The organism is Luteimonas suaedae (genome assembly GCF_008312895.1).
Lineage (GTDB): Bacteria > Pseudomonadota > Gammaproteobacteria > Xanthomonadales > Xanthomonadaceae > Luteimonas > Luteimonas suaedae.
Map to the genome: position 1 here is coordinate 115,343 of NZ_VSSP01000002.1, position 57,099 is coordinate 172,441.

Below are 57,099 nucleotides of genomic sequence, written 5' to 3' on the forward strand. Positions count from 1 at the left end.
CGCCGTCGCGCAGCACCACCTGGCCCTGCAACGGCGGCAGCACGCGCTCGAGCCAGCGGATGCGCAGATCCCCCGCACGCGGTGCGGCCGGATCCTCGGCGGTCGTGAGTGTGCGGCTATCGAACTGGAAGGTTGCGGCCATATTCGGCGGCAATGCCTCGGCGACCGGCGTCAGCGGCCGCCAGATGCCCAGCGTTTCCACCGCCTCTTCCGCCAACGGATATCCATCGGGCATCGTCACGGCGGTCGTCCATTCGCGGCTCGGCAGGCGGAATTCGTCGGGATTCCTGTACTGGGGCGGGAACCCGGCGGAGTCGATCGGCTGCGCGCTCCAGATCACCGCGTATTCGCCGTCGACGCGCTGCCATTGCGCCATTTCGACGTGGCGACGCAGCCCGAACTGCCGGCTGGCGACGCCGAACTCATCGTCCACCAGCGCCAGTTCGGCGCGCGGCGTACCAGGCTCCGCCGATTCCTGCGCGAATGCAGGCGGGCACAGCAGCAGCACCAGGAGCCAGACGTATTTCATGGATGCAAGACCCTCGCCTTCAACTCTGCCACCTCGTGCGTGGCGCCGAACCGCCCGCGCTCGTCGCGGCTCACCCGCACCAGCGCGATCTCCGGATCGTGTGTCAGGAACAGATGCACGTCGCGCGCGAGCTTGTCTTCCAGAAAGGCCCGCTTCTCGTCGATCAGCAGTTCCGGGTTGCGGTCGTAACCCATGGTGATCGGCACATGCATCCACGGCCGGCCGGGCACCAGGTCGGCACAGAAGGCGACGCCGCCGTGCGGACGGCCATCGACGGCGATCCCGGGGCCGTGGATCTCGGCCAGCATCATGCCCGGCGTGTGGCCGTGGCTGTAGCTGAAATGCACCGCATCGCCGAGCAACGGCGAACGGTCGCCGTCGACGAATTGCAGTCGTCCGCTCGCCTCCAGCAGATCCGGCAGCTCGGGGATGAAGCTGGCGCGGTCGCGCGGGTGCGGGTTGCGGGCGCGCTCCCAGTGCTCGCGACCGGTCAGGTAGATCGCATTGGGAAACAGCAGCTCCGGCGCCTGCCCCTCACGGTACTGGCGCAGCAGGCCGCCGGCGTGGTCGAAATGCAGGTGCGAGAGCACCACCACGTCGATGTCCTCGTGCGAGAAGTCGGCCGCCTGCAGCGAATCGAGCAGCACGTGCCGCTCCTCGACCACGCCGAAGCGCTCGCGCAGCTTCGGCTCGAAGAAGGCGCCCACGCCGGTCTCGAACAGCACGGTCTTGCCGTTGAGCGGCCTGGCCAGCAGCGCGCGGCAGGCGAGCGGAATGCGGTTGAGCTCGTCGGGTCGGGCCCACTTGGTCCACATCGCGCGCGGGGCGTTGCCGAACATGGCGCCGCCGTCGAGCTTCTGGGTGTTGCCCTCGATCGACCAGAGTTTCATGCCGGGAGTGTAACGCCGGGGGTGTGGAGGCCGCCGCAACGGCCCGCCGGCCAGCCCGCACGCGGCTCGCAGCAGGTGTTTCCGCCTGGCGCTGGCGCACCCGCGCCGCGCACGGGCTCGGATCGCGAGATGCGGGAAGGTCCATCGCGGAAGACGTCCGCGGCGCGGGCGTCGCGACTACCGTCGCGCCCACGAAAAGCCGGTCTGCGTGGTGATCGCGACAGCGACTGTCAGGATCCAGGCTCTTGTGGGAGCGACGGCAGTCGCGACGCTCCCTCAAGAGCGCCGGATCCGAGTGGCATCGCGGCTACGCATTGCCATGGGGAGATGGCTTCTGTGGGAGCGGCCCTTCGGCAAGCTCAGCACAGGCGCACCGCGACGCCGCGGCTAGTCGGCCGCGGTGCGCAACTCCACCTCCGCCTTGCCGTCCGGATTGCGCGGGTCGCTTCCGCCCTCGAGGGTGTTGTCGCGAAGATTCCAGGCCACCGTCTGCAGATTGCCCCACACGTGGCTGGAGGTGCGGCCGCCGGCCTGCCGCATTTCCGCTTCCTCGTCGGGCGCGTCGACCTCGTGCCCCATCGCCCGCAGCGCGCGCACCGTTTCCGCCGAAAGGGCGCCGCCCTCGGCCGAGATCCGATCCGGCGTCCACTGGTGGTGGAAACGCGGCAAGGCCGCGACCGCCTGCGCATCCAGCCCGGCGTCGTAGCCGAGCATGCCCAGCAGCACCATGGTGATGATGCGGGTGCCACCGGGGGTGCCGAGCACGGCGACGCGGTCGTCGGACACCATGAAACTCGGGGTCATCGAACTGAGCATGCGCTTGCCGGGCTCGGGCGCGTTGGCATCGAAACCCATCACCCCGAAGGCGTTGGGGGTGCCGGGCTTGAGCGCGAAGTCGTCCATCTCGTTGTTGAGCAGCACGCCGGTGCCGGGCGCGACCAGACCGGAGCCGTACAGCAGATTGACCGTCTGGGTGCCAGCCACGCGGTTGCCGTCGGCGTCGATGATCGAAAAGTGCGTGGTTTCCTCGTCCTCGAGCGGGGTCGGCTCACCGGAGAGCAGGTCGCTCGGCGTCGCCTTGCGCGGATGGATGGTGGCGCGCAGCCCGGCGGCGTAGTCGCGGCTGGTCAGGGTGCGCATCGGGATGTCGGTGAAGTCGGGATCGCCCAGGTAGAAGGTGCGGTCGCGGAACGCCCGGCGCATCGATTCCACGATCAGGTGCGTGCGCTGCGTCGGGTCGAGCTCGTCCAGGTCCCATCCGGCGAGGATCTGCAGCATCTGCGCCAGCGCCACGCCGCCCGACGACGGCGGCGGCGCGGTGACGATTTCCCAGTCGCGGTAGCCGAAGCGGATCGGCTCGCGCTCGGCTACGCGGTAGCCGGCGAGCTCGTCCGCGGTCCATTGCCCGCCCTCGGCATTGACGCCTTCGACCAGCAGGCGCGCGGTCTCGCCGTGGTAGAAGCCGTCGAAGCCCTGCGCCGCCAGCCGCTCGAGGGTGTGCGCCAGGTCCGGCTGGCGAAAGAGATCGCCTTCCTGCAGTCCCCTGCCCTCCGGCGCGTACACCGCGCGGGTGCCGGGATAGCGGTCCATGACCTCGCGCCTGCGCTCGTAGCCGCGCGCCATACGCCCGTAGACCGGAAAACCCTCGCGGGCGATGCGGATCGCCGGTGCCAGCGTCGCCCGCAGCGGCAGCTTGCCGTAGCGTTCCGCCAGGTGCACCAGCGCCGCCGGCAGGCCGGGAATGCCGGCGGCCCAGGGACCGTTGGTGGCACGGTCGCTGTCGAGCTCTCCCGCCTCGTCCAGATAACGCTCCATCGTCGCCGCCGCCGGCGCGGTTTCGCGCGCATCCACGAACACGTCGCGGCCGCTGTCGGCCTGGTGCAGCAGGAACAGGCCGCCGCCGCCGAGGCCGGAACTGATCGGCTCGACCACCGACAGCGTCGACGACACCGCCACCGCCGCGTCGAAGGCGTTGCCGCCCTCGCGCATGACCTGCAGTCCGGCCTCGGTCGCCAGCGCGTGCGCCGAGGCGACGGCGACGCCCGGCGGTTTCTGCGCTTCGGCACGGCTTCGGTCGGCCCCCTGCGGCGGCGCGGCGACGTCCTGCGACACCGCCAGCGCGGGCGCGAACGCCACGACCAGCAGCAGGACGAATTGGGACAGGTGTTTCATGCGGTCTCCTGCGGCGTGCTCGCGCCGTGGCTTCGGTCGGATCGTCAACGCCATCCCTGGCGGAATCTAGGCGGTTCCCGGATCGCCCGGTCCGCCGCCCTGTTGCAGCCGGCGCAATTTCGCCAGCAGTTGTGGCTCGGATTCGGGGAACTCCGGATCCGGGTCGATGCACTCGACCGGACACACCGCCACGCACTGCGGCTCGTCGTAATGACCCACGCATTCGGTGCACCGCGCCGGGTCGATGACATAGATCGTCTCCCCCTGCGCGATCGCCTGGTTCGGGCAGGCCGGCTCGCAGACGTCACAGTTGACGCAAAGGTCGTTGATCTTCAGCGACATGGATTCGGGACGACGCCATGGGAGGGGTTCGAGCTGTCGGACGGGACATCGGGCTCGCGCTCGCCCCGGCACCGGAAGGCCTTGCTCGGCACCCGTCACCTGCCGGCGCCGGGAAACGGGCGCGGCCCCGGGGTGAACCGGGGCCGGCCGGACTGCGGGCAAGTGCAGCCTACTTCTCGACGAAGACGTATTCGACACCGGCCGGCGTGACGGCCTGTTCCACGCGTGCGCTGTCGGCGGCATCGCCGATGAACAACACGCGTACGCCGTTCATGCTCTTGGCCGGCACGCCCTCGAACGCGCTGACCACCATGTCGGCGACGCGGTTGGAGTCGGGGCCGGCGTAGGCCAGCATGTTGCCGCGGACGATGCCGCGCGCCACGTCCGTCCTCGCCTTCTCCTCGAGCCGCTCGTACAGCCCCTCGAAATCCTCGACGCTGTCGTCCGGCACCAGGTAGATGTAGGGCTGGTTCTGGATGCCCTCCATGTGCCGCGGCACCAGGTCGGACAGGTAGGCGCGCCACTGCGTGCTGTCGCCGCCGGTCGGCGCGGTCATCGGCGCCTTCTCGACCTGTTGCGTCTGTTCATCGTTCTGGCAGGCCGCGAGCGGCAGCACAAGGCAGGCCGTCAGCAGCAGGCGGTGAATGGTGTTCATGGTGTTCCTCCCCGTTTTTCGTATGGTCGTCATGTTGTCTCACGCATCGGTGCGCTGCCATTCGGCCTGCAGCGCTTTGGCCACCGCCGCCGGCACGAACGCGGAAACGTCGCCGCCGAGGCGGGAGATTTCGCGGACCAGCGAAGAGGATATGAAGCCGTATTGTTCCGCCGGCGTAAGGAACAGCGTCTCGACTTCCGGGATCAGATGCCGGTTCATGCTGGCCAGCTGGAACTCGTATTCGAAATCCGACACCGCGCGCAGCCCGCGCAGCAGCACCCCAGCGCCGAGGTCGCGCACGAAATGCGCCAGCAGCGAATCGAACCCGCGCACCTCGACGTTGCCGTATTCGGCGAGCGCCGCCCGCGCCAGTTCGACGCGCAGCTGCAGGTCGAGGGTCGGGCTCTTGGCCGGGCTCTCCGCGATCCCGACGATGATCCGCTCGAACAGCGGCGCAGCGCGATCGACCAGGTCCACGTGCCCGTTGGTGATCGGGTCGAAGGTACCGGGATAGACCGCGATGCGGGTGCGGGCCACGCTCATGGGTTGTGTCCGTCGTCGGGAAGCCGGATCGTTCGCGCAAGTGTATCAGCGTCACACCACGGTCCGATCCGCGGTTCGGCGATACAGGGCGTGACGCACTTCACGGCTGCGGCCCTCCCGATGCGGCGACCAGCCCGGGCCGGGCTCGATGCCGGCCTCGGCCGGCGACTCCACGTACAGCCATGCGGCCTCGGCGAGCCATGGCGGCAAGGCGGCGAACACCGGCTGCCACAGGGCCGCGCCGAACGGCGGATCGAGGAACACCAGGTCGAAGCGGCCGTGCAACGGCGCCCGCAGGACCGCCGGCGCGTCGGCCCGCACCACGCGCGCCGGCGCGCCCAGTCGCTGCACGCTGGCCTCCAGCGCCTGCGCCAGGCGCGGATCGCGTTCGACCAACAGGGCCTCGGCCGCGCCGCGTGACAGCGCCTCGAGCCCCAGCGCACCGCTGCCGGCGAACAGGTCCAGCACGCGCGCACCGGGCAAGGCCGGCTGCAACCAGTTGAACAGGGTTTCGCGTGCGCGATCCGACGTCGGGCGCAAACCATCGGCGTCGGCGACCGGCAAGCGGGTGTTGCGCCACTTGCCGCCGATGATCCTGACCTGTCCCGGAGCGCGTTTCATGCGTGCATTGTGCGACGTGCGGCGGCGAATTCCATCAATCCGGCACAAACGCCGCGGCAACCGCCAGCCGCGATCCCGGATGCGTATAGTCCCGTGCTGGCTTCGATGTGGTGCATCCCGGATGGATACGACGCAGACGGTTTCGCTGTCCCTGGAGGAGTCGGCAGGGCTGGTCTCCAGCAGCCTCCGCCACGCCGGTTTCAGCGAAGGCCATGTCCGCACGCTCACGGACACCATGGTCGCCGGCGAACGCGACGGCTGCGCCGCGCATGGGCTGTACCGCACCCTGGTCTGCGTGCATTCCCTGCGCAGCGGCAAGGTGGTCGGCGATGCCGAGCCGGTCGTGCACGACCAGGCGCCCGGCATCGTGCGCGTCGACGCGCGCGGCGGATTTTCCCCGCTGGCCTTCGACGCCGGCCTGCCGCACCTGCTCGACAAGGCCCGGACCGGCGGCCTGGCCGCGATGGCGATCAACCGTTGCGTGCACTTCTCCGCGCTATGGCCGGAAATCGAGCGCCTGACCGATGCCGGCCTGGTGGCGCTGGCGTGCAACCCCAGCCACGCCTGGGTCGCACCCGCGGGCGGTCGCGTGCCGCTACTGGGCACCAATCCGTTCGCATTCGGCTGGCCGCGGACCGATGGCCAGCCCTATGTCTTCGACTTCGCCACCAGTGCGGTGGCGCGCGGCGAGATCGAGCTGCGCCGGCGCGCCGGCCAGCCGCTTCCCGAAGGCGTCGGCATCGATGCCGATGGCCAGCCGACGACCGATCCGCAGGCAGTGGTCGAAGGCGGCGCGATGCTGACCTTCGGCGAGCACAAGGGTTCGGCGCTGTCGACCATGATCGAACTGATCGCAGGCCCGCTGATCGGCGACCTCACCAGCCTGGAATCGCTGCAGCACGATGCCGGCGCGGGCGCGTCCCCTTATCACGGCGAACTCGTGCTCGCGCTCGATCCGCGGCGTTTCCTCGGTGCCGACGCCGCCGCCCACCAGGCGCGCGCGGAGGCCTTCCTCGCGGCCTTCGCCGGCAGCGGCGCCCGGCTGCCCTCGCAGCGGCGCTACCAGGCCCGCCAGCGAAGCCTCGCGGAAGGCGTGCACATTCCGGCGAACCTGCATGCCGAGCTGCTCGCGCTGCTGGACTGACGTTCCGGCGCATCCGTGCGGGCACGGCTCCCGTAGAGCCGAGCCTGCCCGGGCTTGCCGGCCGACGACGGCGGAGCAAGCGCCGCCCTACTGGAAGACGCGGGGGCATCGATGCGGGCTCGTCCGGATCAGGCTTCCAGCAGCCAGCTCCCGAACACCGGGCCAGCGGAATAACCGGCGTCGGGCTCGATGCGGACCCGCCAGCCATCGGCTGGCGGCGCCCGCAACACATCCGGCAGCGGATATTCGACGTCGACGAACTCATCGCCGCGTCCGCCGTCGAGCACCTCGTGCGCGATCGGCGTGCCGTTGACCGAGATCGTGAACCGGCGCCGGTGTTCCTCGCCCCAGTAGCGCATCCGCAGGAGGCGGGCGGCACGCTCGCCGCGCAACGTGAATTCGAACGCACCCCCTGTGCGGGCATCGCGTCCGGACTGGCGCCGATAGCTGACCGCGTAGGAGTCCCCCATGGACGCGAACGCATGCGCGTGCTCGCTGGCTTCGTCCCCCGGCACCATGTGGTCCAGGCTGCGTCGGTCGAGTGCCTCGGCCTGCTTGCGCCGCGCCGCCTGCGCCGCCTCCCAGGCACGCCGGGCCTCGACATCGAAATGCCGGAAATAGACCGCATACCTGCGCTCGTGCAGCGCATGGAACGGCGCGAACGCCAGTCCCCGGGGATGCGAAGGCAAGTCGACCGACAACCGGCCGCCCTCGCCCGCCGGGCCGAAGCTGCGCTCCACCCCGACCGGTAGCCAGGGATCGACGCCATCCCAAGGCTGATCGGCCGGGCCGAGATCGGCCGCGAGCACGCAGGGTCCGCGGCGCAGCGAGACCAGCGTCGGATCATCGCCACAGGGTTCGACCAGAACCGGCAGGGTGAACTCGATGTCAATCCGGTCGCCGTCCCGCCACTCGCGCTCGAGCGATGCATAGCCGTTTCGCCTGCGGGCGCCCGCATCACGGCCGTTGACGACGATCCGCGCCTGGCCTGCCCATGACGGGATGCGCAGCCGCACGCTGCGCAATGCGCCGGGCCTGGCCGAGACGACCTCCAGCGCGACCTGTCCGGCATCGGGCAGGGTCGAGCTCATCCGTAGCGACAGCCCCCTTTCCGGGTCCTCGAGCGTGGACGGAATGTACAGGTCGACCGTCAGGTCGCGGCCATCGAAACCGTAGATCGCATCGGAAAACTGCGCATGGCTCTCCATGCCGGTGCCGACGCAGCACCAGAACTCGCCCTCGGGCTCGGAATAGGTGCGCGCCTCGCCACTCAGCATCGGCGTCATGTAGCTATAGCGCCCGCCGTCGGGATGCTGCTGCGACAGGATGTGGTTGTAGAGCGCGCGCTCGTGGAACTCGACGTGGCGCACATCGCCGGACCAGCGGTGCAGATAGCGGCCGAGCCGCAGCATGTTCACCGTGTTGCAGTGCTCGCAGGTCTGCTCGGTGACGTACTTCGAAATGGTGTCGGGCGCCTGGAAATATTCGCGGTCGGAATTGCCGCCGATGGCGTAGCTGTGATGACCGGCCACCCGCTGCCAGAAGAACAGCGCCGCCGCCGCGTCGCCGCGGTCGCCGTCGAGTTCGAATCCGCGCGCCGCGCCCAGCAGCTTGGGGATCTGGGTATTGGCGTGCAGGCGGTTGAGCCGGTCGTGCCCGGCTGCCAGCGGATCGAGCACCACGTCGTGGCGGAAACGCCGCGCCAGTGCCAGCCAGCGCGCGTCGCCGGTCCGGGCCGACAGTTCGGCCAGGCTCTCGGGCATGCCGCCGAATTCGCAGTCGAGCACCTGCTGCATCTGTGCATGGCCCAGCGGTGCCAGCTTGCGCTCGACGTAGCCGGCCAGCCCGACCGCGACTTCCAGCGCGTCCTGGTTGCTGCAGCAGCGGTGCGCGTCGAGCAGGCCGGCGAACAGTTTGTGCCAGGTGTAGAAGGGCGCCCAGCTGCCGTTGAGCCGGAAAGGCAGCGCGCGGATGTCGCCGCGCGTGACCTCGTCGAACACCACCCGGCCGCCTTCGATGGTGCCGTCCTCGCGTTTGCGGGTAAAGCCGGCCACGTAGCCGTCGCCGCCGGCCTGCTGGCAGCGCTTGAGTTCGGCAACGATCGCATCGGCGCGCGCTCTGCACGTCGCATCGCCGTCGCCTTCGTGCATCAGTGCCAGCGCGCTCAGGTAGTGCCCGAGGGTGTGCCCGGCGATGGTGTCGCTTTCCCAGCCGCCGTAGACCTTGCCCTGCGGCGGCAACCCGGCCTGGACATGGAAGTTGTGCAGCAAGCGGCCCGCATCGAGCCGCATCAGATAGCCACGGGTCGCAGCGACCGTGTCGGCGAATACCGACGGCAGCAGGCGCACGCTGCCCGGGGCGGGCCTCGCGATCCGTCCGGGCGCGAACGCCAGCACCTGTCGCGGGAAGCCCATCCATCCCGCCGCGATGGCCGCCGCACTCCAGGCCAGCAGGCGCCTGCGCCCGGCATCGATGTCCATCGCCTTCATCCGCGTGTCTTTCCGCTTGCCTCGCCCCACCATCGCCGCCTCACCGCTGCGCATCGACCACCGGCATCGGCCCGTCGGGCAGGCCGCGCGCGGCCTTGGCTTCGCGCACCATCCGGCGCACGTCGGCCCGCAGCGCCGCCGCGTCGTAGACGATGCCGTCCTTGATCGTATAGTCGATCCCGCCGACCTGCTCGACCCGGCCGGTCGCGTCGTCCAGCCGGATCGTACCGGTGCCCAGCAACAGCTTCAGGTTCGCCAGCGGATTGCCGCGTACCAGCACCAGGTCGGCCTTGCGCCCGACCCGCACCGTGCCCACCTCGTCCGCGCGCCCGATGATCTTCGCGCCCATGCCGGTCGCGGCATGGATCACTTCCAGCGAGCTGAACCCGGCCTCGCGCAGCAGTTCCATCTCCTGCACGTAGCCGAAGCCGTACAGGTTGTAGATGTAGCCGCAATCGCTGCCGATCCCGACCAGCCCACCGCGGTTCTTGTATTCGTCGACGAAACGCATCCACAGGCGGTAGTTCTGCCGCCAGTCCATCTCTCGTTCGGTGGTCCAGTCGAACCAGTACGAGCCGTGATGGTGGCGGCTTGGGCGGTAGAAATCCCACAGTGCCGGCAGGGTGTACTCGGCATGCCAGGTCGCATTGGTCATCCGCATCAGATCGCGGCTGGCCAGATATGCGGTGAAGGTCGGGCTCAGGCCGAAGCCGCGCTCGAGCAGGGTGTCCATCACCTCGTTCCAGCGTTCCGATCCGGGCTCGGCGGCCTGCTGCCACAAGCGGCCGGCCTCGGCGAAGCGCATCTGCTCGTCGGTGTTGTTGAAACCGGCCGGCCAACGCTGCAGGCGGCGGTCGGTGAACATCGCCTCTGGCAGGCCGTACCAGTGCTCCATCGAGTCCAGGCCGCGGGCCGAAGTCTGCAGCACGTTGGCATAGGCCACGAGCTGCTGCGCATGGTGCATCGTGGTGCGCATGTCCAGCAGCTCGGTCTCGTCGAGCGCCGCATATAGCACGTCCTCGGGGATCGAACCGATGAACTTGATGCCGTCGGCGCCGCGCCGGCGGGCCTGCCGGACCGCGTCGCGCGCGGCCGCCGGGTCATGGATATCTGGCTGGATCGCATTGAAGAACGGATAGACGTCGATCCGCGGCGCGACGATCTCGTTGCGCTCGCTGCGGCGCTTGACATCGACCAGCCATTCGATCGGCCGCTCGTTGCCGAGTTCGCGGACACTGGTCACCCCGTGCGCCAGCCACAGCTTGAGCACGTACTCGGGCGGCACGCCCTGGGCGTCGTCCAGGGTGTGCAGGTGGGCATGGGTATCGACGAAGCCCGGCATCAGGGTGAAGCCGGTGCCGTCGATCTCGCGCTCGCCGGCGTCCGCCCGCTTGTCCGGCTCGATCGCCCCGGGCGCACCGATCGAGCGGATCTCGGCGATCCGGTCGCGCTCGACGACCACGTCGAACGGTCCCTGCATCGGCGCACCGGTGCCGTCGACGATATCGACGTTGCGGATCACCAGCCGCGCGTACGGCCCCTGCCCGGCATCGCGCGCGGGAATCGCCTCGCGCGTATCGGCGGCCAGCGCCGGAACGGCCATCGCGCCAAACGCCGCGGCCAGGGCCGCCAGCATGCTCACAACCCACCTGCGTACCGCCCGCATCGCGTTCTCCCGAAAAGACATGCAATCCGTCGCGGGCCATCCGCCATGGACGGCCCGCACCTGGATCAGAACTTCACCCGCAGGCCGAAGAAGTAACGACGCCCGAGCACGTCGTAGAGGCCGACGTCGGTGTTCGCATCGCCGGCCAGGGCGGTGCCGAGGATCGGCGGCTGGCGGTCGAACACGTTGTCGATGCCCGCGAACAGCTGCAGGTGCTCGTTGAAGTCGTAAGCGGCGTTGGCGTCGAAGTACCACTGCCGCGGCGACTCGGTGACCGCAGCGGTGATGTCCGGCCGCAGCTCGAACTTGTCGATCATCCGGCCCTGCAGGCGCAGCGACAGCGGTCCGCTGCGGTACCCGGCCGACATGTTCAGCTTCAGGTCCGGGATCATGATGTTGCCGGTCCCGCCGCCGCAGCCGCCGCCCATGTAGCCGGCGCAGTCGAGTTCGCCCTGGTCGGCGATGACCTCCATCGAACGCTCGAACAGCCAGCTGGTCAGCAACGCCAGCGAGACCTGGCCGTCGTCGCCGCCGATCCCCCACGGCACCGCGAAGCCGTAGTCGACCTGGAAGTCCAGCCCGCTGGCTTTGAGCAGTCCGATGTTTTGCAGCGTCGAGCGCACGTCGTCGATCTGGCCGTTGGGCAGGCGCACGATCGCCTGGCAGCTCGGCGCAGTCGGATCGACCCGGCTGAAGCAGTCGGCAAGCATCTGGTTGGCGGTGATGCTGGTGATCGCGTCCTCGACCTCGACCTCGAAGTAGTCGACCGCGAAGTTCAGGCGCTCGACGGCCGGGATCGAGAACACCGCGCCGATGGTGAAGGTCTTGGACTTCTCCTCGGTCAGGTCTGGATTGCCGCCGGTGGTGCGTTCGAACCCGACCGAGCCCTGGGTGAAGTTGGGCAGATCGGCGGCGGGCACACCTTGCTGGATGCACAGCTGCTGCTGGGCCGCGTTCGGATTGGCCGCGGCCGTGCAGGGATCGACGCCGGCGGTGAACCCGCGTGTCCGCGGCGCGTACAGTTCGTTCAGGCTCGGCGCACGGATCGCGACGTTGAACGCGCTGCGCAGGCGGAACCAGTCGCTCGGCGCCCACTCCGCACCGAGCTTCCAGGTGTTGACGCCGCCGATGGTGGAATAGTCCGAATAGCGTGCCGCACCCTCGATGGCGAGATCGTGCGCGAAGCGCGCATCGGCGAGCAGCGGCACGCGGAACTCGGCGAACAGCTCCCTGACGCTGTACTCGCCGGCCATCGGCGATTGCGAGGTCGCGCCATAGTCGCCGGACACGTCCATCGGGCTGGGCTGGAACCGGTACTCGTCCTTGCGGTACTCGGCGCCGAAAGCCAGTGCGACCGAACCGGCCGGCAGGTCGAACAACGTGCCGCTCATCGAGGCGCCGGCCACCGTGCGATCGAAGATCTCGTAGCTGGCGCGCTGCGGGGTCAGGAACGCCGCCGCATCGGCGTTGATCGAGCCCAGCCCGAAAATGCTCGCCGGCACGCAGCCGCTGGCCTGATGGACGCAGACCAGGTTGCCGTCAGCATCCACCGTGGCATCCAGCGCCTGCGACAGCCGCGCCTGGTTGATCTGGTTGTTGTTGGTGGTGTCGGTGCGGGTGCGCTGCTCCTGCATGAAGGCGTCCCAGCGCCACCAGTGGCCGCCGCCGGCCTCGAAATCGCCGCGCAGGCCGCCGACCAGGTTGTAGCTGACCCGCTCATAGGTATAGAAGCGCGGCCCCAGTTCGTCGGCGCGCCGGCCCGAACCGACGATCTCCGCTACGCCGTCGCCATCCGGGTCGAAGATGTGGGTGTTGTCGGACAGGAACTGACGCACGTTCGGCAGCAGCACCGGGTTGCTGGCGTAGTTGGGCACCAACAGCGTCGATGACGGCGCGCCCGGCGTCACCGGCGTGAACGAATCGGGGGCCTGCTGGTACTCGTTGCGGCTGTTGGAGTAGTAGGCCTCGCCATAGGCCTCGACCGCATCGTTGATCGTGTAGTTGGCCAGCGCGGTGACCTGGGTCCGCTCCAACGGGCGCTGCAGGTAGTTCAGGTCCGCATAGTTGTAGGCGTCCTGCGGGCTGCAGTACGCCAGCGGCGTGCCGCCCTCGCCGAAACGGATGCCGGTGATTGCGCTGCATGCCCCGGAGGGGGCCAGATCGACGCCGACCAACGAATCGAGCTGCGCGCCGCTGAGCCCGATCCGGGTACCCGGGACCGAACCGGAGCCGCCGGGCACGAGTTCGCCGTCGACGGTATCGAGCGGCACGCGCGAGAAATCACGCCAGCCTTGCAGTATGGCGTCGCGTTCGGTGCGGCTGATCGACAGCACGGCGTTGCCGCGATCGTCGGCGAAGTTGCCGCCGAGGGTCAGGTCGAACTTGTCGTAGGCGCCGTCGCCTTCGGCGGTCTGCCCGTGGGTGTACGCCGCTTCGAGTCCTTCGAAGTCCTTGCGCAGGATGAAGTTGACCGCACCGGCGACGGCATCGGAGCCATAGACCGCCGAGGCGCCGCCGGTGATGATTTCGACATTCTCGATCAGCGCATCGGGAATGCTCGCCAGGTCGACCACGCCATCGGAATTGGCCGGCATGAAACGGCGGCCGTTGACCAGGGTCAGGGTGCGCGTGGCGCCGAGGCCGCGCAGGTTGGCGGTCAACACGCCGGAACCGCCGCCGTTGTTGACGCTGGAAGTATTTCCGGCGGCGAGCTGGGGAAATTCGTTGAGTACATTCTCGATCGTCGCGCTTCCCGACATCACGATGTCCTCTCTCGTTACCACCGTGGTCGGGCTGGGTGCGCTCAGATCACTGCGCGCCAGGCGCGATCCGGTCACGGTGACCGTGTCGAGATTGGAAACCGTCGCGTTCCTGGATTCCGTTTCCGGCGTGGCGGCCTGCTCCTGCGCATGTGCTACGCCCGCCACCAGCGAACCGGCGACCAGGATGCTCGCAACACTGTCGGCCAGAGGGCGCCTCTTCGGTGGCTGCGGCAAGCACTGCGAATCACGTGAGGAATGGCGCGTGGCGCATCGAATGGCTGTCATGGAAATACCCCGGATGTGAAAGGAGTGCTTGGGTGCGTTGTGAAACTCTTGCCTGTCTCCGCCTTTCCTGGAGAGGCCATCGCTTCCCGATCGACGGCAAGCGGACAGATGACACTTCCATGACCCCAAGTCTCGTTGCCCGTGGCGCGCCCGGTCTTGTGTGGTTTGACGGATTTGCATGCGGAAACCTGCATGATTGTTTTGTGCAATACAGCAATTTCATGGCCCCGTGCATGCGAAACCCGTCACCCGAATTTGCACACGGCTACACTCTCGAATGCTTGTCTTTCAGTGCATACGGCCCGTATTTTCTAGGGGCAGGCCGGCCCACCGTCGGGTTTCTGCCGACCGCGACAATTCATCTGCGCAAATCTGCACAAACATTCCAATACGGGAAATCCGTATGATCCTGCGCCTGCTGTCTACATGACTGCTCTGGTCCACCACCGCGATCGGTCTCGGCCCGTGAACCTGGATGCCAGCCACCCGGACCGCGACATGGCGGATGACGGTGGGAAGAGTTCAGACGCGTGCCGCTTCGCCGCACCCTTGTGGTGGGCCAAGGCCCACCATCGCCGTCCGCGATAACGCGCCATCCATCCTCCGCGCCCGCATCCGGCCCTCGCGCATGGCGCAAGGGCGGTAAGGCGTCTGCGAGCCAACCCCGGCTTTGCCGGGGAGACCTACCCGCGCCTGCTCAAGGGCGGCAGTCGCTCGCCAGCAGACGGTCGTCCGGATCGGGCGTCGACACCGACGACACGTGGTTCAACGCGATCACCCAGCGCCCCTCCACCTTCCGCATCAACCGGGTATTGATCCCGTACTGCGGCTCGTCCGCGCGCGCCAGGTGGTAGCGGCTGACGAGCTGAGCAGCATCGTCGGCAAGACGCTCGATCCGGATGTCATAGAAGCACAGCACACCACGCGTATCCGGCGCACCGCCGTAATCGGCGATGTAATGATCGAGCGTCCCCTGCCAGTCGCGCTGAAACCGGCCTCGGGACACGAACACCACGTCCGGCCGCAGGAAGCCGGCCATGTAGGCGGCGAAATCCCCGCGGTTCCAGGCAGCCTGCATGTCCGCGATGACTCCGCGGATGGCCCACTCCTCCTCCCGCTCCCGGTCGCCTGCCTGCGCGGTGCCGGCCACGGACATCACCGCGGCCAGCACCGTTGTCGCCCGCAAGCGATGGAGCCCGGGCATCAACCGCCCCCGGCCTGCGCCTTCTTCCGTTCGGCGATGAACGCACGCATCTGCTCCTCCAGGACCGGCAGCGGTACCGAACCGAGGTTGAGGATGGTGTCGTGGAACGGACGCTGGTCGAATGCCGTCCCGAGCTCGCGTTCCGCCTCGCTGCGCAAGTCGCGGATGGTCTTGTAACCGATGTAGTACGAGAGCGCTTGGCCCGGCCAGGCGATGTAGCGGTCGACCTCGTTGACGATATCCTGGTGTGCCAGCGCTGTATGGCTGGCGAGATAATCGATCGCTCGCTGTCTGCTCCAACCGAACTCGTGCAGGCCGGTGTCGATCACCAGACGTGCCGCACGCCACATTTCGAACGTCAATCGACCGAAATCCTCATAAGGCGTTTCATAGAGTCCCATCGACGTACCGAGCCATTCGGTATACAGCGCCCAGCCTTCCCCGTACGCGGAGAAGTAGGTCTGCTGGCGGAAATCCGGACGCGCGGGCGCCTCCAGGGCAAGCGCCGCCTGCAGACTGTGTCCCGGATTGCATTCGTGCAGCACCAACGCCGGCAGGTTGTACAACGGGCGCGAAGGCAGGTCATACGTGTTGAACAGGCACGAATCCAACCCGCCGCGACCGGAGGTGTAGATCGGCGCGATGTCCTCCGGCACCGGCAGGATCGTGAAACGATAGCGCGGCAGGACGCCAAGCACGTGCTTGAGCTCGCCATCCGCCTTCTTGGAGATCCAGGCGGTGTAATGGAGCAGCTCCTTGGGCGTCTTGGCGTAGAACTGCGGATCGGTCCGCAGGAAAGTCAGGAACTCCTCGAAGCTGCCGTCGAACTTCGCCCGCTTCATCACCTCGCGCATCTCCTTCGAGATACGGTCCACTTCGGCCAGGCCGATCTCGTGGATCTCCTTGGCAGTCATGTCGCGGGTGACGAATTCGTCGATCTGCGTCTTGTAGAACGCGCGTCCTTCCGGCAGGTCGCTGGCCGCCGTGCTGGTGCGCGCGCGCGCAAGATACTGCTCGCGCATGAAGCTCAACAGCTTTCTGTACGCCGGGACCACCTGTTCGAGCACCACCTTGCGCCCCTCTTCGATCAACCGGCTGCGCGCCGGCTCCGGAATCGACACGGGCATCTTGGCCAAGGTGTCGAGGAACGGATTGCCGTCGCCGGCGATCGTGTAAGGCTCGATCGTGCCGTCGCGCCCTTCAACCGACGAGCGCGGCACGCTCCAGCCGCGCGACAGCCCCGCCTCCATATTGGCGATGTTCTCGTCGAAATAGCGCGGGATGTCGCCGAGCCGGCCGATGAAGCGCTGCCAGTCGGCCTCGCTCTGGAACGGCTGGCGCGGATTCAGGCCGCCCCAGAAGAACGTGTCGCTGTTGAACGGCGCCTCATAGGTACGCCAGACCGCGTTGTTGTGGTGCGCCTGGACCGTGGCGCGGAACACCGCCGCGTTGATCTGTTCCTCGCGGGTGAAGTCCTTCGCCGGAATCGCATCCAGCGTCGCCAGCACCTGCTTCCAGTACGCCGCACGGCGCTGCCAGCTCTCCGGCGTGACCGAGGGCAGGCGGGCCGCCGGTTGCCAGCGCCCGTCGATCTTCTCGCGCGCGAACTCGTCCTGCCGCCATTCCCATTCGTCGGTATAGAGATCGCGCAGCTTCGCTTCGGAAGCATTGGCCGGCTTGGCGATCTCCTGCGGTGCCTCGTCCTGGCCCGCCATCGCAGGCACCACGGCCATGCCCATGGCCATTACCATGGACAGCGAAAGCGTCTTCATGATCGGTCGGAGCATGCCTGATTGGTTGGGGCTGGCAGCGTGCATCTTTCTCCCTCCTGCGGTGGATGTGGCGGTGCATCGGAGGGAGGGCGGACGGCCGTTCCGCTCCAGCGCGCCTTCGTCCATCCTGCGCAGGCAAGGCGGCCGCGTCTTGTGGGACAGCACCGCAACAGGTGCGGCATTCCGCACAAATCGTGGCCGCGGCGGAAAACCGCCCACCTGTCTTCCACAATCAGTTCAACGGCTTGGTCGCCCCCTTTGAAAAAGGGGGGTTGGGGGGATTTGCTCGGTGCCCAACCAAGCAACAGCAACAGCAAATCCCCCTCAATCCCCCTTTTTCAAAGGGGGAAGATAGGCTGCGAGAAATGTGGGGAAACCTCAGGCTCGGAACCCTCCCGCCGACGGCCGCCCGTGGCGCCGGTCCCCACGTAACGATGCGGCCCTGCATCCGACCTCACGCACCGTCGTCCTCTTCCAGCGCTAGTTCCTCCGCACGCAGCCCCGAACGCGCCGCCCATTCGTAGACGACGAACGCAATCGCCGCCACGGCCAGCGTATCCCAGGGATGCGCGATCGCGCCGATGCCGCCGAAGGTGCCCAGGTACGACACCGCCATCACCAGCACGTAGAACACGATCAGCCACAGCGAGCACTGCACCTGGCGCAGGAGGCGCGCGCGCGCCTCCCGCGAAGGCAGCTTGTAGAGCACGTACGCGGCGAACAACACCACCTGCAGGCCCAGCAGCCACGACAGCGTCTGCCAGCGCGACCAGTACACGATCAACGCGGCGACGATGAACGACAGCGGCCCGAGCAGCGCGAGGACGCGCACCCGGAACGGGCGCGCCAGGTGGGGCGCACTGCGGCGCAGCGACGCCACCGTCACCGGCGCCGCCGCGTAGCTCAGCATGAGCGCAGCGGAGACCACGCCGATCAATTTCTCCCATGACGGGAACGGCAGGGTCCAGAACACCGACAGCGCAAAGCTCAACCACAGCGCCGGGCGCGGAATGCCTGACTTGGCGTCCACCTTGGTCAAGGACTTGACGCCGATATTGCGCGCCCAGCCGTAGATCACCCGCGGCGTCGCGCTCATGTAGATGTTGCCGGTGCCGCTGGGCGAGACCACCGCATCGGCCACCACCAGCGTCGCCAGCCAGCCCAGGCCCAGCACCAACGCGATGTCGCGGTACGGCAGCGAGTACAGCTTGTCGATGCCGTTCCAGCCAGCGACCAGATGTTCGGCGGGAATGCTGCCCAGGAACGACAGCTGCAGCAGCACGTAGATCCCCGTGGACAACAGGACCGACAGGATCAGCGCGATCGGGATCGTGCGCTGCGGGTCGCGCACCTCGCTGGCCACCGACACGATCGGGGTCAGCCCCAGATAGGCGAAGATGATGCCACCGGTCGAGATCGCGGCCTGGACGCCGGCCGCGCCGTACGGTGCGAAGCCGTGCAATTGCATGTTGTCGCTGTTGAAATGCGACAGCAGCAGCACGATCACCAGAACCGGCACCATGAACTTGAATACGCTGACGATGTTGTTGGAGATGGCGAAACTCTTCACGCTGAAGTAGTTGAGCAGGAAGAACAGCACCAGCAGGCCGAACTGCACCAGCCAGCCCAGAAGCGAGGGATCGCCGCTGTCGGGTTGTGTCAGTCCCGGGAACCAGGCCGCCGCATACTGGCGGGCGGCCACCGCCTCGATCGCGATCAGGCTGGAGAACGCGATCAGGGTGATCAGGCCCATCATCGATCCCAGCAGCGGGCCGTGCGAGTACTCGGGATAGCGCACCACCCCGCCTGCGCGCGGCAGCGCCGCGCCAAGCTCGCAATACACCAGCCCCAGCAGGAACACGGCGAAACCGCCGAACACCCATGACAGGATGCCGGCCGGGCCGGCCATGCCGGCGACATGGCTGGCAGCGAACAGCCAGCCGGAACCGAAGATCGAACCGAGCCCGATGAAGGTCAGGTCGGTGAGGCTGAGGGTCTTGCGAAATTTACCTTGTGAAGCCATGGGTCACCTGTTTGGAAGGGGACGTGCCAGGCGAAGGCGGGGGACTTCGCATCGGGCCGGTGTCATGCGAACGGCCTGTCGATCGCTGTCGCCGGCGGCGTGAACCACTGCGCACCGTCGCCGGTGACGTGGAAATGGTCTTCGAGGCGCACGCCGAACCGGCCGGGCACCACGATCATCGGCTCGTTGCTGGCGCACATTCCCGGCTGCAGCACGATTCGGTTGCCGGGCAACAGGTACGGGGCTTCATGGATCTGCAGTCCGCAGCCGTGGCCGGTGCGGTGCGGCAGTCCCGGCAGGCGATAGCCCGGCCCGAGGCCGGCCGCCTCCAGTACGCGCCTCGCCGCGGCGTCCACCACTTCGCAGGCCTCGCCCGGGCGCACCGCGGCGAATGCGGCCTCCTGCGCGGCCCGCTCGAGTTCCCAGATGCGGCGCTGTTCCTCGGTGGGCGTGCCGAAGGCGAAGGTCCGGGTGATGTCGGAGTGGTAGCCCTGCACGGTGCAGCCGGTGTCGATCAGCACCAGGTCGCCTTCGCGCAGGTGCTGCACGCCGGGGATGCCGTGCGGGTAGGCGGTGGCGTGCCCGAACTGGACGATGCAGAAGGTCGAGCCGTCGTCGGCGCCCAGCGTGCGATGCGCCTGGTCGATGAAGCGCACCAGCTCGTCGCTGCCGATGCCTTCGCGGACGATGCCCGCCGCGAGTCGATGCACCTGCAGCGTCATGTCGCAGGCCTGTTGCATCAGCGCCAGCTCGGCTGGCGACTTGCACATCCGGCAGCCGTCGACGATCGCGGCGGCATCGACGATGGAGTGCGTGGCCAGGTGCGCACGCAGGCCGGTATACACCGCGAACGCCGTTGCCGGATCCAGCGCCAGCGTGCGCGCGCCACGCTCTGCCATCGCCCGCGCGATCAGCGCGTACGGATCCTCGTGCTCTTCCCACAGGCGCTTGCCGGCCGCGATCTTCAGTACCGCATCGAGCGAGCCTTCCTCGAACGCCGGACAAACCAGCAGCGGATCGCCATCGGCCGTCAACAGCATCGCCACCAGCCGCTCGCTCGCGCTCCAGGGCACGCCGGCGAAATAACGCAACGAGGCACCGGCACCGACCAGCAGCGCATCGACGCCCTGCGTGCGCATCAACGCCCGCGCGTGCTCGATGCGCTGCCGGTACTCGTCGGCAGCAATCGGCGCAGCGCGCCGCGCCCATGGCGACAGCCCCGCCAACGCCGCGTCACGCTGCAGATGACCGATCTGTCCGCTCATCCGGCCGTCGCCACGTCGCCCGTACTCCACTCGCCGTCGATCCGGCGCCAGACTCCCCCGGGGTTGCGATCGCGCAGCACCGGCGGCAGCAACGCATCGGGGACGTTGTCGTAGCTGTGCAAACCGGCGAAACGGCGGATCGATCCCGGCATGCCGACCGAGGTGAAACCCGGGTGGCCGGTGGCCGGATACGGGCCGCCATGATTCATCGCGGGGCTGACCGCCACGCCGGTCGGCATCTTGTCCATGATCAGCCTGCCCACGCGTGGACGCAGCAGCGAGATCAATGCGGAAGCGGCGACGTCGTCGCGACCGTCGGCGGCACGATACAGGGTCGCGGTCAGGTTGCCCTCGAACGCGCGCGCGATCGCCTGCGCCTGTTCGCGCCCGTCGCTGCGCACCACCAGGCCGACCGGCCCGAAGGCTTCGGTCTGCAGGCTCGCCGGATCGGCCAGGAAGCGCGCGCCGTCGACGGCCAGCAGTTCCGGCCGCACCCAGTAGCCCGGGCGGTCCGAGTCCCCGCGACCGGCGATCCGTTCGGCACCTGCGGCCCGCAGCGCATCGACCGCGGCATTGAGGTGACGCCTGCCGTCGGCGGAGAACAGCACCTGTTCCGGCGCCGCGTCGAACCGAGATGCCACTGCGGCGACGAACGCGTCGCCCGCCGCCGTCCGCGGCACCACCAGCAGCCCCGGATTGGTGCAGAACTGCCCGCTGCCCATGGTGCAGGACGCGAAGAATTCCTGCGCCAGGTCCTCGCCGCGGAGCTCCAGCACGCCTTCGAGCAGGAACACCGGATTGATGCTGGACATCTCGGCATAGAACGGCACGCCGGCGGCATCGGCCTGCGCCTTCAATGCCAACCCGCTGGAACGTCCGCCGGTGAAGCCGACCCCGCCGATCGCGCCCTGCCCGACCAGCAGGTCGCTGCACGACGGATCCACCCCGTACAGCAGCTGGATGGCCGCAGCCGGAAGCCCGGCGGCCAACAACGCCGCATGCGCGATCCGTCCCAGCTTCTCACTGGTGCCCGGATGCAGCGGATGGACCTTGGCGATCACCGGATTGCGCGCGGCGATGGCCGAGGCGAAATCGCTGCCCGCGATGGCGTTGAACGCGAACGGAAAGTTGTTCGGGCCGAACACCGTGACCGGCTTGCCCAGCGGGCCGAGCACCGAACGCAGGCCGCCGGCGGTGTCAATCACCGGGTCCGCCCAGCCCCACTCGCGTACCGCACGCGCGGCCTGGCGCAGCTGGCCGCTGGTGCGCGGCAACTCCACCTCGCGCAGGCGCGGCGATGCCGGCAGGCCGGTTTCGACATTGGCCAGCTCGGCCAGCGCATCGGCCTCGGCCTCGATGCCGTCGGCATAGCCTTCGAGGAAGGCGGCGATCCGCTGCGGGTCGGTCGCGGAGAACATCTCCGCCACCGCCACCGCGGCCGCCACCGCATCTTCCACCTCACGGCGGCCGCTGACCGGATAGACAGGGCCGACTGGCTCGCCGGTCGCCGGGTTGTGTGCGCGCAGTTCGCCGATCGGTGCAACCGCATCGCGCCATGCGCCCGCTACCAGAACCTGTTGACGTCCGCTCATCATCACAGCACCGGACGGTTCTTGTTCGCGCGCTCGATCACGCGAAGCGCGGCCTCGCGCTCGGCGCCTTCGACCGGCAGGCGCGGCGCACGCACGCGCTCGTTGCCCCAGTCCACGCTCTGCTGGGTCAGCTTGATCAGCTGCACGAACTTCGGCACGGTATCGAGCCGCAGCAGCGGCAAGAACCAGCTGTACAGGTCCTTGACCGCGTCGTACCCGCCATCGCGCGCGCGCTCGAACAGCGCCACCGATTCGTGCGGATAGGCATTGACCTGACCGGCGATCCAACCGGTCACGCCCATCGCCAGGCCTTCGACGATGGCGTCGTCGATGCCGGTCATCAGCACCAGGCGGTCGCCGGACAGTTCCTGGATCTCGGCCAGGCGACGGATGTCGCCCGAGGACTCCTTGACCGCCTCGATCTGCGGGAACTCGTTGGCCAGCTCCACGATCTGCGCCGCGCTGAAGTCGGTCTTGTAGGCGACCGGGTTGTTGTAGAGCAGGATCGGCAGGCTCGTGGCGTTGGCAACCGCGCGGAAGTGCGCGCTCATTTCCCTCCAGTCGGTCGAATAGGCGTAGACCGGCAGGATCATCAGCCCGCGCGCGCCTTCGGCCTCGACCGCCCTGGCCAGTTGGACCGCCTCGTCGGTGGACAACGCGGCAATCCCCGGGATCACCGGCGTGTCACCCAGCGCCTTGACCAGGGTGCGCACGATCGCGACCTTCTCGTCGAAGGTCAGCGTGGCGCTTTCGCCCAGCGAACCCAGCGGGACCACGCCGATGCAGCTGGCTTCGACCTGCCACTGTGCATGCTTGGCGAGGAACGCGTGGTCGACCCGTCCGTCCTCGGCAAAGGGGGTGGTGAGTGCGGGGATCACGCCCTGCCACATGCGCTTGCTCATTTCACAACTCCTGGGATAAGTCCGTTGGAAGTCCGCCGCCGAAACCGGCCAGCACCTCCAGCGGAACGGGAAAAATCGGGGGACGGAAGCCGTCTCGCGTGGTGCCGCCCAACTCGGCCAATGCGCTGCCGCAGAGACGCCCCTGGCAGGCGCCCATGCCGCAGCGGGTCAGCAGCTTGGCTTCACGGCCCGGCGCGCAGGCGGACAGCGCCGACAGCCGCACGTCCTCGCAGCGGCAGACGATGGTGTCGGGCTCGGCCAGCGCACGCAGGCCGTCGTGCAGCGCGAAACGACGGTTCAATGCCATGGCGAAACGGCGCGCGTGCGCGCGCCGCGGCAGCAGCGCGCGTGCGGCCTCGCGTCGCCCGGCCGCCGCATGGCCGGCGATGGCGCCTTCGGCCACGGCGCAGTCCAGGCCGCCGATGCCGCAGGCCTCGCCCGCGGCGAACACCGACTCGACGCTGCTGCCCTGCCAGTGGTCCACCAGCACGTGCGCATGCGGGCCGCCGCCGCCCAGTGCGCACCCCACGGCCTGCGCCAATTCGATGTTGGGCACCAGCCCGAACCCGCAGGCAAGCTGGTCGCATTCCACGGTCGCGGTGCGCCCGTCGATGCGCAGTTCCACCGCACGCAGGCGCTCGTCGCCGAGGGCACGCAGCACATGGCTGCCGGCGTGGTAGGACACTCTCGACAACGACAGGCGCAGGCGCGCCGCCTGCACGGCCTTGCCCGGCCAGCGCCACAATCCGGCGGTGAATATCGACAGCGCGCGCAGGGACGCCTGCTCGTGGATGCCGAGGACCCGGGCGCCGTGACGGCGCAGCGTATCGGCGACCGCCAGCAACAGCGGGCCGCTGCCGGCCACCAGCACGCGTTTGCCGCGCATCGGCCCGCCCTGCTTGGCCAGCGCCTGCGCGCCGCCGGCGCCGGTCACGCCGGGCAGCGTCCATCCGGGAAAGGGCAGCAGCAGTTCGCGCGCCCCGGTCGCCAGCACCAGCGACCCGTAGTCGACGCTCGCCGCCAGCTGCCCGCTGTGCACGAACAGGCGCTTGCCGGCATGGCCGGCGACCTCCGACTGCATCAGCATCGGAACACCCGCCGCCGCCAGTTCCCGCCGCAGCGCTTGCGCAGGCCCGGGCGCGCCGTGCCGCACGTCGTTGCGCCAGACCTGCCCGCCCGGCACCGGCTGCGGATCGATCAGCATCACCCGCGCGCCATGCGACGCCGCGGCGCGGGCCGCCGACAACCCGGCGGGTCCGGCGCCGACGACGGCGACATCGCAATGGTGGCGCCGGTCAGCCATGCGTGCGCACCTGCATGCCTTCGGCCACCGGCAACAGGCAGGTCCGCTGCTGCGCCCGGCCGTCGACCGTCGCCCGGCATTCGAAACACACTCCCATGCCGCACAGCGGCGCGCGCCGCTGACCGCCGCAGGACTCGCGGGTGGTGCCGCCGGCGTGCGCGATCGCCGCGGCCACGCTGCTGCCGGCCACGACCGAGACCTCGCGGCCGTCGATGCGCAGGCGGACCAATGGCGACGGCGCGTTCAAGCCGCCACCCGCGCGGGATCGTAGGGAGCGGGGTCGATCGCGGGGCGCCGTCCGTCGATCAGGTCCAGCAGCAGGCGCGCCGTGCCGGGTGCGGTCGTCACGCCGAGCCCTTCGTGCCCGGTCGCCACCCAGCAGTCCGCGCGCCCGGGCACCGCCCCGATGTAGGGGCGGCCATCGGTGGTGCACGGGCGCAATCCCGTCCAGACCCGGATCGCCTGCAGCCCGCGCAGCACCGGCAGGTAGCGGAACGCGCGCTCCAGCATGCGCCGGAGCACGGACGGATGGACGTCCGGTCCGGCTGCGCGCCGCTCGCGCGAAGAACCGATCAGCAACTGCCCAGTCGGACGCGGCTGCACGTTGAACGCCACGCTGACCTCGGCATCGCCATGCGCACTGTCGGCATAGCCCAATTCCAGCACCTGGTGGCGGAGCAATCCCGGGTGACGGTCGGTGATGACCAGGTGCCCGCGGCGGACGTGCATCGGCAATTCCGGCAGCAGCGCGTTGCTGGCCGCCCCCGCCGCCACCAGCACCGGCCCTCGCAGCACGGTGCCGTCGTCCAGCGCCACCCCGTCACGCAGCACACGCAGCACGTGGCGGCCGCGCACCAGGATCGCGCCGGCATCGATGCAACGCCCGATCAGCCATGCGACCGCGCGCGGCGGATAGACCGTACCCTCACCCGGGACCAGCAGGCCGCCGGCCAGGTCCGGCGCAAGATGCGGCTCCAGTTCCCGCAGGCGCCCGGCATCGATCCGTTCGGCATGGATGCCGGCCTTGCCCAGGCGCGCGATCTTGCCCGGCACCGCCGCCATGTCGGTCTCGTCGGCCGCCACCCACAGGGTGCCGCAACGGCTGAAGTCGGCGGCGGCGAGTCCTTCGGATTCTGCCCACAAGCCGATCGAATAATGGGCCAGCGCCAGCTCCGCCGGATCACCGTCCATCGCTACCAGGTGCCCCATCGATGCCGCCGTGACCCCGCCGCCGGCGATATCCGCCTCGACAATGGCCACCCTGCGCCCGCCGGCCACGGCCCGCTCGGCGCAACTGGCGCCAATGATGCCGGCGCCGACGACGATGAGATCGAACGCCCTCATGCCTGCGCGGCGCCCCCGCGGATCCCCCAGGCGAAAGGATCGTCGTCCTCGATCAGGATCTCGGCGCTGCCGGTGATCCAGGCCTGCCCGGTGATCCGCGGCAGGACGCCGCGTTCGCCCTTGCGGTAGGCGCATTCGAACGTGCTGCCCAGGATGCCCTGCTGCACCCAGACTTCGCCTTCGGCCAGCTTGCCTTCGGCGGCCAGGCAGGCCAGCTTGGCGCTGGTGCCGGTGCCGCAGGGCGAACGGTCGTAGGCGCCGCCTGGGCACATCACGAAATTGCGCGCCTGTCCGGAGCCGTCCGGCGCGGGGCCGTTGACCTCGATGTGGTCGATGACCCCACCGTCGCCCCCGCCGATGCCCGCCGCATCGACCGCACGCTGGATCGCCAGGGTATACGCGCTCAGTTCCGACCGGTGCGCGAAGTCCAGCGGCACCGGGGACTGCGTGGTGATGAAGAACCAGTTGCCGCCCCAGGCCACGTCGCCGACCACGGTCCCGTAGCCGGGCACCTCGACAGCCGCCCCGGTCGCGGCGCGATAGCTTTCGACGTTGTCGATCGACACCCGGCCGTCGGCATGCAGTTCCACTCCGACCACGCCGACCGGCGTCTCGATCAGGTGCCGGCCCGGGCCGATCCGGCCCAGGTGCGCCAGCGTACGCGTCAGCCCGATGGTGCCGTGACCGCACATGCCCAGGTAACCGACGTTGTTGAAGAAGATCACGCCAGTGCAGCAACGCGGATCCACCGGCGCCTGCAACAGCGCGGCGACCATGGTGTCCGAGCCGCGCGGCTCACAGGCGATGGCGCTGCGCCAATGGTCGAATGCGTCGCGGAAGCGTGCGCGGCGCTCGGCCAGGCTGCCGCCACCGAGCCCGGGAAAGCCCGACAGCACCACGCGCGTGGGTTCGCCGGCGGTATGGGAGTCGATGACGGTCAGGCTCTGCATGCCGTCATCTTCCAGCCGCAGCGGCTTTTCGCGCTAGGACGCCCTGCCCACGACGGATGCGGAAATATGCATAATCGAGAAGAATGTCGCGACGCCTTCCGGCTTGTTTCCAAGATCAGGGAAGCAATCGGAGCGCGCCGTTCCTGACGCAATGCAGCACAGTTTCTGGAGCCGCCGCCATCGGCTTTCAAATCGAACCGGACGAACTGCAGCATCTCTTCGATGCGCTGCCCGATGTGGTGTTCTTCATCAAGGACCGCCAGGGCCGCTACACCCACGTCAACCTGACCCTGGTGAACCGGCTGGGCGCGCGCAACCGCGCCGACCTCATCGGCAGGACGCCGCTACAGTTGTTCCCCGAGCGGCTGGGCACCCGCTACATGGTGCAGGACGAGCAAGCGCTCGCAGGCGAGACGATCGAGAACCAGCTGGAACTCCACCTGTACGCCAATCGTGCACCCGGCTGGTGCCTGACCTTCAAGCACCCGCTGTACCAGGACAGCCGGGTGATCGGCCTGGTCGGGATCTCCCGCGACCTCGGCGCGCCGGACCGGCGCCACTCCTCCTATGGCCGCCTGCAGCGTGCCGTCGAGCACATGCAGGCCAACTACAATGCACCGCTGCGGGTGCAGAAGCTCGCGGACATCGCGGAAGTGTCCGTGGCCCAACTGGAACGGTTGTTCAAGCGCGTGTTCCAGCTGACCCCGCAGCAACTGCTGACCAAGCTGCGGATCGAAGAGGCGATGCGGCTGCTGCACTTCGACGCCAGCATCGCCGAGATCGGCCAGGCCTGCGGTTTCTCCGACCAGAGTGCGTTCGCGCGCCAGTTCAAGTTCACCGTCGGCATGCCGCCGCGCGCCTATCGCGCGCTGGTACGCGACTGAAGCCACTGGCGACCCCGACCCGGCGGAGCCGGCCTACCGGTGCAGGTGACGGGCGGACGGGTGCCGCGCCAGCGGCCGCCGATGATGCGCACGTTGCCGGCTGCGGACTTCATGCGCGGCGCCCTGGTGCGCATGGCGTCTGCCGGATCGTCACGGGGGCGGGTGCTACCATGCGCGCCATTGCCCCCCATCCACGATGTCCCGGCCGCATGGTCAGCTGGTTTCGACGCGACAAACCCGAGCCGGTCAAGCCGGAAGACAGCAAGCGCCGCCTGAGCATCGAGGAACTCGCCGCTGCGTTCCCCGACAACCGGCCAGCGCCGCGTGACGATGCGCAGACGACGGAGGCGCCGCCGCCTGCCCCGGCCGAACCCGCCCCTGTCCAGGCTCCTGCTCCTGCTCCTGCTCCTGCTCCTGCTCCGGCCCCTGCTCCGTCCGCCCCACCGGTCGAGGACCGCGCTGCCGCGATGGCGGCCGCCGCCGCGGCGAGCGCGGCCTTGCGCGAATCCGGAGCCGCGCCCGCCGCGCCGGGCAAGTCCGGCTGGCGCGAACGCCTGCGCGACGGCGGCTTCGCCCGCAACCTCGGCGGGTTGTTCGCGCGCAACCCGAAGCTCGACGACGATCTGCTCGACGAAATCGAGACCGCGCTGCTGACCGCCGATGTCGGCGTCGCCGCCACCACCGAACTGGTGGAGGCAATGCGCAAGCGGATGAAGGCGCGCGAGTTCGCCGATGCCGCGGCACTGCTGGCGGCGCTGCGCGGCGAGCTCATCACCCTGCTGCAGCCGGTGGCGCAGCCGCTGGTCATCGATGCCGGCGCCAGGCCGTTCGTGATCCTGACCGTCGGCGTCAACGGCGTCGGCAAGACCACCACCATCGGCAAGCTGGCCAAGCGCTTCAAGGACGACGGCCACACGCTGATGCTCGCCGCCGGCGACACCTTCCGCGCGGCCGCGGTCGCGCAGCTGCAGGCCTGGGGCGAGCGCAACGGCGTGGCCGTCGTCGCCCAGGGGCAGGACGCGGACGCCGCCTCGGTCGCCTTCGATGCGTTGCAGTCGGCGAAGTCGCGCGGCGCCGACGTGCTGATCGCCGACACCGCCGGGCGCCTGCACACGCAGCAGGGACTGATGGCGGAGCTGGGCAAGATCAAGCGCGTGCTCGGCAAGGTCGACCCGGCCGCACCGCACGAGGTGCTGATGGTGGTCGACGGCACCACCGGGCAGAACGCGATCTCGCAGCTGCGGCAGTTCCACGCCGCCGCCGGCGTCACCGGCCTGGTGGTGACCAAGCTGGACGGCACCGCCAAGGGCGGCGTGGTGTTCGCGCTGGCGCGCGAGTTCGGCATCCCGATCCGCTATGCCGGCATCGGCGAGCAGCCCGAGGACCTGCGGGTGTTCGACGCCGAGGCCTTCGTCGACGCGCTGCTGCCCGAAGCGCTCGGGCCTGCCAACGCCCATCGCGTTGACAGGCCCTAGGGTGAAGCGGCGCGGCGCGATCGCGCTGCTCGTGCTCGCGGCGCTGCTGCTGGCGGCGCTGTTGCTGCTGCGCTGGCTGATGCGTGCGGACGTCCTGGGACCGATGGTGCTCGACCGCGCCGGCAGCGCGCTGGGGCTGGAGATTACCGCGGATGCATTCGACTACCGCCTGCGCGGCACGCCGCAGCTGGTGGCGCGTGGCGTGGTCGCGCGCGAACCCGGCGCCGCCGGGCCCGTGCTGCGCGCCGACCGCGTGCTGGTGTCGGTGCCGTGGTCGACGCTGCGCGCACGGGGCGCCGACCTCACGATCGAGCGGATCGAGCTGGATGCGCCGGTCGTCGAACTGGCGGCATTCCAGCACTGGTGGTCGGCGCGTCCACCGGGCGAAGGCCCACCGCCCACGCTTCGGGGCGGACTGCATGTCGTCGACGGACGCGTGTCGGGAGACGCCTGGCGGGTGGACGATATCGCTCTCGACCTGCCGGAATTCGCCGCCGATCGTGCGCTGCGGGTGCACGCCCGCGGCCGCTATGTCGCCGGCACGCTGCAGGCGCCGTTCGACCTGCACGCGAGCATGACCCGGCCGTCGGCGGATGCCGGCGTCGGCATCACCGGCGAAATCTCGCCGCAGGGCGACGACTGGCGACTGCCGTCGTCCATCGTCCTGTCGACGCATCTGCAGGGCCCGCCCCCGGGGCCACCAGGAGCCATGGATGACGCCGGGCTGCGACTGCGGCAGCTGCGGCTGTCGTCGCGCGCACGCTATCTGTCCGGCACCGGTGTGCAGCCGTTCGTGTTCGGCTTCGCTGCCGAAGGCGTGCTCGCCGACGGCGGGCTGCGGTTACTGCCCGCCGCGCTGACCCTGCGTGGCCAGGAACTGATCCCGCGCCTGCGCGCGCGCGGCGCGATCGATTTCGCCGACGAGCTGCAACTCGCGCTGCAGGGCGAACTGGCGGACTGGCCCGAGGCCTGGCCGGCACTGCCGCCGCCGCTCGGTGCATCGCAGGCGCCGTTGCCGTTCGAACTCGAGTACCGCGGCACGCTCGCGCTGACCGACCCGATTGCGCTGCGGCTCGAGCGCGACGGCGCCGGCTTCGACGGACGCCTGCGCGTGCCCGAACTCGCCGCTTGGATCGATGCCGGCGCCGACGGCTCGCCGCTGCCGCCGTTGCGTGGCCGTATCGAAGCGCCGCGGATCGACATCTCCGGCGCCACCCTGCACGGCGTCGAGATCGAACTGGAAGACGATGTCGTGACCGAAGGCGTCATCCCATGACCACGCAGCAGGGTCAGGACATTGCCGCCCGGCTGCTGGCGTGGTTCGAGGTCAACGGTCGTCACGACCTGCCGTGGCAGCACCCGCGCACGCCGTACCGCGTGTGGCTGTCGGAGATCATGCTGCAGCAGACCCAGGTGCGGGTGGTGACCCCCTACTTCGAACGCTTCGTCGCCGCGCTTCCGGACGTGCCCTCGCTGGCCGCGGCGGCACTGGACGAGGTGCTGGCGCTGTGGTCCGGTCTGGGCTACTACGCCCGCGCACGCAACCTGCACACGGCGGCGCGCCTCTGCGTCGACCGGCACGGCGGCGACCTGCCGCGCGACTTCGACGCCCTGCTCGCCCTGCCCGGCATCGGCCGCAGCACCGCCGGCGCCATCCTGTCGCAGGCCTGGGGCGATCGTTTCCCGATCCTCGACGGCAACGTCAAGCGCGTGCTGTGCCGCTGGCATGGCGTCGAGGGCTGGCCCGGCACGCCGAAGGTCGAGAAGCGCCTCTGGCAACTGGCCGAGGCGCAACTGCCCGACGCGCGGCTCGCGGACTACACCCAGGCACAGATGGATTTCGGCGCCACGCTGTGTACCCGCCACGATCCGTCCTGCCTGCTGTGCCCGCTGCGCGAGGGTTGCGCAGCGCTGCAGTCGGGGCGCGTGCCCGAATTGCCGACTCCGAAGCCCGGCAAGCCGCTGCCCGAGCGCGAGGCCATCGTGCTGCTGCTGCAGGACGGCGACGGCCGCGTACTGCTGCAGCGACGCCCCCCGGTCGGCATCTGGGCCGCGCTGTGGTCATTGCCCGAGGCCGCGGACCACGATGCGGCACGCAACTGGTTCCGCTCGCACGTCGACGACGACTACGACAACGGCCGGGCGCTGGCCTCCATCGCCCACGGCTTCACCCATTACCGGCTGCAGCTGCATCCGCGGCACTGGCGCCAGGTCGCGCCGCGGATGGCGGTGCGCGATAACGCGGACCTGCGCTGGGTCGCCCCCGCCGAACTCGGCACGCTCGGCATTCCGTCGCCGATCCGCAGGCTGCTCGAGCGCGGAATCGACCCGGCCGGCAACAAGCCGCCCCCGCCTTAGGCCGTAGCGACATTCACCACGCCCCCTGTAGGAGGGGCTTCAGCCCCGACCCGCCGACGATCGCGGGGAGGAAGCAGAAGGCGCACGGCGCCGATCGGGAGCCGAGTACCGTGGATCTTTTCCGCGCGCCGCTCGTTTCCGGGTCGGGGCTGAAGCCCCTCCTACAGAGGGCGCGCCGTGCCCACACGCGTGCCGCACGGCACGACGTCAGTCCTGCTCCGGCGACCGCTGCCGCTCCTCCACGTTCGCCTCGCGCAGTTCCTGCTCCGCCACCTTGACCGCCTTGACGTCGACCGGACGGATTTCCTGGATGCGGCACGGGATGCGCCCGGTGTCGGAGCCACCGCCCCGCACGATCACGTCGTCGAAGCGTGCCGAGACCCGTCCCGAGAAGTTGGTGAGGCTGATCGCGGGAGCGAAGTCCAGGTCCTGGCACCGTCCCGCCAGCTCCAGGAGATAGGCTTCGTTCGGACGCGTCCACACCACCAGAGCGCGATCGCCCAGTGGCGTCCAGCCATTGAGGTTGCCGAAGAACCGGAAGTCGCGCACCGGTTCGCCGGCGTTGGCGCGGTACGTCTCCACGCGCTGGCTGTCGGTCAGCCGGTCTGTGCTGGCGCAGGCGCCCAGAGCGAGGATCGATCCAAGAAGCAACGACATGCGTTTCATGCTCACTCTCCTAGTGGGGTCGAATGGACATCTACATCGTGCACCCGCAATCGCCCCGCCGGTACGGGTGGCGAACGCAGCCCGATCCCTCGACACCATCCCGCCGGCCACGCCCGCGACCCCATTATGCCGCCCGTTGCGTGCAGGGCCGGTTTGCCGGCGATGGCCGGCCACGGTGCCGGTATCGCCCGGTGACCGGCGGGGTTGCGCTGACCCGGGAGAAAGGCAGCGAAGCGGGCTCCGCCCTACAATGAAGGCCAGTCACCTTTCCGGGATCGATCCGATGCGCACCGTGTTCTGCCAGTACGAGCAACGCGAGACCGAAGGCCTGGATTTCGTGCCCTGGCCCGGCGAACTCGGCAAGCGTATCTATGCCGGCATCGGCAAGGCCGCCTGGAGTGCATGGCTGGCGCACCAGACCATGCTGATCAACGAAAACCGGCTCTCGCCGCTCGACCCCAAGCACCGCGCGTTCCTCGAGCAGGAAATGGAAAAATTCCTGTTCGAGGGCGGCACCGACAAACCGGCCGGCTACGTGCCGGAACCGGGCGAATCGTCCAACGGCTCGTCTTCCGACTGATTCGCCGGCATCGCGTCGGTATCGCGCAGCTGGCGCTCGGCCTCGCGGATGGCGTTCACGTCCAGCGGACGGATCTCGCGGATGTGGCACGGGACCTCGATCGAGCTGCGGTTCAGCGCCATCACCTTGTCGAAGCGCGCGTACACCTGGTTCATGTTGCTGGTCAGCGAGATCGCCGGGCTGTACGGCAGGTCCGGACACGGCCCGGACAGCTCCAGCAGGTAGGCCTCGCGCGGCTTGGTCCAGACCGCCACGGCGCTGTCGCCCAGCGGCGTCCAGCCGTTGATCCGGCCGAAGAACCGGAAATGAGGCACCGGCTCGCCGGCGTTGGCGCGGTACAGCTCGAGCTTCTCGTTGTCGCTCATGCCGGTGCTGGCGCAACCGCCGAGCACGAACATCGCGAATACGATGGAAAGGATCCGCTTCATCGTCGACTCCCTGCCCGTCGGGCATCATGAGTATCGTGATGATGCCGCCCGGGCGAATCCCCGGCGCGCCGATGCCGCACGGCATTCAGCCCCCAGCCGGCTTGCCGGCCGCGCTCCGGCCTCGTATCATGCCGCCCTCGCACACGGCCCGTCCGCGTCGCGTCACCCGGCCGGGTAGCTCAGTTGGTAGAGCAGGGGATTGAAAATCCCCGTGTCGGCGGTTCGATTCCGTCCCCGGCCACCACGAATTACCGAAAGGCCTGCAGCGATGCAGGCCTTTCTTCGTTCTCTTCGTTCGCAAACGGCCCAGGCTTCGCCTGCTTCCGCTGCGTTTGTCTTCCCCCTTCGAAGAAGGGGGATCGAGGGGGATGTGCCGGACGGCGGCCATGAGGTGCGCGATGCACGCGCACCTCGAGCATCCCTAGAAGCAGGGCGCGTACGACCAGCTGAAGTCCTGGGTGCGAATGCCCCATGGCTGGGGAATCATCGAGTCCGGCGGGCAGTTCGCGATGACCTCGCCGCCTACCGCCTGACCATTCTGGTAATAGACATAGACCAGCATCCCGTTGGCAGGCGGCGCCGGCTTCGCCGAGGCGGCCAGGGCGAACAGCGTTCCCGCCGCCAGCGCCATGCCCAGGACCAGCGGTCTTCCGAGCGCCTGAAGCGATTTCACTTTCCTCATGCTTGCTCTCCTTGGTCTTTCCCGTTGAAAGGTTCCGTTGCACGGCGGACCGATCGTCGACATCCGCAGTGCACCCGCAATCTAGCAACCGCGCCGACCCGGAAAACGTGACGCGCGGACTGGAATCCACACCCGCATGATCGGCAACGCCTCCGGCGCGGACATCGACAAGTTCGAGGCGTTCGGCCTGACCACGGACGCGGCGCAGGAGGTCGGCGCACCGCTGGTCCGCGAGTGCCACGCCAGCTTCGAGTGCCGGCTGCACGACGACATGCTGGTCGTCGGCTGCTGAAGTACCTGTAGCGGGCGCGGCGCCAACGCAAACGCCCCGCTTTTTCGCGGGGCGCCGGCGTCCACTGACGGTGGAGAGACCTGTTCAGCCGCGGGTGCGCGTGGACGCGCGTTTCGCGCTCTTGCGCGGGGTTGCACGGCGCGTGGCCTTGCGCGCCGCCGGCTTGCGGGACGGCGGCGCGGCGATGCCGAGCTTTTCGAGCACCGGCGCCAGGCGCGCCTCGACCTCGGCGCCGAAGCCGGCGATCTTCGGCTCGACCTGCTCGCGCAGGGTGATCGCGCCGCCGCGAGCGATATCGAGGGCATCCACGGCATATCCAACGGCATGGCGCTGCAGCCGATCGGCCGTGGCGGCGGCGTTCGCGACGGCATTGCCGGCTTCGCGGCGGGCGACCGAGATCAGGCCCAGCGACGCCAGCCAGGCATGGCGCAGGTTCGGATCGGCGCTGAAGTTTGCGGTTTTCGATGCAGCCATAACGGGCTCCAATGGTCGGCGAGATGCCGGTTGCGATACCCCAGCCTGCCGCGCGCACGTCGAGCAAACACACTAGCCGCCACCCATTATCCGTAGGAGCGCGCCATGCGCGCGATGCCGCGGTGCTTCGCCGCCCGCGGCATCGCGCGCATGGCGCGCATGGCGCGCTCCTACGGCGGCGGGGCTTGCCTCCCGCCGGCCACGGCGGGATGCTGCTGCCATCCTCATCGCACAAGGATCCGACGATGGCCAAGACCGCCTGGGCACCTTTCCCGCTCGACGCCAAGGGCTACGCCTACGCCGGCGACGCGCTGAAGAAGGCCTGGCCGAAACTGCACGCCGGCGACTGCGAGCCGTGGCCGGACGAGAAACGCGCCGCGGCGCTGTTGCAGGCCGCCGGCAAGGCGGCGCCCAAGGGCGTGGACGCGAAGGGATTGGCGGGATCGCTGCAGGAAGCCTGGCGGGCGTTCCATCGCGGCGACTTCCAGTCAGCGTTCGAAGCCGGCGAGCAGCTGGGCCCGATCGGCGCCTCGGTCGCGGTGAAGGCGCTGGGCGTCCACGCCACCCACCTGGTCGACAGTGACGCCGAGAAGCTCAAGCGCTTCGAGCAGGCCGCGAGGATCGCCGAGACGGCGGTCGAGGCATTGCCGGGCGAGGCCAACAGCCACTACCGCCGTGCCTTCGCGCTGGGCCGCTACAGCCAGGGCCTGAGCATCGCCAAGGCGCTCAAGCAGGGCATCGCCGGCAAGGTCCGCGACGCGCTCGACAACACCCTGGAGCTGGCGCCGAAGCATGCCGAGGCCCACACCGCCGTGGCGCTGTACCACGCCGAGATCATCGGCAAGGTCGGCGGCATGATCGGCGGCCTGACCTACGGCGCCAAGGCCTCCGAGGCCGAAGCCCACATCAAGCAGGCGCTCGCGCTCACCCCCGCCTCGCCGGTCGCCCATATCGAATACGGCAACCTGCTGATGCTACTGCACGGCGAGCGCAAGGAGGACGCCGCCGCCGCGGCCTACGAGAAGGCCGCCGCGATCGAACCGCTGGACGCGATGGAGGCCCTGGACGCCGCCTACGCCCGGGACCAGCTGGAGTAGGCACGGCCGTGGACCGGCGGCTTGTCCCCGCCCCGCCCCGCCCTTAAACTACGCGGCCTGCCGGCGCCCAGCGCGCCCGGCACCGGATCGGGCGGTTAGCTCAGCGGTAGAGCATTGCCTTCACACGGCAAGGGTCGCAGGTTCGATCCCTGCACCGCCCACCAACTCCGGCCCCTGCATCGCGGGGGCCTTTTTTTTGAACGGCTTCACCCCGAAGCCGTTCGAAATCCAAGCCTGCACTCGCGGCGGTCCCCTGCCCCGCCTTCAGCGCTCGAGGCCCACCTCGGCCAGCATTTCCTCGATGCGGACCTCGACGTGGGTGGCGTCCTCGGGGGTGACCGCGCCATCGACGACGGGATCCGCCTCGGCGGCGAATGCCGCCCAGAAATCCTCCTCGTTGGTGTAGTCGTCCACTAACGCCGGCAGCTTGCGTTGCAGTGCGTCCAGCCGTGCGTCGAGTTCCAATCGGTCCATCGCATACCTCCGGCCAGATATCGATGCCGATACGTTGTCCGCTGCGCCGTTGATCCGATGTGAAACCTCCATGCACGCGATCGAGGCGAAAGATGCCGGCTGCGGTATGCGGCGAGCCGCATGACGAAGATCGCCCGGTGTCGGACTTTTCCTACAGCCGATCGCGCCCTTGGCCGACTGTGCATCGCCGCGGCCGCGGCCATGCTGTCACCACGCCCCAGCAGCACGGCCATGCGTCGGCAACGGATGCCGCTCCGCAACGGAACACGGCCGCGACCCTGAGCAAGTCATCCAGCTGGGCTGGGGCATTCACTTCTGGAGACTGGGATGGAACGCATCCTGATCGGGGTCGAGCCGGACGAGCACGGCTGGCGCATCCAGCTCGCCGGCATCACGCTCGAGCGCAATCTCGAGCAGCCCACCGCGCTGGGCCGCGCCGACGACCTGGCCCGCGAACGCCACGCCTCCACCGGCCTCCCCACCGCAGTGCACATGCGCATGCTGTGCGGCGACAGGGTGATGCTGGGCATGCACGGCTGAGCAGTGCGTTGCCGGGCCAGCGGAGCGCTCGACTCCACGCACGCCAGTGGCGCGCGCGCCGCGCAGTTGATCCGGCCCATGGACGGCAGGGGCGCAATGCCTGCGCAGGAGGCTGGTCGCATCCCTGCGGTGCGCTCCTACACGGTGTGGGCCAGATCGATAGGGGGGACGATCCTAGCGGACCGGCACGTCGAACGCGATGTCCGGCGAGGGTTCCGGCTGGAACCCGTAGTGCCACCACTCGCGCTCGTAGTTGCGGAAGCCGTGCCGCTCTATGGCGGTGCGCAGGCGATGGCGATTGCGCCGTTGCGCCTCACTGGCCGCCGGGCTGTCGGTATGGGCGAGCGGATCGAAGAAATCGAACGCGGTGCCCATGTCCAGCGGCGTGCAGTCCTGTCCGGACGCATCGCAACGCAGCAGCGTCAGGTCGAGCGTGGCGCCGCGACTGTGGCCGGAGCGCTCGGCGATGTAGCCGTCATGGACGAGTTCGCCCTTGTCCAGGTTCGGATAGTGTTCCGCCTTGGTGCGCAAGTCGCTCGCGTCCTGCACCCAGTGCATGAAGTGCCGTACCGCGCGCACCGGCCGATAGCAGTCGTAGATCAGCAGGCGGAATCCCTGCGGACGCAGGTCCGCCTCCACCCGCTGCAGCGCTTCGGCCACCGGCCGCAGCAGGTAGCAGCGCGGCGCCTCGTAGCCGTCGATCGGCGCGCCGACGAAGTTGTCGCTGCCGGCATAGCGGATGTCCTGGCGGATGTCGGGCACCAGGCGGTCGATTGCGACCAGCCCCGCCTCCTCCACCGTGCGCGCCGGCGATACCGCCGGCCCGTCCGCGACGGACGCGCACGCCGTCGGCAGCAGGAGCGCGACCAGCACGATGCGCCAGCGGGATGGCAACGCCTTCATGGGCAGTCACCGACGCGGACGAAGGCGAGATCCTCGTAGTCGTAGCTGAAGTCCGCCTGCGGATCGACCTTGGACATGGTCAGTGTCGGCGGCGCATCCGCAGTGTCCGCATCGGCGAACGCCAGCCAGGCCTCGGCATCCACGCTCACCTCGTCCCAGTCCACCAGCCGGCGCTCGCCGACCCGCATCACCGTGCCGCTCAGCATCGGCGACCTGGCCGCGGCGAAGCGCACGACATCCCCGCGCCGGCACACCGACGCTTCGCCGAACCAGGGATCGCGGTACACGCCGAGCCATGGCGTCATGCTGTCGATGTCCGCGGCCTGCCGCGACGATGTGTCCGGCGCCGAGGTGCTGCCGTCTTTCCTGTCCGCCGCCGCTTCCGCGGCGATGGCGTCGGCGTAGTCGTCGACCGTGCGGCCGGTCGCCTCCGGCGCGGTGAAGCGCTTCGACAGCGCCTGCACCAGCGCGCTGCGCGCGTCCGAGCCGCCGCCGTTCATCAGCACGACGAAGCCCACCCCGAGTTCGGGCAACAGAGTGACCGCCGAATACATGCCCGACAGCGTGCCGGTATGTGAGACCTTGAGCCTGCCGTCGGCATCGTTGAGCCGCCAGCCGTATCCGTAGGCATGAAAGTGCGCGCCGTCCCATTCGCGCAGGCGCCGCCCGAGGGGCATCGGCGTGTGCGCGGTCCACAATGCCTCGCGCTGCTCTTCCGACAGCCACGGCGCTCCGTCGATCAGTCCGGACCGCTCCGGCTGTAGCCACATCGTGATCCAGCGCAGCATGTCGTCAAGGCTGCAGCGGATCCCGCCCGCCGCCGCCATCGGCACCGCCGCCACGGTGTCGCCGTCCTCACGCACCGGCACGTTGCGGCCGTCGATGCGGAGGTGCGGTTGCGCGATATTGCCCACTTCGTCGCGCCGCCACTCTCCGACCCGGCAGCGCTCGAGGCCCAGGGGCTCGAATAGCTCGCTGCGCAGCAGTGCCTCGTAGGACTCGGCGCCGGCCGCCGCCGCGGCGACCTCGCCGGCGACGATGTACAGCGTGTTGTCGTAGGCGTAGCGCGAACGGAAGCTGTAGATGGGCTTCAGGTGCGCCATGCCCGCGATCACGTCCTCGCGGGTGAACAGGTTCGGCTCCGGCCACAGCATCAGGTCACCGGCGCCCGCACCCAGTCCGCTGTTGTGGATCAGCAGGTCGCGCACCTGGATCTCGCGGGTGACCCACGGATCATGCATGCGGAAGTCCGGCAGGTGCTTGATCACCGGATCGTCCCAGGCGAGCTTTCCCTGGTCCACCAGCCGCGCCAGCAGCGCGGTGGTCATCGCCTTGCTGTTGGAGGCGATCTTGAACAGCGTCGCCGGCGTGACCGGCTCGCCGCCGCCCACGCGCAGTTCCCCCACGGTCCGCACGTAGGTGACTTTTCCACCCTCGACCATCCCGACCGCCAGGCCCGGCAGTTCGAAGCGCGCGACGGCGGCATCGACCTCGGCGTCGATCGCCGCTTGGCGCGTCTCGCCGCCCGACGGCTCGCGGGCGATCGCCCCCTGCATCGCCTGCGCCAGAAGCAGCGCCGCCATGCACAGGCGGCCGACAGCCGCGCCCCGCTGCACTTTCCCGCGAGGCGCATCGCGCGGCCCCTGGCCTGGCGCACCCGGGCGCCGCATCGTCCTGTCCAATTCGTCGCCCGTCAGAAGAACTTGTACTCGAGCTGCAGGGTATAGGCACGCCCCCTCGGGTCGGCGATGCGCGGCTCCCAGCCCGCGCCTGCGGCGAAGTCGTTCTGGTGCGCAGTGAACGGCGGATCCTCGTCGAGCAGGTTCCTGATGCCGAAGATCACCTTCAGCGGATCGAAGCCGGTATAGCCGACGCTGTAGTTGTAGGTGGTGTAGCTGGACACCCTGGGATCCCATTGCGACGGGATGTAGGTGTCGTTCCTGACGCTGACGGGAGGCTCGTCGTCGTAGCCATGGCGATAGATCTGGGTGAGGCTGTGGGTCCAGTCGCCACGGAAGTAGCTGAAGTTCAGCGTGTGCTTCCACTTGATCGGCAGGTTGTAGTAGCGCACGTAGTCGCCGACCAGGTTGTCGGTGTAGGGCAATGCCTCGACACCCTTGGTCCGGAACGAGTCGATGTAGCTGCCGTTGAGGTTCACGCTCCAGCGCCCGCCGGCCAGCTCGCCCATGAAGTTGGCATCCAGCTCCACGCCCCGCATCTGGCTGCCACCCGAATTGATGTAGCGGCGGTCGATGGCGACCACCTCGCCGGCATCATTGCGGATCCAGTTCTCTTGGAACAGGTCGTAGTGCTCGACCAGGATCTCGCGCCGCGCCGGCTGGATCGTGTTGGTGCGCTCGATGTCCCACCAGTCCAGCGTCATGTTGAACCAGTCGACCGGCGCGATCACCACGCCGAAGCTCTTCTGCTTGGACTCCTCCGGCTGCAGGTCCGCCTTGCCGCCGAACAGTTCGTCCGGCTGGATCGACTCGCACCCGGGCACCTCGGGGTTGGGCACGCCGCCCGGACAGGTGGCCGGATCGGCCAGATCGAAGCCGGTGTACGGCAGCTCGCTGACGCCGTTGAACAGCTGGTTGAACGACGGCACCTTGAAGCCGGTGCTGTAGGCGCCGCGGAACGCGAGCGCCTCGATCGGCTGGTACTTGAACGACACCTTCGGGTTGGTGGTGCTGCCGAAGCCGTCGTAGCGGTCGTAGCGGCCGGCCAGGGTGACCTCCAGGCTGTCGAAGACCGGCAGGTAGACCTCGGCGAACACCGCCTTGATGTCGCGACTGACGTCCTCGAGGATGTTGGCGTCGTCGAACGGCGCGTTGAAGACCGGCCGCCCGTTGCTACGTTCGTCGCCGTTGAACTTGAACTCCTCGCGGCGCAGGTCGATGCCCGCGGCCGCATAGATCGATCCGCCGGGCAGCGACAGCCCCACGTCGCCGGAGAAGACGGCGTCGATCTGGGTCACGACCGACTCGCCACCGTACAGCACCACGCCCGTCGCCGAGCCGGCCTCGAGCGCCGCCATCGCCTCCGCCGACTGCTCCTGCCCCGGCAACAGGAACGGGTTGAGCAGGCCGCTGCCGAGAGCCTCCTGCAGGGCATCGGTGTAGTGGTAGCCGCGGCCCAGCGTCGACTTCGATTCGCTGGAGGCGCGCGACAGGCCGACCGCGTAATCCCAACTCCCGACCAGGCCCTCGAACCCCGCCAGCAACCGGTAGGCCTTGGTGTTGGTCGAGATCTGGCGCGGACCGCAGGCCATGCAGCGCCAGCGATAGGCGATGCGGTCGCCGTAGCTGAGCTGGTCGGCGCCGAAGTAGTCCGCCAGCGCGTCGAAGACCATGTCGTAGGATTCGCCGGTGCTCGGATACCAGGTGTCCGGGTTGAAGGCGGCAGTCGCCAACGTGCTCGACGAGATCTGGTTCTGCTCGAAGGTCTTCTCGACGTCCACGTCGGAGCCGACGAACTCGACGAAGGCCTCGTGGCGGTCCGACATCTTGAAGGTCGCCCGGCCGATGAAGTCGACGCTCTCCTGGGGCTGTTGGATGACCGCGGCGGCGGGATAGTCCCAGGCGCAGGCGTAGCGCGAGGAGGGGACGTTCCACAGGCGGTGGTCGTACGGCCCCATCAGGTCGCCGCCGCTCTCGCAGCCGGCCGCGCCGGGCAGGTTCAGGATGTTGACGGCCGCCTGCAGCGATCCGTCCTCGGGATCGATCACGCCTCCGCCCATCATCGACCCGTCGTGGTTGAACACCGTCGCGAACGGCGGACCGCGGGTGTCGGGAGACAGGCCGCGCTCGGGCTGGAAGCTGTTGGAGAAATCGCGGTCGGTGCCGCGCAGGATCTCGTTCTTCTTGAAGCTCACGGTGCCGAAGACGTTCCAGCGGTCCGTGTCCAGGTCGCCGCCGCCCACCAGCAGGTTGGCACGATGGATGTTGCCGCCACCGGCTTCCGTCACGTCGACGAACGCGGAAGCTTCCGCGCCCGTGTAATCGCGCCGGGTGATGAAGTTGATCACGCCGCCGATGGCGTCGGTGCCGTAGACGGCCGATGCGCCGTCGCGCAGCACCTCGACCCGGTCGATGGCCGCGAAGGGAATGGAGTTCAGGTCGACCGCCCGCCCCTTGAGCCCGTGCGTGGCGACGCGGCGGCCGTTGAGCAGCACCAGGGTCGCGTCGGCGCCCTGCCCGCGCAGGTTGGCGCCGGACACGCCGTTGTTGCCGCGCTGCTCCTCGTGAACGATGCCGGCGTTGCTCGACAGGTTGTCGGATCCGTTGCCGGCGATGTTCATGTACATCAGCAGCTGTTCCGCCGAGGTAATGCCCTGCGCCTCGATATCCGCCTTCTGGAACACCGTGATCGGCAGCTGGCTCTCGACGTCAGTGCGCTTGATGTGCGATCCGGTCACCCTCACGGTGTCCAGCGTCCGGGGCGCGCTCCGCTCGTCGGGTTCCGGCGGATCGGACGGACTCTCCTGCCCGAGGGCGATCCCCGGACTCAACAGCCCGACCAGGATGGCTGCGGCGAGACGGCTCGGCTTCGAATGCGGATATGCGATAGGCATGCAGGATTTCCCGGGTAAGTGGAGCGCTGCGAAACGCTGGCGATGCCGCCCGCTGCATGCGTGTGGCAAAGCCATTCGAGACGTCGACCGCGGAAGCGACCTCGTGCCCTGGAACGCCAGCCCGTCCAGCGATCTCCCGACCGCGATGGACCCTCCATGCCAAACGCGACAACACCCAGGATTACGCGCTCACCCTCTTCACCGGGACCCGCGCCGGTTCTTTCACCGGTGCGGGTTGCATGTGGCTGCTCCCCGGCCGCCATCCCATTTCATTGCTGTGTAACACGCCCCCTGTAGGGGGTCAATAATCTATTCCCCCTGCCGTTTCCGCGGGAAACATCGATTCCAGTCCCACCGAAAAGAAAGGCGGCCCCATACGCGGGCCGCCAACGGAGGTACTTCGGAAAGCGAGAGCGACAGCCAACTGGCCATGCCTCGGCGCCTGCAGGAAGCGCTACTGCCACAGACGACAGCGGCGCGCCGAAACGGACTGTCGCCACGTTATGTAGGGTCAGAAATTCCAGGTCACCACCAGCTGCGCATAGCGCGGCGACTGCCAGCGGGTGCCGGTGCCGTGCAGTCCGCGCGTCACGCCCGGGGCGGCTTCGTAGCGCTGGCGCACGTTGATCACCTCCTGGTCGTTGAGCAGGTTGAAGACCGAGAACCGGGCCTTGATGTCGGTGCCCTCGACCGGCAGCGCCCAAGTCACGTTGGCGCCCAGGTTGTAGGTCCACGGCATGCGGCCACCCGCGCCGCGACCGGCGTACTCGTAGACCCGGTCGGCGACGGGGCCGGAGCAATTCTGCACGCAGTGCCAGAACGTACCGCCGCCCAGTCCCTCGCTCACGAAGTTGGCCGCCGGGAAGCTGTCGTTGGGCCAGGTCACGCCAAACTGGTTGATCGGCGCACCAGACATGGCCGTGAGCATTGCACCGAACGACCACTGGTCGTTGAGCGCATAACTGCCCCGCAGCTTGATCTGGTGGCGACGGTCGTTGAACAACGGACCGTAATCCTGGTTGTTGGCCGGGTGGTCCCAGTGCTGGACCATGCCGGTGTCGCCATAGTTGGTGTCGGAATTGACCGGCCCTTCGTGGTTGCCGTCGGACTTCGACCAGATGTAGGAGGCATTGAACGCCCACTTGCCGTCCCAGGCGCGATCGAGCTGCAGTTCGACCGACTTGTAGGTGCGCTTGGGCTCGGAATAGCCGACCACCTGGCCACTCTCGCTCATGATGTATCCGTCCTGCGAGGTGTCGATCGTGATCCAGCCCTCGGTGTCGCAGCCGATGTTGGCGTCGCCCCAGATGGTCAGCGGCTTGCCGGGGTTGGCGATCGGCCAGATGTTGCCGCCGATCGGGCCGCAGGGCGTATGATTGATCCGCACGTCGTCGAGCGCGTTCTTCATGCGGCGATAGGTGGCGTTGACGCCCCACGACCATGCCTGGGTGAGCACGGCCTGGTAGCCCAGGATCGCTTCGTCCTGATAGACCGCATCGAGATCACTGTCGACGCTCTGCCGAAGGTCGTTTACGACCACGTTGCCGCTGGTGTCAACCGGCCCGATCTGCGCGCCGATGATCGGCTCCATGTACGTTCCACCGCCGACCGGGTTTGTCACCTCGCGCCATCCGTCAAGCTCGTAGAACGTCCGCTCGTCGGTGAGCCCACCGGCGAAGGTGTAGTTGATGTTGTTGGTGACCGGCAGATAGTAACGGCCCAGGTTGCCGAACAGCTTGGCGCCACCGTCGCCCCTCATATCCCAGGAGAAGCCGAGGCGCGGCGACACAAGATTGTCCATCTTGATAAAGCTGCCGCCGGCAGCAGTCTTGTTGTCGAAGCTGTCCACCCGCACGCCAACGTTGAGCAGGAAGTTGGGTGTCACACTCCAATTGTCCTCGAGGTAATAGGCGCTAGCGGTGGTCTCGAACACGCCACCGTCCACGCGCCTGCGTGCCATCAGGACTTCGTTCACCCCAGGTGGAACCACCGCGCCATTGCCCAGTTGGGAGCCTGGCGTCAGGCCGAAGGCGGTGTAGCGCATGCCGGTGGGACCGGGATAGAAGCTGATCCGATCCGTCGTCATTACCTCGTGGTCGATACCGAATCGCAACTGGTGATCGCCCAGGGTCCACTCGAGATCCAGACGCCCCACTTCGCGCTCGTCCTCGTGCGACACGATGGTCGACGTGTTCGGGTGGCAGCCCAGGGCCGGCTCACCCATCGCTACGTAAATGTTTCTATAGGTGGAATCGACGAGCACCTGCTCGCAAGGGCCGTCGGCCGGCGAGGAAGTGAAGGACTGGCTGCGATTGATGCCGTACATCGCCTTGGCGATGAAGTTCTGCCCGAAGTACCCGGTGTAGGTCAGCGATCCGCTCTTGCCACCGCTCTCCTCCGCGCTGATGCCGCTCTGCTCGCCGATTTCGTCGCTGTCCCAGTCGTAGAGATAGGTATTTCTTGTGGTTTCGGCTTCATCCGAGAACGCGAGAAATTCCAGCAGATGATCATCTGTGATGCGCCAATCCATCTTCGCGCCCCAGAAGCCATCGTCCGCTTTCCCCCTATTCCATCGATCGCTACCGGAACTGGTGTAGAAGTGCGAACTGCTGTCTCGAGCCTCGTACATGGCAAACAGAAACAGCCGGTCGCGAATGATCGGACCCGAGGCCCAGATGTTGGCCTTGGCGAAGCTGCTGCGGTCGCGGCTGGCGCGATACTCGGCCGCAGTCGGTTGGCCGTCCGAATTCACGCCTTCGAACGAATGGTCGTCCGCCGTCGCCTTCCATGCCTCCGGCTCGAACGTGAGTTCAATGCCACCCTTGAGCTCGTTGTCACCCGAGCGCGTCACTGCGTTGATCACGCCACCGGTGCTACGACCGAACTCGACGGAATAGCCGCCGGTCTTGACCTGGAACTCCTGGAAGAACGCGAACGGAGCGGTGGAAAAACTCTGCCGGCGGTAGAAATCGGTAACGTTCAGGCCGTTGATGAAGACCGAGTTTTCGGCCACCGACGAGCCGCCGAAAGAGATGCCGCCGAAAGACGAGTTGCCGCTGACGACCCCCGGCGCGATCAGCGCGACCGAGCTCAGGCTTTGGGCCACCGGCAGCCGCGCCCACTCCTCGCGGGTGATGTTGGTGGCCGACTCAGTGGAACGCACGTCGACGCGGTTGATGACCCGCGATCCAATGACCTGCACCGCGCCGAGGTTGGTGACGCCGCCCTCGCTGCCCAGGTTGACCGTGGTGGTGCCCCCTAGCGCCACGTTGACCGACACAGCCTCTCCGACAGGCTGGCCGTCGCGGAGCGTCTGCAACGTGTAATTCCCGATGGGAAGTTGGCCGAGGCGGTAGCTGCCATCCGCGCCGACCGTGACCCTGCGGCTCAGGCCGGTTCCGACGTTGGTGACCGAGATCTGGTCTCCGGCGGTGGCGCGACCGGCCACCGCACCAGTCACGTTCTGCGCCAGCACCGCCGGCGTCGTTGCGGACAAACACGCCCCGAGGGCGAGACAGAGTGCGGCGCGGCGGAACTTGGTGTGGCTGGCCTTCATTAGCGGTTCTCCCCAGAACAGGTGCGTGATGGTTGGCTTGGCGATGGTCAGGTGTGCTCGGCGGGCGGCAGGATCTGCCACTCGAAGTCGTAATCCCATTGGTCGAAATACAGGTTGCCGCCGTCCCACTCGGCCTCGCCGCGCTGCGAGTCCACGGTTTCCGAGCGGAAATGGCGCTTGGGCGGGACGAAAGGCTGCGACCAGTCGTCGTTGTAGGCGATGCGGTAGGCGTCCAGGCCACCGAGATAGAACCAGCGCAGCGCCGGGTCCTCGGACTCGAGTTGGCCGGTGGTGACGTCCATCGGCACCCAGCCATACGGGGCCAGGTACAGCCAGCCCCAGTCGTGCATGTTGTCGTAGCCGACGTCGTTGTCGGAAAAGGTCCAGCCCGACTGCCAGCGCGCCGGAATGCCGTTCATGCGCAGCAGCGTGATCAACAGCAGGGTGACCTGGCCGCAGTCGGCATGGTCGGCGTGCAGGGCGTGGTCGCCGATGTTGCTGAGCGTCGAGTATTCGCGCGCGCCGCCCCAGGGGATCTCGTCGACCGCGGCGAACAGCTTCTGCGCGATGCGGTAGGGGTTGGTCTCGTCGCCGACCACCTTGCGCGAGTAGGCGCGCATCGCGTCGGTGAACACGACGTGCGGCGCGCGCTCGGTCACGTACGGCGCCAGCGCCTCGTCGATCTCGGCGGGCACCACCCGCTCCGGATCGATGTCGAAATGGCGGGCGTGGATGGTCAGCTCGTAGGTGACCGCGAAGCGCGTCGGCTGCCCGGCCACGGCCGGCTGCTCCAGGGACACGGTGCGTTGCGGCGCCGATTCCGGCGCAATGCGTGGGGCGCCGGGTTCGCTGTCGACCAGGCGGATGTCCTCCTGCTGGCCGGGGATCGCCCGCGGATACGGGATCCACGCGCGCACGGTCTCGCCGGCCGGCACCGCGTCAGCATCGACGGTCAGCGACTGGGTGATGCGCACGCGCTGCGGTGCCACGCTGATCGCGCCGCTGTCCTTCGCCGCGGCCAGCACTTCCTCGTGGTGCGGGTGCAGCGCCTCGTACGGGCCCTGGCTGAAGGGACGCACCGGCGGCGCGCGGCGCGCGGCGGCTTCGGGCACGAGGCGGAACAGGTTGAAGACGGCGCGGTTGAAGTAGCGCTTCTCGCCGTCGATCTCGATGCGTTCGATCAGTCCTGCGCTGTCCCAGGCGGCGAATTCGGCGTCGCTGACGTCCGGCGCCTGCTTGCGCACGGCGGCCTTGGCGGCGGCTTCGTCGAGCGCGAAGTCGAGACGGATGCGGCGCATGCGCTCGCGCTGGAACTCGAGCGCAGCACGAAGGTCTTCATCGTTGTCCGCCGTCTCCAGCATGCCGGCGATGCGCGCCTCGGCGTCGCGGAAACGGCCGGCATCGATCATCGCGACGATGTCCGCGGGCGCCGGCGGCGGCAATCCGCCGGCCGCGACCGGCCCCCAAGCGAGCAGTGCGAGCAGGCCGGCCGCGCAAAACCCGACGAGCCTTCGCGTTGCCGCGCCGGTCCGTTCTATCGTCCTGCCTGGGTTCGTGGCACGCCGCACGTCCGCCCCCGCTGGTGTGGCCCCTGTCACGGCTATGTAACATCGTCGTGGAGGGCAGTCAATAATTTATTCTTCGGAAGTTGATTTTGAGAAAAATGTATTCCATAACTGTCGCCGGTCCGCACCGCGGCGCTGCGCAAGGGGAAGCCATGAAGCCCTCGAACCTGTTCATTTTGTTGCTGGCGCTGGCCCTGGTGGGCGTTACGGCGCCGGTTCTGGCGCGCCAAGCCGAGATCCCCGCCCATGGCGTGATCGCCGTCGACGCCCGTCATCTCGATCCGGCGCATTGGATCGAGCGCCTGGGCACGGCCGCCGACCGTCCCTATCTCGATGCGGCCGCGATCGCCCGGCAGAACGCCGACCTGGTGGCGCGGGACGACTCGGTGCTCGATATCGCCGCCCTGCCCGCCGAGCTCGACGGTGCCGAGGTCCGGGAATGGATCCGTGCGCTGTCGTCGCCACCCGAGGGCGAGCGCTTCGATGCGACCGGCGCGGTGCTGCCGGCGACGTTCTTCGATGCCCTCGACCGCAACCTCGCGCTCGACGCCGTTCCGGCATCGCAGGCGACGCGCTACGGCCTGGTGGTGCACCGCGCCGACCTGCGCACCTTCCCCGACGCCACCCGCATCTTCAGCCGCCCGGGCGATACCGACATCGACCGCTTCCAGGAAAGCGCGCTGTTTCCAGGCACGCCCGTGGTCATCGCGCATGAGAGCGGCGATGGCCGCTGGCTGTTCGTCGTCAGTGACCGCTACTCGGCCTGGATCGATCGCGATGCGGTCGCGATCGGCGAGCGCGACACGGTGCTCGACTACGCGCGCAAGTCACCGTCATTGATCGTCACCGGCGCCACCGCGCGCACCGTCTACAACCCGGAACAGCCGCCGGTCTCGGAACTGCAGCTCGACATGGGCGTGCGCGTACCGCTGCTGGCGGACTGGCCCGCGGATCGCGCGGTGCACGGCCAGCATCCGTACTTCGGCCACGTGATCGAGCTGCCGCTGCGGCAGGACGACGGCACGCTGGCGCTGGTGCCTGCGCTGCTGCCGCGCACCGCGGACGTGTCGCCGCAGCCATTGCCGCTCACGCCGGCCAACATCATCGGCCAGGCGTTCAAGTTCCTCGGCGAGCGCTACGGCTGGGGGCATTCGTACAACGCCCGCGATTGCAGCGGTTTCGTCTCCGAGATCTACCGCAGCATGGGCGTGCAGGTGCCGCGCAACACGCGCGACCAGAGCGTGAGCCCGGCGCTGGACAAGACGCTGTTCGAGCAATCCGACAGCCACGCCGACCGCATGGCGGAGGTGGCGAAGCTCGAGGTCGGCGACCTGGTCTACATCCCCGGCCACGTGATGATGGTGATCGGACGCGAGAACGGCACCACCTACGTCATCCACGACACCACCGGCATCAGCTACCTGGGCGCCGGCGGCAACCTGGTGCGGATGCCGCTCAACGGCGTGGTGGTGACCGCGCTGGAACCGCTGATGTCCAGCCAGGACCGGCCTACCATCGACAGCATCACCAGCATCGTCCGCATCCGCTGACCGACGCCTCCCGGGGAACACGAGCCGAATGAAAATTACCCAGATCCGCCTGGACAAGCTCCGGGTTCCGCTGAAGACCCCGTTCAAGACCGCGCTGCGCACCGTCGACGCGGTGGAGGACATCATCGTCAGCGTGCATACCGACAGCGGCCACATCGGCTACGGCGAGGCCGCGGCCACCGCGGTGATCACCGGCGATACCCACGGCTCGATCATCGAGGCGATCGACAAGCTGATCGCGCCGCGCTTGGTCGGCAGGGAGATCGCCGACCTCAACCGCATCCTGCAGCTGATCCACGGCGCCGCCGAGCGCAACACCAGCGCCAAGGCCGCGGTCGAGATCGCCGTGTACGACCTGTGGGGCCAGCTCTACGACGCCCCGCTCTACCGCATGCTCGGCGGCGGCGATCCGGTCATCACCACCGACATCACCATCAGCATGGACTACATCGACAAGATGGTGGCCGATTCGCTGGCGGCGGTCGATCGCGGTTTCGAGTCGCTGAAGATCAAGGTCGGCCGGGAGATCGGTGTCGACCTGGAGCGGATCAAGGCGATCTACACCGCGGTCGAGGGCCGCGCCCTGCTGCGCCTGGACGCGAACCAGGGCTGGAACGCGAAGCAGGCGGTCTACGCGATCCGTACGCTGGAGGACGCCGGCGTGCAGCTGGAGCTGGTCGAGCAGCCGGTCAAGGCGCGCGACCTGGCGGGGCTGAAGTACGTCACCGAGCGCGTGCACACGCCGATCATGGCCGACGAGAGCGTGTTCGGCCCGGCCGAGGTGATCGACCTGCTGCGCATGCACGCGGCCGACATCATCAACATCAAGCTGATGAAGACCGGGGGGATCTCCAACGCCATCCGCATCGCCGACATCGCCGCGCTGTACGGCGTAGAGTGCATGATCGGCTGCATGATCGAATCCAGCATCAGCGTCGCCGCGGCGGTGCACGTGGCGGTGGCCAAGGCCGACACGATCCGCAAGATCGACCTCGACGGACCTTCGCTGTGCGACTTCAATCCGGTCGAGGGTGGCGTGATCTTCAACGAGTCCGAGATCTCGATCGGCGACGCCCCGGGCCTGGGCATCCGCGCCATCCGCGGACTCGAACCGCTGGCCGCGTGACCGGGAGACGGGCCGATGTCGGCACTGCTCAAGATCCGTTCGCAACGTGACCAGATGTCCGCGATCGAGCGGCGCATCGGCGATTTCATCCTCGACAACGCCCACCTGCTGCGCGACTACTCCTCGCAACAGCTGGCCAACGCGCTCGAGATCAGCCAGTCGAGCGTGGTCAAGTTCAGCCAGAAGCTGGGCTACAAGGGCTATCCGGACCTCAAGTACGCGATCGGCGAGGACATCGCGCGCGGCGACGGCGGCAACCACGATCCGGCGCACGAGTCGGACGGCAGCGGCGACCGCCATACCGCCCTCGCCGAGGCGCTGTGGCAGGCGAAGGCCAATGCCGAGCAGGAGACCCGGCTGCTCAACCCGCCGGATAGCCTGGACGCGATCGCCGAGACGATCCGCAGCGCGCGCACGGTGTTCGTGATCGGGCTCGGCCAGGACAGCATTGCGGCGCGCGGGTTCACCCTGCGGCTGTCGCAGGTGGGGATTCTCGCGGTCTACCACTTCGATCCGGCGCTGATGCCGACCAGCCTGGCCAACGCCAACCACGAGGACGTGCTGATGGTGTTCTCCGAGCACGGCAAGCGCGCGGCGCTGTGCGAGCTCAGCCGCCTGTTCCGCCACCGCGTCGGCAAGGTGATCAGCATCACCCGCCACAGCGCCAACCCGCTGCGCGCCCAGGCCGACATGGCGCTGCTGGTCTCGGCGCACGACGAGCGCTCGCACATCGAGCAGTTGCTGTACCACTCGGCGCTGCAGCACTTGCTGGACATGGTCTTCGTGCTGCTGTGCGAACATGTCGGGGAACGGCTGCAACTGCTGGACCGCAACGCCGCGCGCATGCGCCAGTTGCTGGAAACCTGATCGACCACGCCGGATTTCCTTCGGCGCATAGGGGGAAGCGACATGACCGATACAACCCGGTTCGTCCGCGTAGGAGCGCGCCATGCGCGCGATGCCGCGGGCATTTCGCCGCCCGCAAATTCCGGTGACCGGCGCGCCTGCCGGTCTGGAATCTCGGCATCCACCGGATCCTGTCGACACCCGCGGCATCGCGCGCATGGCGCGCTCCTACGGGCGGCCGCGGCCGCATGCACCATGGCAAGCTCCCTCTTCACTCCTGACCGATGCCGCCGATGACCGACGCCACCGCCAAAAAGCCCTTCCACCTGTCCACGCCGGCGCGGGTGCTGATCGCGCTGATCGCCGGCGCCGCCATCGGCCTCACGCTGGCGGCATGGGATCCCGGCATCGCACAGCGCGTCGCCGACATGGTGCAGCCGGTCGGCCGCCTGTGGCTCAACGCACTGCAGATGACGGTGGTACCGCTGGTGGCGGCGCTGGTGGTGGTCGGCATCAATACCGCCAGCGACGCCGCGGCGTCCGGGCGCACCGCGCGTGTGGCGATGGCGGTGTTCGTGATCCTGCTGGCGGTCTGCGGCGCCTTCGCCGCCGTCGCCTCGCCGGCGTTCCTGGCGCTGATGCCGCGCGACGAATCCGTGGTGGTCGCGTTCCGCGCCGCGATCCAGGCGCCCGAGGCGCTGCCCGAGGCGGCCGGCTTCGGCGACTGGCTGGTAGGCGTGATCCCCAGCAACGCCATCGCCGCCGCTGCAGCCAGCGCGATGCTGCCGCTGGTGGTGTTCGCGATGTTCTTCGGTTTCGCCCTCACCCGGCTGGAGCCTGAGCGCCGCACGCGCATGCTGGAGCTGGTGCAGGCGATCGGCGACGCGATGATCGTGATCGTGCGCTGGGTGCTGTGGGCGGCGCCGCTGGGCGTGTTCGCGCTGGTGCTGGCGGTGTGTGCCCGGGTCGGGCTGCACATGCTCAGTGCGCTGGGGTACTACATCGTCCTGCAGTGCGCGCTGTACATCGCGATCACGCTGCTGATGTACCTGGTGGCGGTGCTGTTCGCCGGCGAGCGGATCCGGCGCTTCGCCGCGGCGCTGATCCCGGTGCAGGCGATCGCTGCGAGCACGCAGTCCTCGCTGGCCTCGCTGCCGGTGATGATCGACAGCGCGCGCACCCGGCTCGGCTATCCGCTGTCGGTGACCTCGCTGGTGCTGCCGATGGCGGTGTCGCTGTTCCGCATCGCCAGCCCGGTGCAGTACCTGAGCGTGGTGGTGTTCATCGCCTGGATGTACGGCGTCGACCTGAGCGCCGGGCAGCTGGCGGCGGCGGTGGCGTTGAGCATCGTCATCAGCATGGGCTCGGTGGGCCTGCCCGGGCAGGTCAGTTTCATGACCACCAACATGCCGGTCACGCAGGCGATGGGACTGCCGGTGGAACCGCTCGGCGTGCTGCTGGCGATGGACACGATCCCCGACGTGTTTGCGACCGTCGCCAACACCAGCGCCGACGTGACCGCCACCGGCGTGGTGGCCAAGCGCACCGGCGCCACGGACGAGCCTGGCCCAGCCGGAGCCGACCCGGAAGCGCCATGAGCGAAAGCGTGCTCTACCACAATCCGCGCTGCTCCAAGTCACGCAGCGCGCTGGCGCTGCTGCAGGCACGCGGCGTCGAGCCGCGTATCGTGCCCTATCTCGAGCAGCCGCCGGATGCCGCCGCGCTGCAGGCACTGCTGCGCCAACTCGACCTACGCCCACGCGCGCTGTTGCGCACCGGCGAAGCCGAATACGTCGAGCTGGGCCTGGCCGACCCTGCCCTCGACGAGGACGCGATCATCGCCGCGATGGCGGCGCATCCGCGCCTGATCGAGCGTCCGATCTTCGTCCACGGCGACCGCGCCGTGATCGGACGTCCGCCGGAACGCGTGCTGGAACTGCTCGGCTGAGCCCGGAGCGCCTGCGGGTGCGCGATTCGCGCCTGACCCGATGGCGCGAATCGGCTTTCCGTAGGAGCGCGCCATGCGCGCGATGCCGACATCGTCGGCCCCGTCGGTGCGGCTTCAGCAGCCGCAGCCTGTCCGAAGCCGCGATCGCGTCGGCGTGCGGCGCCGGCATCGCGCGCATCGCGCGCTCCTACAAGGATTTGCTGTCGCGGAGGCGGCGGATCCGCTCCGGCGGCTCGAAGGAGTCGCTGCGGGCGTCATGCCAGAAGGCCCGGAACACCGCGTGCTCCGGCGTGCCGTGGATCAGCTCCCCCGGCTCCAGGAAGCGATACAGCGCCGCCAGCGAGCGCACCTCGATCGCCGACACCCGGCGCAGGATGTGTTCGGGCCCCAGCTGCTGCGGATGGACCAGCCCCGCGGCGCCGATCAGATCGGCCAGCGCCTTGAGCGTGTTGTCGTGGAAGCGGCGCACGCGCAGGGCCTTGTCGGGCACGTCGAGCGCCTTCCAGCGCGCCGGATCCTGCGTCGCCACGCCGGTCGGGCAGCGGTCGTTGTGGCAGCTCTGCGCCTGGATGCAGCCCACCGCGAACATGAAGCCGCGCCCGGCATTGCACCAGTCGGCGCCCATCGCCATGGTGCGGGCGATGTCGAACGCGCTGATGATGCGACCGGCGGCGCCGAGCCGGATCCGCTCGCGCAGGCCCAGGCCGACCAGGGTGTTGTGCACCAGCATCAGCGCCTCGTGCATCGGCAGGCCGACGTGGTCGATGAACTCGGCAGGCGCCGCGCCGGTACCGCCTTCGGCGCCGTCGACCACGATGAAGTCCGGCAGCAACCCGCTCTCGTACATCGCCTTGGCGATGCCGAACCACTCCCACGGGTGCCCGATTGCCAGCTTGAAGCCGACCGGCTTGCCGCCCGACAGTTCGCGCAGCCGCTGCAGGAAATCCAGCAGGCCCTGCGGCGTCGAGAAGGCCGAATGCCGCGACGGCGATACGCAATCCAGCCCCACCGGCACGCCGCGCGCGGCGGCGATTTCGGCCGTGACCTTGGCACCCGGCAACAGCCCGCCCTTGCCGGGCTTGGCGCCCTGCGAGAGCTTGAGCTCGATCATCTTCACCTGCGGATCGATCGCGTTGGCGACGAAGCGCTCCTCGCTGAAGCGGCCCTCCGCGTCGCGGCAGCCGAAATAGGCCGAGCCGATCTCCCACACCAGGTCGCCGCCATGCTCGCGGTGGTAGCGCGAAATCGAGCCCTCGCCGGTATCGTGGTGGAACCCGCCGGCCTTGGCGCCGGCGTTGAGCGCAAGGATCGCATTGGGGGAGAGCGAGCCGAAGCTCATCGCCGAGATGTTGAACACGCTCGCCGAATACGGCTGCGCGCTCTCGCTGCCGACGACGATGCGAAAATCGTGCGATGCGATCTCCACCGGCGCGATGGAGTGGTTGAGCCATTCGTAGTCGACCGCGTACACGCCCTGCTGGCTGCCGAACGGGCGTACATCGCTGACCGACTTGGCGCGCTGGTACACCAGCGCGCGCTGCTGGCGCGAAAACGGCACCTCGGCGGTGTCGCCCTCGATGAAGTACTGCCGCATCTCCGGGCCGATCGACTCGAGCCCGTAGCGGAAATGCGCCAGCAGCGGATAGTTGCGCCGCAGGGTGCTGCGCCGCTGCAACAGGTCCCAGGTACCGAGCGCGGCCAGCACGGCGAATACGGCGGCGGCCCAGCCCCACCCCGGCCAGCGCATCGCCAGCAGCAGCGACAGGGCGAGCAGCGCGAGGCTGACGCCGTAGGCGAGATAGCGGCTCATGGCGAATCGGGTGCTGGATGGCTCATGGGTTGGAGTCTAGCGATTGTCGCGATCACATTCGCACCCGCGCCCGCCGGCATGGTGTTTTGCTCGTCCTGGCGACGCGCTTTTCAACTCCCACAAAGATTCACCGGCGCACTAGAGCCGATCCGTCACTACGCCACGCGGCCAGGCCGCCTTGATGTCGTAGATCACCGCGCCCGGCTTGCCCAGTGCGCGGATCGCATCGGCGGACATGTCGCGGAACTCGGCATGTGCCACCGCCAGCACCACCGCGTCGTAGGTGCCGGTCTCCGGCGCCGCCAGCGGTCGCAGGCCGCACGTGCGCTGCGCCTCGTCCGGGTCGGCCCAGGGGTCGTACACCTCGACCTGCGCACCGGCGGTCTGCAATCCCTCCACCACGTCCAGCACGCGGCTGTTGCGCAGGTCCGGGCAGTTTTCCTTGAACGTGAGCCCCAGCACCAGCACGCGCGCGCCGGCCACCGGTACGCCGCGTTCGCCGAGCAGTCCGGCCACGCGCAGCGCCACGTGCGCACCGACCCGATTGTTGATCGCCCGCGCGGCGAGGATCAGTTCCGGGTGGTAGCCGACCGACTCCGACTTGTGGGTGAGGTAATAAGGATCGACGCCGATGCAATGGCCGCCGACCAGGCCGGGACGGAACGGCAGGAAGTTCCACTTGGTGCCCGCCGCCTCGAGTACGTCGAGGGTATCGATGCCGAGCCGGTCGAACATCATCGCCAGCTCGTTGATCAGGCCGATGTTGACGTCGCGCTGGATGTTCTCGACCACCTTGGCGGCCTCGGCCACGCGGATCGACGGTGCGCGGTGGGTGCCGGCGGCGATGATGCCGGCGTACAGCGCGTCGACCGCCTCCGCCGTCTCCGGCGTGGAGCCGGAGGTGACCTTGGGAATGTCGGCCAGCCGCCGGTTGCGGTCGCCGGGATTGATGCGCTCGGGACTGTAGCCACAGAAGAAATCGACGTTGAACTTCAATCCGGAGCCGCGCTCCAGGATCGGCACGCAGATTTCCTCGGTGGTGCCTGGATAGACGGTCGACTCGAAGATCACCAGGTCGCCGCGCGACACCAGCCCGGCCAGCAGTTCGCTCGCCTGCTGCAGCGGCCGCAGGTCTGGGCGCTGCAGCGCGTCGATCGGCGTCGGCACGGTGACGATATGGACGTTGCGGTCGCGCAGGTCCTCCGGATCGGCGCTGTAGCGCAACCGCGTCGGTGCCGCCAGCTCCGCGGCGTCGAGCTCACGGGTGCGGTCGTGGCCGCCGCGCAGCTCGACCACACGCCCGGCATCGATGTCGAAACCGATCGTGTCGTGCCTGCCGCCGAACGCGACCGCCAGCGGCAGGCCGACATAACCCAGGCCGATGATGCCGATTCTCACATTGTCAGGATCGAGCATGCTGGCCTCGGGTTCGTACCGCTTCGTACCGCGTGCGTCGTGCCGCGCGGTCGGAACGATCGGCAGCCGGAGCCGGGCATTCGACAACCTCCGATGGCCGAAGTCAAACCCGGTGGCGATCTGCGACGAGCGCCCGCGGTGCGCAGGCATGCAAGCGGACGCGGGCCGGGAGATTTCACGTCGGGTTCTGAGGACAGCCCATAAGGTCGGCGCTGCAGCCGCCCGACCGGCGGTCTGCAAGTGACACGCATCCGCCATCGCCATGCCAGATCTCGACCTCAACCTGCTCACCGCCAACATCCACATGGGGTTCAGCGCCGGCCGGCGCCGTTTCGTCCTGCCCGAACTGCGGCAGGCGATCCGCACCGTGTCTGCGGACATCGTCTTCCTGCAGGAGGTCCAGGGCGCGCACGCCCACCACGCCAGGAAACATGCGCACTGGCCGGAGGTTCCGCACTACGAGTTCCTCGCCGACGAGCTCTGGCCACAGTTCGCCTACGGGCGCAACAGCGTGTATCCGCATGGCCATCACGGCAATGCGTTGCTGTCCAAGTTCCCGATCCTGAGCCACGTCAACCGCGACGTGTCGATCGCCGGCGCCGAAAGCCGCGGGCTGCTGCATTGCGTGCTCGACCTGCCCGGATCCGGGATCTCGATCCACGCGATCTGCGCCCATCTGGGGCTGCGCGACTCCCATCGCCGCGAGCAGCTGGACCTGCTGTGCGCCATGGTCTCGGCCGAGATCCCGGAGGATGCGCCGCTGATCGTCGCCGGCGACTTCAACGACTGGCGCCGCCGCGGCCATCCCCTGCTCGAGCGCTGCGGCCTGCGCGAGGCGCACCTGGAAACCCACGGCCGCCTCGCATGCACGTTTCCGGCGCGCTGGCCGCTGCTGCCGCTGGACCGGATCTACGTGCGCAATGTGCGCGTGCTCGAGGCCGCGGTGCTGTCGACGCCGCCCTGGTCGCACCTGTCCGACCATGCCACGCTCGCCGCCAGCGTCTGCCTGGAAGCACCGGAACCGCAATGGAACTGACGCCATGCGCATGACCGCGAGCGATCGGCTCTGGCGTCCGGGCAACCGCGTCGAACTCCTCGAGAACGGCGAGGCCTTCTTCCCGCGCGCGTTCGCGGCAATCGCGGAGGCCCGCCACGAGATCCTGCTCGAGACCTTCATCCTGTTCGAGGACAAGGTCGGCAACGAACTGCGCCGGCGCATCATCGATGCAAGCCGGCGCGGGGTGAGGGTCGAAATGACCGTCGACGGATATGGGTCGTACGACCTGTCGGAAGACTTTCTGTCGGGGCTGACGGCGGCAGGCGTGAAGTTCCGGATATTCGATCCGCGCCCGACCCTGTTCGGCATGCGCCTGAACGTCTTCCGCCGGCTGCACAGGAAACTG

The 57,099-nt window shown here is 68.6% G+C and carries 48 protein-coding genes and 2 tRNA genes (2 of these 50 only partly in view); 18 read left to right on the forward strand and 32 right to left on the reverse strand.

Going from position 1 to position 57,099, the window contains the following annotated elements:
- From FXO19_RS04665 to rsmD, 7 genes are all read right to left on the reverse strand, one after another.
- Positions 1-529: the 5' portion of a TMEM43 family protein gene (locus FXO19_RS04665; RefSeq protein ID WP_149193928.1), read on the reverse strand. It extends 191 nt beyond the left edge of the window; only the first 529 of its 720 coding nucleotides appear in the window; its start codon is at positions 527-529; its stop codon lies off the left edge, out of view.
- Positions 526-1,419, reverse strand: a complete 894-nt coding sequence (locus tag FXO19_RS04670) for an MBL fold metallo-hydrolase (protein WP_149193929.1) — start codon at positions 1,417-1,419, stop codon at positions 526-528. The genes FXO19_RS04665 and FXO19_RS04670 overlap by 4 nt, the downstream gene beginning before the upstream one ends.
- A gap of 387 nt (positions 1,420-1,806) precedes the next feature.
- Positions 1,807-3,591, reverse strand: a complete 1,785-nt coding sequence (ggt, locus tag FXO19_RS04675) for a gamma-glutamyltransferase (protein WP_149193930.1) — start codon at positions 3,589-3,591, stop codon at positions 1,807-1,809.
- 66 nt (positions 3,592-3,657) lie between these two features.
- Positions 3,658-3,933, reverse strand: coding sequence for a YfhL family 4Fe-4S dicluster ferredoxin (locus FXO19_RS04680; RefSeq protein ID WP_149193931.1), 276 nt, complete (start codon positions 3,931-3,933; stop codon positions 3,658-3,660).
- Between the two features lie 169 nt (positions 3,934-4,102).
- A complete protein-coding gene (locus FXO19_RS04685) occupies positions 4,103-4,588 on the reverse strand; it encodes a hypothetical protein (protein WP_149193932.1) in 486 nt (161 codons plus the stop codon).
- Positions 4,589-4,627: 39 nt separating this feature from the next.
- The gene (gene coaD / locus FXO19_RS04690; protein ID WP_149193933.1) at positions 4,628-5,131 is read right to left on the reverse strand and encodes a pantetheine-phosphate adenylyltransferase; all 504 of its coding nucleotides are present in this window, start codon (positions 5,129-5,131) and stop codon (positions 4,628-4,630) included.
- A 51-nt stretch (positions 5,132-5,182) separates the two neighbouring features.
- Positions 5,183-5,752: a 16S rRNA (guanine(966)-N(2))-methyltransferase RsmD gene (gene rsmD / locus FXO19_RS04695; protein WP_149193934.1), complete on the reverse strand. Its 570-nt coding sequence runs from the start codon at positions 5,750-5,752 to the stop codon at positions 5,183-5,185.
- A gap of 121 nt (positions 5,753-5,873) precedes the next feature.
- On the opposite strand from rsmD, the gene FXO19_RS04700 reads away from it, so the two are divergent.
- The gene (locus FXO19_RS04700) at positions 5,874-6,896 is read left to right on the forward strand and encodes an Ldh family oxidoreductase (protein ID WP_149193935.1); all 1,023 of its coding nucleotides are present in this window, start codon (positions 5,874-5,876) and stop codon (positions 6,894-6,896) included.
- Between the two features lie 128 nt (positions 6,897-7,024).
- On the opposite strand, the gene FXO19_RS04705 is transcribed toward FXO19_RS04700, so the two are convergent.
- The 13 genes from FXO19_RS04705 to FXO19_RS04765 all read right to left on the reverse strand — a co-directional run bounded on the left by FXO19_RS04705 (position 7,025) and on the right by FXO19_RS04765 (position 26,453).
- Positions 7,025-9,376 (reverse strand): glycoside hydrolase family 127 protein, encoded by a 2,352-nt coding sequence (locus tag FXO19_RS04705; protein WP_255516294.1) that lies wholly within the window; start codon positions 9,374-9,376, stop codon positions 7,025-7,027.
- A 49-nt stretch (positions 9,377-9,425) separates the two neighbouring features.
- Positions 9,426-11,021, reverse strand: a complete 1,596-nt coding sequence (locus tag FXO19_RS04710) for an amidohydrolase family protein (RefSeq protein ID WP_255516295.1) — start codon at positions 11,019-11,021, stop codon at positions 9,426-9,428.
- Positions 11,022-11,116: 95 nt separating this feature from the next.
- Positions 11,117-13,978, reverse strand: coding sequence for a TonB-dependent receptor plug domain-containing protein (locus FXO19_RS04715; RefSeq protein ID WP_223115426.1), 2,862 nt, complete (start codon positions 13,976-13,978; stop codon positions 11,117-11,119).
- An 817-nt stretch (positions 13,979-14,795) separates the two neighbouring features.
- Positions 14,796-15,269 (reverse strand): YybH family protein, encoded by a 474-nt coding sequence (locus tag FXO19_RS04720; protein ID WP_223115427.1) that lies wholly within the window; start codon positions 15,267-15,269, stop codon positions 14,796-14,798.
- A gap of 32 nt (positions 15,270-15,301) precedes the next feature.
- A complete protein-coding gene (locus FXO19_RS04725; protein WP_187775629.1) occupies positions 15,302-17,089 on the reverse strand; it encodes a DUF885 domain-containing protein in 1,788 nt (595 codons plus the stop codon).
- A 439-nt stretch (positions 17,090-17,528) separates the two neighbouring features.
- Positions 17,529-19,097 (reverse strand): APC family permease, encoded by a 1,569-nt coding sequence (locus FXO19_RS04730; protein ID WP_149193940.1) that lies wholly within the window; start codon positions 19,095-19,097, stop codon positions 17,529-17,531.
- Positions 19,098-19,159: 62 nt separating this feature from the next.
- Positions 19,160-20,362 (reverse strand): M24 family metallopeptidase, encoded by a 1,203-nt coding sequence (locus FXO19_RS04735; RefSeq protein WP_149193941.1) that lies wholly within the window; start codon positions 20,360-20,362, stop codon positions 19,160-19,162.
- Positions 20,359-21,957 (reverse strand): aldehyde dehydrogenase family protein, encoded by a 1,599-nt coding sequence (locus tag FXO19_RS04740; protein ID WP_149193942.1) that lies wholly within the window; start codon positions 21,955-21,957, stop codon positions 20,359-20,361. Before FXO19_RS04740 ends, FXO19_RS04735 begins: the two co-directional genes overlap by 4 nt.
- Positions 21,957-22,856, reverse strand: a complete 900-nt coding sequence (locus FXO19_RS04745) for a dihydrodipicolinate synthase family protein (protein ID WP_149193943.1) — start codon at positions 22,854-22,856, stop codon at positions 21,957-21,959. The genes FXO19_RS04740 and FXO19_RS04745 overlap by 1 nt, the downstream gene beginning before the upstream one ends.
- 1 nt (position 22,857) lies before the next feature.
- Positions 22,858-24,159 (reverse strand): NAD(P)/FAD-dependent oxidoreductase, encoded by a 1,302-nt coding sequence (locus FXO19_RS04750; protein WP_149193944.1) that lies wholly within the window; start codon positions 24,157-24,159, stop codon positions 22,858-22,860.
- Positions 24,152-24,406, reverse strand: coding sequence for a (2Fe-2S)-binding protein (locus FXO19_RS04755; protein ID WP_149193945.1), 255 nt, complete (start codon positions 24,404-24,406; stop codon positions 24,152-24,154). Before FXO19_RS04755 ends, FXO19_RS04750 begins: the two co-directional genes overlap by 8 nt.
- Positions 24,403-25,503 (reverse strand): NAD(P)/FAD-dependent oxidoreductase, encoded by a 1,101-nt coding sequence (locus tag FXO19_RS04760; RefSeq protein WP_149193946.1) that lies wholly within the window; start codon positions 25,501-25,503, stop codon positions 24,403-24,405. The genes FXO19_RS04755 and FXO19_RS04760 overlap by 4 nt, the downstream gene beginning before the upstream one ends.
- Positions 25,500-26,453 (reverse strand): proline racemase family protein, encoded by a 954-nt coding sequence (locus tag FXO19_RS04765; RefSeq protein WP_149193947.1) that lies wholly within the window; start codon positions 26,451-26,453, stop codon positions 25,500-25,502. Before FXO19_RS04765 ends, FXO19_RS04760 begins: the two co-directional genes overlap by 4 nt.
- An 83-nt stretch (positions 26,454-26,536) precedes the next feature.
- Here FXO19_RS04765 and FXO19_RS04770 point away from each other — a divergent pair, with 83 nt between their 5' ends.
- The 4 genes from FXO19_RS04770 to mutY all read left to right on the forward strand — a co-directional run bounded on the left by FXO19_RS04770 (position 26,537) and on the right by mutY (position 31,170).
- On the forward strand, positions 26,537-27,337 hold the full coding sequence (locus FXO19_RS04770) for an AraC family transcriptional regulator (protein ID WP_149193948.1): 801 nt from the start codon (positions 26,537-26,539) through the stop codon (positions 27,335-27,337).
- 209 nt (positions 27,338-27,546) lie between these two features.
- Positions 27,547-28,812: a signal recognition particle-docking protein FtsY gene (ftsY, locus tag FXO19_RS04775; protein ID WP_149193949.1), complete on the forward strand. Its 1,266-nt coding sequence runs from the start codon at positions 27,547-27,549 to the stop codon at positions 28,810-28,812.
- Position 28,813: 1 nt separating this feature from the next.
- A complete protein-coding gene (locus FXO19_RS04780; protein WP_149193950.1) occupies positions 28,814-30,088 on the forward strand; it encodes an AsmA family protein in 1,275 nt (424 codons plus the stop codon).
- Positions 30,085-31,170 carry an A/G-specific adenine glycosylase gene (gene mutY / locus FXO19_RS04785; protein ID WP_149193951.1) on the forward strand — a complete coding sequence of 362 codons (1,086 nt, stop codon included), beginning with the start codon at positions 30,085-30,087 and terminating at the stop codon, positions 31,168-31,170. Before FXO19_RS04780 ends, mutY begins: the two co-directional genes overlap by 4 nt.
- Before the next feature lie 207 nt (positions 31,171-31,377).
- Here the strand turns inward: mutY and FXO19_RS04790 are convergent, their stop codons facing one another.
- Positions 31,378-31,836 carry a DUF6491 family protein gene (locus FXO19_RS04790; protein ID WP_149193952.1) on the reverse strand — a complete coding sequence of 153 codons (459 nt, stop codon included), beginning with the start codon at positions 31,834-31,836 and terminating at the stop codon, positions 31,378-31,380.
- A 283-nt stretch (positions 31,837-32,119) separates the two neighbouring features.
- On the opposite strand from FXO19_RS04790, the gene FXO19_RS04795 reads away from it, so the two are divergent.
- Positions 32,120-32,416, forward strand: a complete 297-nt coding sequence (locus FXO19_RS04795; protein ID WP_149193953.1) for an oxidative damage protection protein — start codon at positions 32,120-32,122, stop codon at positions 32,414-32,416.
- Here FXO19_RS04795 and FXO19_RS04800 read toward each other — a convergent pair.
- On the reverse strand, positions 32,368-32,844 hold the full coding sequence (locus FXO19_RS04800; protein WP_223115428.1) for a DUF6491 family protein: 477 nt from the start codon (positions 32,842-32,844) through the stop codon (positions 32,368-32,370). The genes FXO19_RS04795 and FXO19_RS04800 overlap by 49 nt on opposite strands.
- 168 nt (positions 32,845-33,012) lie before the next feature.
- Here FXO19_RS04800 and FXO19_RS04805 point away from each other — a divergent pair.
- Positions 33,013-33,088, forward strand: a tRNA-Phe gene (locus FXO19_RS04805).
- 177 nt (positions 33,089-33,265) lie between these two features.
- Here FXO19_RS04805 and FXO19_RS04810 read toward each other — a convergent pair.
- Positions 33,266-33,526 carry a hypothetical protein gene (locus FXO19_RS04810; protein WP_149193954.1) on the reverse strand — a complete coding sequence of 87 codons (261 nt, stop codon included), beginning with the start codon at positions 33,524-33,526 and terminating at the stop codon, positions 33,266-33,268.
- A 136-nt stretch (positions 33,527-33,662) separates the two neighbouring features.
- On the opposite strand from FXO19_RS04810, the gene FXO19_RS04815 reads away from it, so the two are divergent.
- A complete protein-coding gene (locus FXO19_RS04815; RefSeq protein WP_149193955.1) occupies positions 33,663-33,818 on the forward strand; it encodes a flavin reductase in 156 nt (51 codons plus the stop codon).
- Positions 33,819-33,902: 84 nt separating this feature from the next.
- Here FXO19_RS04815 and FXO19_RS04820 read toward each other — a convergent pair whose 3' ends face one another.
- Positions 33,903-34,292, reverse strand: coding sequence for a hypothetical protein (locus tag FXO19_RS04820; RefSeq protein ID WP_149193956.1), 390 nt, complete (start codon positions 34,290-34,292; stop codon positions 33,903-33,905).
- Positions 34,293-34,537: 245 nt separating this feature from the next.
- Here FXO19_RS04820 and FXO19_RS04825 point away from each other — a divergent pair, with 245 nt between their 5' ends.
- Together FXO19_RS04825 and FXO19_RS04830 are read left to right on the forward strand one after the other, a co-directional pair.
- Positions 34,538-35,389, forward strand: a complete 852-nt coding sequence (locus FXO19_RS04825) for a tetratricopeptide repeat protein (protein WP_149193957.1) — start codon at positions 34,538-34,540, stop codon at positions 35,387-35,389.
- A gap of 89 nt (positions 35,390-35,478) precedes the next feature.
- A tRNA-Val gene (locus FXO19_RS04830) sits at positions 35,479-35,553 on the forward strand.
- A gap of 100 nt (positions 35,554-35,653) precedes the next feature.
- Here FXO19_RS04830 and FXO19_RS04835 read toward each other — a convergent pair.
- Positions 35,654-35,863, reverse strand: coding sequence for a hypothetical protein (locus FXO19_RS04835; RefSeq protein ID WP_149193958.1), 210 nt, complete (start codon positions 35,861-35,863; stop codon positions 35,654-35,656).
- A 327-nt stretch (positions 35,864-36,190) separates the two neighbouring features.
- Between FXO19_RS04835 and FXO19_RS04840 the strand changes: the two genes are divergently transcribed.
- Positions 36,191-36,403, forward strand: a complete 213-nt coding sequence (locus FXO19_RS04840) for a hypothetical protein (protein ID WP_149193959.1) — start codon at positions 36,191-36,193, stop codon at positions 36,401-36,403.
- Positions 36,404-36,577: 174 nt separating this feature from the next.
- Here the strand turns inward: FXO19_RS04840 and FXO19_RS04845 are convergent, their stop codons facing one another.
- From FXO19_RS04845 to FXO19_RS04865, 5 genes are all read right to left on the reverse strand, one after another.
- The gene (locus FXO19_RS04845; protein ID WP_425481450.1) at positions 36,578-37,297 is read right to left on the reverse strand and encodes a M15 family metallopeptidase; all 720 of its coding nucleotides are present in this window, start codon (positions 37,295-37,297) and stop codon (positions 36,578-36,580) included.
- A gap of 5 nt (positions 37,298-37,302) precedes the next feature.
- The gene (locus FXO19_RS04850; RefSeq protein ID WP_255516297.1) at positions 37,303-38,889 is read right to left on the reverse strand and encodes a serine hydrolase domain-containing protein; all 1,587 of its coding nucleotides are present in this window, start codon (positions 38,887-38,889) and stop codon (positions 37,303-37,305) included.
- Positions 38,890-38,999: 110 nt separating this feature from the next.
- Positions 39,000-41,879 (reverse strand): TonB-dependent receptor domain-containing protein, encoded by a 2,880-nt coding sequence (locus FXO19_RS04855; protein ID WP_149193961.1) that lies wholly within the window; start codon positions 41,877-41,879, stop codon positions 39,000-39,002.
- 511 nt (positions 41,880-42,390) lie between these two features.
- The gene (locus FXO19_RS04860) at positions 42,391-45,435 is read right to left on the reverse strand and encodes a TonB-dependent receptor (RefSeq protein WP_149193962.1); all 3,045 of its coding nucleotides are present in this window, start codon (positions 45,433-45,435) and stop codon (positions 42,391-42,393) included.
- 47 nt (positions 45,436-45,482) lie between these two features.
- The gene (locus FXO19_RS04865) at positions 45,483-46,844 is read right to left on the reverse strand and encodes a transglutaminase-like domain-containing protein (RefSeq protein ID WP_149193963.1); all 1,362 of its coding nucleotides are present in this window, start codon (positions 46,842-46,844) and stop codon (positions 45,483-45,485) included.
- A 308-nt stretch (positions 46,845-47,152) separates the two neighbouring features.
- Here FXO19_RS04865 and FXO19_RS04870 point away from each other — a divergent pair, with 308 nt between their 5' ends.
- The 5 genes from FXO19_RS04870 (at position 47,153) to arsC (ending at position 52,470) form a co-directional block, all read left to right on the forward strand.
- Complete coding sequence (locus FXO19_RS04870) at positions 47,153-48,550, forward strand: C40 family peptidase (protein WP_149193964.1); 1,398 nt, start codon at positions 47,153-47,155, stop codon at positions 48,548-48,550.
- Positions 48,551-48,578: 28 nt separating this feature from the next.
- Positions 48,579-49,676: a dipeptide epimerase gene (locus tag FXO19_RS04875; RefSeq protein WP_149193965.1), complete on the forward strand. Its 1,098-nt coding sequence runs from the start codon at positions 48,579-48,581 to the stop codon at positions 49,674-49,676.
- A gap of 15 nt (positions 49,677-49,691) precedes the next feature.
- Complete coding sequence (locus FXO19_RS04880) at positions 49,692-50,543, forward strand: MurR/RpiR family transcriptional regulator (protein ID WP_149193966.1); 852 nt, start codon at positions 49,692-49,694, stop codon at positions 50,541-50,543.
- Positions 50,544-50,848: 305 nt separating this feature from the next.
- Positions 50,849-52,120 (forward strand): dicarboxylate/amino acid:cation symporter, encoded by a 1,272-nt coding sequence (locus tag FXO19_RS04885; protein WP_149194193.1) that lies wholly within the window; start codon positions 50,849-50,851, stop codon positions 52,118-52,120.
- Entirely contained in the window at positions 52,117-52,470 is a 354-nt protein-coding gene (gene arsC / locus FXO19_RS04890) for an arsenate reductase (glutaredoxin) (RefSeq protein WP_149193967.1), read from the forward strand. Before FXO19_RS04885 ends, arsC begins: the two co-directional genes overlap by 4 nt.
- 187 nt (positions 52,471-52,657) lie before the next feature.
- Here arsC and FXO19_RS04895 read toward each other — a convergent pair whose 3' ends face one another.
- Both FXO19_RS04895 and FXO19_RS04900 read right to left on the reverse strand, forming a co-directional pair.
- Positions 52,658-54,280, reverse strand: coding sequence for an FMN-binding glutamate synthase family protein (locus FXO19_RS04895; protein ID WP_149193968.1), 1,623 nt, complete (start codon positions 54,278-54,280; stop codon positions 52,658-52,660).
- A gap of 138 nt (positions 54,281-54,418) precedes the next feature.
- On the reverse strand, positions 54,419-55,696 hold the full coding sequence (locus FXO19_RS04900; protein ID WP_149193969.1) for a nucleotide sugar dehydrogenase: 1,278 nt from the start codon (positions 55,694-55,696) through the stop codon (positions 54,419-54,421).
- A gap of 262 nt (positions 55,697-55,958) precedes the next feature.
- Here FXO19_RS04900 and FXO19_RS04905 point away from each other — a divergent pair, with 262 nt between their 5' ends.
- Both FXO19_RS04905 and clsB read left to right on the forward strand, forming a co-directional pair.
- Positions 55,959-56,732 (forward strand): endonuclease/exonuclease/phosphatase family protein, encoded by a 774-nt coding sequence (locus FXO19_RS04905; protein ID WP_149193970.1) that lies wholly within the window; start codon positions 55,959-55,961, stop codon positions 56,730-56,732.
- Positions 56,733-56,736: 4 nt separating this feature from the next.
- Positions 56,737-57,099, forward strand: the 5' end (the start) of a protein-coding gene (gene clsB / locus FXO19_RS04910) for a cardiolipin synthase ClsB (protein WP_255516298.1). Its footprint extends 846 nt past the window's final position; 363 of the gene's 1,209 nt are visible here — the first part of the coding sequence; it begins with the start codon at positions 56,737-56,739; its stop codon lies beyond the right edge, outside the window.

Excerpts from the sequence above, each read along its gene's own strand:
- FXO19_RS04670 (WP_149193929.1), bottom strand. The coding sequence starts at position 1,419 with ATGAAACTCTGGTCGATCGAGGGCAACACCCAGAAGCTCGACGGCGGC.
- ggt (WP_149193930.1), bottom strand. The coding sequence starts at position 3,591 with ATGAAACACCTGTCCCAATTCGTCCTGCTGCTGGTCGTGGCGTTCGCG.
- FXO19_RS04680 (WP_149193931.1), bottom strand. The coding sequence starts at position 3,933 with ATGTCGCTGAAGATCAACGACCTTTGCGTCAACTGTGACGTCTGCGAG.
- FXO19_RS04685 (WP_149193932.1), bottom strand. The coding sequence starts at position 4,588 with ATGAACACCATTCACCGCCTGCTGCTGACGGCCTGCCTTGTGCTGCCG.
- coaD (WP_149193933.1), bottom strand. The coding sequence starts at position 5,131 with ATGAGCGTGGCCCGCACCCGCATCGCGGTCTATCCCGGTACCTTCGAC.
- rsmD (WP_149193934.1), bottom strand. The coding sequence starts at position 5,752 with ATGAAACGCGCTCCGGGACAGGTCAGGATCATCGGCGGCAAGTGGCGC.
- FXO19_RS04700 (WP_149193935.1), top strand. The coding sequence starts at position 5,874 with ATGGATACGACGCAGACGGTTTCGCTGTCCCTGGAGGAGTCGGCAGGG.
- FXO19_RS04705 (WP_255516294.1), bottom strand. The coding sequence starts at position 9,376 with ATGGACATCGATGCCGGGCGCAGGCGCCTGCTGGCCTGGAGTGCGGCG.
- FXO19_RS04710 (WP_255516295.1), bottom strand. The coding sequence starts at position 11,021 with ATGCTGGCGGCCCTGGCCGCGGCGTTTGGCGCGATGGCCGTTCCGGCG.
- FXO19_RS04725 (WP_187775629.1), bottom strand. The coding sequence starts at position 17,089 with ATGCTCCGACCGATCATGAAGACGCTTTCGCTGTCCATGGTAATGGCC.
- FXO19_RS04730 (WP_149193940.1), bottom strand. The coding sequence starts at position 19,097 with ATGGCTTCACAAGGTAAATTTCGCAAGACCCTCAGCCTCACCGACCTG.
- FXO19_RS04735 (WP_149193941.1), bottom strand. The coding sequence starts at position 20,362 with ATGAGCGGACAGATCGGTCATCTGCAGCGTGACGCGGCGTTGGCGGGG.
- FXO19_RS04740 (WP_149193942.1), bottom strand. The coding sequence starts at position 21,957 with ATGATGAGCGGACGTCAACAGGTTCTGGTAGCGGGCGCATGGCGCGAT.
- FXO19_RS04745 (WP_149193943.1), bottom strand. The coding sequence starts at position 22,856 with ATGAGCAAGCGCATGTGGCAGGGCGTGATCCCCGCACTCACCACCCCC.
- FXO19_RS04750 (WP_149193944.1), bottom strand. The coding sequence starts at position 24,159 with ATGGCTGACCGGCGCCACCATTGCGATGTCGCCGTCGTCGGCGCCGGA.
- FXO19_RS04760 (WP_149193946.1), bottom strand. The coding sequence starts at position 25,503 with ATGAGGGCGTTCGATCTCATCGTCGTCGGCGCCGGCATCATTGGCGCC.
- FXO19_RS04765 (WP_149193947.1), bottom strand. The coding sequence starts at position 26,453 with ATGCAGAGCCTGACCGTCATCGACTCCCATACCGCCGGCGAACCCACG.
- FXO19_RS04770 (WP_149193948.1), top strand. The coding sequence starts at position 26,537 with ATGTCGCGACGCCTTCCGGCTTGTTTCCAAGATCAGGGAAGCAATCGG.
- ftsY (WP_149193949.1), top strand. The coding sequence starts at position 27,547 with ATGGTCAGCTGGTTTCGACGCGACAAACCCGAGCCGGTCAAGCCGGAA.
- mutY (WP_149193951.1), top strand. The coding sequence starts at position 30,085 with ATGACCACGCAGCAGGGTCAGGACATTGCCGCCCGGCTGCTGGCGTGG.
- FXO19_RS04790 (WP_149193952.1), bottom strand. The coding sequence starts at position 31,836 with ATGAAACGCATGTCGTTGCTTCTTGGATCGATCCTCGCTCTGGGCGCC.
- FXO19_RS04795 (WP_149193953.1), top strand. The coding sequence starts at position 32,120 with ATGCGCACCGTGTTCTGCCAGTACGAGCAACGCGAGACCGAAGGCCTG.
- FXO19_RS04800 (WP_223115428.1), bottom strand. The coding sequence starts at position 32,844 with ATGAAGCGGATCCTTTCCATCGTATTCGCGATGTTCGTGCTCGGCGGT.
- FXO19_RS04810 (WP_149193954.1), bottom strand. The coding sequence starts at position 33,526 with ATGAGGAAAGTGAAATCGCTTCAGGCGCTCGGAAGACCGCTGGTCCTG.
- FXO19_RS04815 (WP_149193955.1), top strand. The coding sequence starts at position 33,663 with ATGATCGGCAACGCCTCCGGCGCGGACATCGACAAGTTCGAGGCGTTC.
- FXO19_RS04820 (WP_149193956.1), bottom strand. The coding sequence starts at position 34,292 with ATGGCTGCATCGAAAACCGCAAACTTCAGCGCCGATCCGAACCTGCGC.
- FXO19_RS04825 (WP_149193957.1), top strand. The coding sequence starts at position 34,538 with ATGGCCAAGACCGCCTGGGCACCTTTCCCGCTCGACGCCAAGGGCTAC.
- FXO19_RS04835 (WP_149193958.1), bottom strand. The coding sequence starts at position 35,863 with ATGGACCGATTGGAACTCGACGCACGGCTGGACGCACTGCAACGCAAG.
- FXO19_RS04840 (WP_149193959.1), top strand. The coding sequence starts at position 36,191 with ATGGAACGCATCCTGATCGGGGTCGAGCCGGACGAGCACGGCTGGCGC.
- FXO19_RS04850 (WP_255516297.1), bottom strand. The coding sequence starts at position 38,889 with ATGGCGGCGCTGCTTCTGGCGCAGGCGATGCAGGGGGCGATCGCCCGC.
- FXO19_RS04855 (WP_149193961.1), bottom strand. The coding sequence starts at position 41,879 with ATGCCTATCGCATATCCGCATTCGAAGCCGAGCCGTCTCGCCGCAGCC.
- FXO19_RS04860 (WP_149193962.1), bottom strand. The coding sequence starts at position 45,435 with ATGAAGGCCAGCCACACCAAGTTCCGCCGCGCCGCACTCTGTCTCGCC.
- FXO19_RS04865 (WP_149193963.1), bottom strand. The coding sequence starts at position 46,844 with ATGATCGATGCCGGCCGTTTCCGCGACGCCGAGGCGCGCATCGCCGGC.
- FXO19_RS04870 (WP_149193964.1), top strand. The coding sequence starts at position 47,153 with ATGAAGCCCTCGAACCTGTTCATTTTGTTGCTGGCGCTGGCCCTGGTG.
- FXO19_RS04875 (WP_149193965.1), top strand. The coding sequence starts at position 48,579 with ATGAAAATTACCCAGATCCGCCTGGACAAGCTCCGGGTTCCGCTGAAG.
- FXO19_RS04880 (WP_149193966.1), top strand. The coding sequence starts at position 49,692 with ATGTCGGCACTGCTCAAGATCCGTTCGCAACGTGACCAGATGTCCGCG.
- arsC (WP_149193967.1), top strand. The coding sequence starts at position 52,117 with ATGAGCGAAAGCGTGCTCTACCACAATCCGCGCTGCTCCAAGTCACGC.
- FXO19_RS04895 (WP_149193968.1), bottom strand. The coding sequence starts at position 54,280 with ATGAGCCGCTATCTCGCCTACGGCGTCAGCCTCGCGCTGCTCGCCCTG.
- FXO19_RS04900 (WP_149193969.1), bottom strand. The coding sequence starts at position 55,696 with ATGCTCGATCCTGACAATGTGAGAATCGGCATCATCGGCCTGGGTTAT.
- FXO19_RS04905 (WP_149193970.1), top strand. The coding sequence starts at position 55,959 with ATGCCAGATCTCGACCTCAACCTGCTCACCGCCAACATCCACATGGGG.